The organism is Halorubrum zhoui (genome assembly GCF_051194155.1).
GTDB lineage: Archaea > Halobacteriota > Halobacteria > Halobacteriales > Haloferacaceae > Halorubrum.
Genome location: NZ_JBLZNJ010000002.1, coordinates 168,343 through 224,326 on the forward strand (window position 1 = coordinate 168,343; position 55,984 = coordinate 224,326).

General features: G+C 65.7%; 56 protein-coding genes, 1 tRNA gene and 1 pseudogene (2 of these 58 running past the window's edge). 28 read left to right on the forward strand and 30 right to left on the reverse strand.

The features are described from left to right. Positions 1-1,483, reverse strand: the 5' portion of a protein-coding gene (locus ACNTAO_RS02555; RefSeq protein WP_435160385.1) for a potassium channel family protein. It extends 152 nt beyond the left edge of the window; only the first 1,483 of its 1,635 coding nucleotides appear in the window; the start codon lies at positions 1,481-1,483; its stop codon lies beyond the left edge, outside the window. A 121-nt stretch (positions 1,484-1,604) separates the two neighbouring features. On the opposite strand from ACNTAO_RS02555, the gene ACNTAO_RS02560 reads away from it, so the two are divergent. The 14 genes from ACNTAO_RS02560 to ACNTAO_RS02625 all read left to right on the forward strand — a co-directional run bounded on the left by ACNTAO_RS02560 (position 1,605) and on the right by ACNTAO_RS02625 (position 15,427). Then, the gene (locus ACNTAO_RS02560; RefSeq protein ID WP_435160386.1) at positions 1,605-2,369 is read left to right on the forward strand and encodes a 4-phosphopantoate--beta-alanine ligase; all 765 of its coding nucleotides are present in this window, start codon (positions 1,605-1,607) and stop codon (positions 2,367-2,369) included. Between the two features lie 104 nt (positions 2,370-2,473). Continuing rightward, complete coding sequence (locus tag ACNTAO_RS02565; protein WP_435160387.1) at positions 2,474-2,923, forward strand: Lrp/AsnC family transcriptional regulator; 450 nt, start codon at positions 2,474-2,476, stop codon at positions 2,921-2,923. Positions 2,924-2,981: 58 nt separating this feature from the next. After that, entirely contained in the window at positions 2,982-4,139 is a 1,158-nt protein-coding gene (locus tag ACNTAO_RS02570) for a DUF63 family protein (RefSeq protein ID WP_435160388.1), read from the forward strand. A 76-nt stretch (positions 4,140-4,215) separates the two neighbouring features. Then, positions 4,216-5,379: a bifunctional phosphopantothenoylcysteine decarboxylase/phosphopantothenate--cysteine ligase CoaBC gene (gene coaBC, locus ACNTAO_RS02575; protein ID WP_435160389.1), complete on the forward strand. Its 1,164-nt coding sequence runs from the start codon at positions 4,216-4,218 to the stop codon at positions 5,377-5,379. 190 nt (positions 5,380-5,569) lie between these two features. Next, the gene (locus ACNTAO_RS02580; RefSeq protein WP_435160390.1) at positions 5,570-6,730 is read left to right on the forward strand and encodes a monovalent cation/H+ antiporter subunit E; all 1,161 of its coding nucleotides are present in this window, start codon (positions 5,570-5,572) and stop codon (positions 6,728-6,730) included. Beyond that, on the forward strand, positions 6,727-7,032 hold the full coding sequence (locus tag ACNTAO_RS02585; protein ID WP_435160391.1) for a cation:proton antiporter: 306 nt from the start codon (positions 6,727-6,729) through the stop codon (positions 7,030-7,032). The genes ACNTAO_RS02580 and ACNTAO_RS02585 overlap by 4 nt, the downstream gene beginning before the upstream one ends. Beyond that, positions 7,032-7,358, forward strand: a complete 327-nt coding sequence (gene mnhG, locus ACNTAO_RS02590; RefSeq protein ID WP_435160392.1) for a monovalent cation/H(+) antiporter subunit G — start codon at positions 7,032-7,034, stop codon at positions 7,356-7,358. The genes ACNTAO_RS02585 and mnhG overlap by 1 nt, the downstream gene beginning before the upstream one ends. Further along, complete coding sequence (locus ACNTAO_RS02595; RefSeq protein ID WP_435160674.1) at positions 7,355-7,960, forward strand: DUF4040 domain-containing protein; 606 nt, start codon at positions 7,355-7,357, stop codon at positions 7,958-7,960. The genes mnhG and ACNTAO_RS02595 overlap by 4 nt, the downstream gene beginning before the upstream one ends. Next, positions 7,957-8,613 carry an MnhB domain-containing protein gene (locus tag ACNTAO_RS02600; RefSeq protein ID WP_435160393.1) on the forward strand — a complete coding sequence of 219 codons (657 nt, stop codon included), beginning with the start codon at positions 7,957-7,959 and terminating at the stop codon, positions 8,611-8,613. Before ACNTAO_RS02595 ends, ACNTAO_RS02600 begins: the two co-directional genes overlap by 4 nt. Then, complete coding sequence (locus ACNTAO_RS02605) at positions 8,610-9,095, forward strand: cation:proton antiporter subunit C (protein ID WP_435160394.1); 486 nt, start codon at positions 8,610-8,612, stop codon at positions 9,093-9,095. Before ACNTAO_RS02600 ends, ACNTAO_RS02605 begins: the two co-directional genes overlap by 4 nt. Then, positions 9,088-10,629, forward strand: coding sequence for a proton-conducting transporter transmembrane domain-containing protein (locus ACNTAO_RS02610; protein WP_435160395.1), 1,542 nt, complete (start codon positions 9,088-9,090; stop codon positions 10,627-10,629). The genes ACNTAO_RS02605 and ACNTAO_RS02610 overlap by 8 nt, the downstream gene beginning before the upstream one ends. Continuing rightward, positions 10,626-12,710, forward strand: coding sequence for a cation:proton antiporter (locus ACNTAO_RS02615; RefSeq protein WP_435160396.1), 2,085 nt, complete (start codon positions 10,626-10,628; stop codon positions 12,708-12,710). Before ACNTAO_RS02610 ends, ACNTAO_RS02615 begins: the two co-directional genes overlap by 4 nt. Beyond that, positions 12,710-14,491 carry a Na(+)/H(+) antiporter subunit D gene (locus ACNTAO_RS02620; RefSeq protein WP_435160397.1) on the forward strand — a complete coding sequence of 594 codons (1,782 nt, stop codon included), beginning with the start codon at positions 12,710-12,712 and terminating at the stop codon, positions 14,489-14,491. Before ACNTAO_RS02615 ends, ACNTAO_RS02620 begins: the two co-directional genes overlap by 1 nt. A 99-nt stretch (positions 14,492-14,590) precedes the next feature. Continuing rightward, on the forward strand, positions 14,591-15,427 hold the full coding sequence (locus ACNTAO_RS02625; RefSeq protein ID WP_435160398.1) for a 5'-methylthioadenosine/S-adenosylhomocysteine nucleosidase family protein: 837 nt from the start codon (positions 14,591-14,593) through the stop codon (positions 15,425-15,427). A gap of 30 nt (positions 15,428-15,457) precedes the next feature. Here ACNTAO_RS02625 and ACNTAO_RS02630 read toward each other — a convergent pair whose 3' ends face one another. Both ACNTAO_RS02630 and ACNTAO_RS02635 read right to left on the reverse strand, forming a co-directional pair. Next, complete coding sequence (locus ACNTAO_RS02630; RefSeq protein ID WP_435160399.1) at positions 15,458-15,811, reverse strand: helix-turn-helix transcriptional regulator; 354 nt, start codon at positions 15,809-15,811, stop codon at positions 15,458-15,460. 93 nt (positions 15,812-15,904) lie between these two features. Continuing rightward, the gene (locus ACNTAO_RS02635) at positions 15,905-16,708 is read right to left on the reverse strand and encodes an NRDE family protein (protein ID WP_435160400.1); all 804 of its coding nucleotides are present in this window, start codon (positions 16,706-16,708) and stop codon (positions 15,905-15,907) included. Positions 16,709-16,811: 103 nt separating this feature from the next. Here ACNTAO_RS02635 and ACNTAO_RS02640 point away from each other — a divergent pair, with 103 nt between their 5' ends. The 4 genes from ACNTAO_RS02640 to ACNTAO_RS02655 all read left to right on the forward strand — a co-directional run bounded on the left by ACNTAO_RS02640 (position 16,812) and on the right by ACNTAO_RS02655 (position 19,608). Then, positions 16,812-17,882, forward strand: a complete 1,071-nt coding sequence (locus ACNTAO_RS02640) for a glucose 1-dehydrogenase (protein WP_435160401.1) — start codon at positions 16,812-16,814, stop codon at positions 17,880-17,882. Further along, positions 17,869-18,501, forward strand: a complete 633-nt coding sequence (gfcR, locus tag ACNTAO_RS02645; RefSeq protein ID WP_435160402.1) for a transcriptional regulator GfcR — start codon at positions 17,869-17,871, stop codon at positions 18,499-18,501. Before ACNTAO_RS02640 ends, gfcR begins: the two co-directional genes overlap by 14 nt. Before the next feature lie 42 nt (positions 18,502-18,543). Continuing rightward, a complete protein-coding gene (locus ACNTAO_RS02650) occupies positions 18,544-18,888 on the forward strand; it encodes a glutaredoxin family protein (RefSeq protein ID WP_435160403.1) in 345 nt (114 codons plus the stop codon). Between the two features lie 153 nt (positions 18,889-19,041). Beyond that, positions 19,042-19,608, forward strand: a complete 567-nt coding sequence (locus ACNTAO_RS02655) for a DUF7110 family protein (protein ID WP_435160404.1) — start codon at positions 19,042-19,044, stop codon at positions 19,606-19,608. A gap of 2,545 nt (positions 19,609-22,153) precedes the next feature. Here ACNTAO_RS02655 and ACNTAO_RS02660 read toward each other — a convergent pair. From ACNTAO_RS02660 to ACNTAO_RS02695, 8 genes and pseudogenes are all read right to left on the reverse strand, one after another. Continuing rightward, complete coding sequence (locus ACNTAO_RS02660; protein ID WP_435160405.1) at positions 22,154-24,742, reverse strand: DEAD/DEAH box helicase; 2,589 nt, start codon at positions 24,740-24,742, stop codon at positions 22,154-22,156. A gap of 10 nt (positions 24,743-24,752) precedes the next feature. Beyond that, entirely contained in the window at positions 24,753-25,607 is an 855-nt protein-coding gene (gene cas5b, locus ACNTAO_RS02665; RefSeq protein WP_435160406.1) for a type I-B CRISPR-associated protein Cas5b, read from the reverse strand. Between the two features lie 24 nt (positions 25,608-25,631). Then, entirely contained in the window at positions 25,632-26,666 is a 1,035-nt protein-coding gene (cas7b, locus tag ACNTAO_RS02670) for a type I-B CRISPR-associated protein Cas7/Csh2 (protein ID WP_435160407.1), read from the reverse strand. A gap of 31 nt (positions 26,667-26,697) precedes the next feature. Beyond that, on the reverse strand, positions 26,698-28,992 hold the full coding sequence (locus ACNTAO_RS02675; RefSeq protein ID WP_435160408.1) for a TM1802 family CRISPR-associated protein: 2,295 nt from the start codon (positions 28,990-28,992) through the stop codon (positions 26,698-26,700). Then, positions 28,877-29,638, reverse strand: coding sequence for a CRISPR-associated endoribonuclease Cas6 (cas6, locus tag ACNTAO_RS02680; protein ID WP_435160409.1), 762 nt, complete (start codon positions 29,636-29,638; stop codon positions 28,877-28,879). Before cas6 ends, ACNTAO_RS02675 begins: the two co-directional genes overlap by 116 nt. Positions 29,639-29,673: 35 nt before the next feature. Continuing rightward, a pseudogene (locus ACNTAO_RS02685) lies at positions 29,674-30,024 on the reverse strand (CRISPR-associated endoribonuclease Cas6); the annotation flags it as partial. Between the two features lie 350 nt (positions 30,025-30,374). Then, a complete protein-coding gene (locus ACNTAO_RS02690; protein WP_435160410.1) occupies positions 30,375-32,018 on the reverse strand; it encodes a bifunctional DNA primase/polymerase in 1,644 nt (547 codons plus the stop codon). A gap of 113 nt (positions 32,019-32,131) precedes the next feature. Then, positions 32,132-32,275, reverse strand: a complete 144-nt coding sequence (locus ACNTAO_RS02695; RefSeq protein WP_435160411.1) for a hypothetical protein — start codon at positions 32,273-32,275, stop codon at positions 32,132-32,134. Between the two features lie 385 nt (positions 32,276-32,660). On the opposite strand from ACNTAO_RS02695, the gene ACNTAO_RS02700 reads away from it, so the two are divergent. Continuing rightward, positions 32,661-32,918, forward strand: coding sequence for a hypothetical protein (locus ACNTAO_RS02700; protein ID WP_435160412.1), 258 nt, complete (start codon positions 32,661-32,663; stop codon positions 32,916-32,918). A 305-nt stretch (positions 32,919-33,223) separates the two neighbouring features. Here ACNTAO_RS02700 and ACNTAO_RS02705 read toward each other — a convergent pair whose 3' ends face one another. Beyond that, positions 33,224-34,171, reverse strand: coding sequence for a tyrosine-type recombinase/integrase (locus ACNTAO_RS02705; RefSeq protein ID WP_435160413.1), 948 nt, complete (start codon positions 34,169-34,171; stop codon positions 33,224-33,226). A 5-nt stretch (positions 34,172-34,176) separates the two neighbouring features. After that, on the reverse strand, positions 34,177-34,770 hold the full coding sequence (locus ACNTAO_RS02710; RefSeq protein WP_435160414.1) for a hypothetical protein: 594 nt from the start codon (positions 34,768-34,770) through the stop codon (positions 34,177-34,179). A gap of 148 nt (positions 34,771-34,918) precedes the next feature. Here ACNTAO_RS02710 and ACNTAO_RS02715 point away from each other — a divergent pair, with 148 nt between their 5' ends. Further along, entirely contained in the window at positions 34,919-35,635 is a 717-nt protein-coding gene (locus ACNTAO_RS02715) for a diphthine--ammonia ligase (RefSeq protein ID WP_435160415.1), read from the forward strand. Positions 35,636-35,706: 71 nt separating this feature from the next. Further along, positions 35,707-36,186, forward strand: coding sequence for a hypothetical protein (locus tag ACNTAO_RS02720; RefSeq protein WP_435160416.1), 480 nt, complete (start codon positions 35,707-35,709; stop codon positions 36,184-36,186). Positions 36,187-36,205: 19 nt separating this feature from the next. Here the strand turns inward: ACNTAO_RS02720 and ACNTAO_RS02725 are convergent, their stop codons facing one another. Further along, complete coding sequence (locus tag ACNTAO_RS02725) at positions 36,206-37,459, reverse strand: Glu/Leu/Phe/Val family dehydrogenase (protein WP_435160417.1); 1,254 nt, start codon at positions 37,457-37,459, stop codon at positions 36,206-36,208. Between the two features lie 100 nt (positions 37,460-37,559). On the opposite strand from ACNTAO_RS02725, the gene ACNTAO_RS02730 reads away from it, so the two are divergent. Continuing rightward, positions 37,560-38,042 (forward strand): MaoC family dehydratase, encoded by a 483-nt coding sequence (locus ACNTAO_RS02730; protein ID WP_435160418.1) that lies wholly within the window; start codon positions 37,560-37,562, stop codon positions 38,040-38,042. On the opposite strand, the gene cyaB is transcribed toward ACNTAO_RS02730, so the two are convergent. Then, the gene (gene cyaB, locus ACNTAO_RS02735) at positions 38,039-38,593 is read right to left on the reverse strand and encodes a class IV adenylate cyclase (protein ID WP_435160419.1); all 555 of its coding nucleotides are present in this window, start codon (positions 38,591-38,593) and stop codon (positions 38,039-38,041) included. The two genes, ACNTAO_RS02730 and cyaB, sit on opposite strands and share 4 nt — an antisense overlap. A 92-nt stretch (positions 38,594-38,685) precedes the next feature. On the opposite strand from cyaB, the gene ACNTAO_RS02740 reads away from it, so the two are divergent. Beyond that, entirely contained in the window at positions 38,686-39,624 is a 939-nt protein-coding gene (locus tag ACNTAO_RS02740; RefSeq protein WP_435160420.1) for an FKBP-type peptidyl-prolyl cis-trans isomerase, read from the forward strand. A gap of 75 nt (positions 39,625-39,699) precedes the next feature. Then, complete coding sequence (locus tag ACNTAO_RS02745; RefSeq protein WP_435160421.1) at positions 39,700-39,957, forward strand: DUF8049 family protein; 258 nt, start codon at positions 39,700-39,702, stop codon at positions 39,955-39,957. A gap of 34 nt (positions 39,958-39,991) precedes the next feature. Here ACNTAO_RS02745 and ACNTAO_RS02750 read toward each other — a convergent pair whose 3' ends face one another. From ACNTAO_RS02750 to ACNTAO_RS02770, 5 genes are all read right to left on the reverse strand, one after another. Further along, positions 39,992-40,747: an RAD55 family ATPase gene (locus ACNTAO_RS02750; RefSeq protein WP_435160422.1), complete on the reverse strand. Its 756-nt coding sequence runs from the start codon at positions 40,745-40,747 to the stop codon at positions 39,992-39,994. Beyond that, positions 40,732-41,472: a MinD/ParA family ATP-binding protein gene (locus ACNTAO_RS02755; RefSeq protein ID WP_435160423.1), complete on the reverse strand. Its 741-nt coding sequence runs from the start codon at positions 41,470-41,472 to the stop codon at positions 40,732-40,734. Before ACNTAO_RS02755 ends, ACNTAO_RS02750 begins: the two co-directional genes overlap by 16 nt. Before the next feature lie 59 nt (positions 41,473-41,531). Continuing rightward, positions 41,532-41,906: a YlbF/YmcA family competence regulator gene (locus ACNTAO_RS02760; RefSeq protein WP_435160424.1), complete on the reverse strand. Its 375-nt coding sequence runs from the start codon at positions 41,904-41,906 to the stop codon at positions 41,532-41,534. A 61-nt stretch (positions 41,907-41,967) separates the two neighbouring features. Beyond that, on the reverse strand, positions 41,968-42,420 hold the full coding sequence (locus ACNTAO_RS02765; protein WP_435160425.1) for an RNA-binding domain-containing protein: 453 nt from the start codon (positions 42,418-42,420) through the stop codon (positions 41,968-41,970). Then, complete coding sequence (locus tag ACNTAO_RS02770) at positions 42,417-43,016, reverse strand: AAA family ATPase (RefSeq protein ID WP_435160426.1); 600 nt, start codon at positions 43,014-43,016, stop codon at positions 42,417-42,419. The genes ACNTAO_RS02765 and ACNTAO_RS02770 overlap by 4 nt, the downstream gene beginning before the upstream one ends. Before the next feature lie 101 nt (positions 43,017-43,117). On the opposite strand from ACNTAO_RS02770, the gene ACNTAO_RS02775 reads away from it, so the two are divergent. Both ACNTAO_RS02775 and ACNTAO_RS02780 read left to right on the forward strand, forming a co-directional pair. Further along, positions 43,118-43,192, forward strand: a tRNA-Arg gene (locus tag ACNTAO_RS02775). Positions 43,193-43,609: 417 nt separating this feature from the next. Beyond that, a complete protein-coding gene (locus ACNTAO_RS02780; RefSeq protein ID WP_435160427.1) occupies positions 43,610-44,389 on the forward strand; it encodes a DUF6498-containing protein in 780 nt (259 codons plus the stop codon). A 454-nt stretch (positions 44,390-44,843) separates the two neighbouring features. On the opposite strand, the gene moaA is transcribed toward ACNTAO_RS02780, so the two are convergent. The 7 genes from moaA to crtID all read right to left on the reverse strand — a co-directional run bounded on the left by moaA (position 44,844) and on the right by crtID (position 51,440). Then, complete coding sequence (moaA, locus tag ACNTAO_RS02785) at positions 44,844-45,848, reverse strand: GTP 3',8-cyclase MoaA (RefSeq protein ID WP_435160428.1); 1,005 nt, start codon at positions 45,846-45,848, stop codon at positions 44,844-44,846. A 183-nt stretch (positions 45,849-46,031) separates the two neighbouring features. Further along, positions 46,032-46,835 carry an MBL fold metallo-hydrolase gene (locus ACNTAO_RS02790; RefSeq protein WP_496923237.1) on the reverse strand — a complete coding sequence of 268 codons (804 nt, stop codon included), beginning with the start codon at positions 46,833-46,835 and terminating at the stop codon, positions 46,032-46,034. Beyond that, positions 46,832-47,257 (reverse strand): universal stress protein, encoded by a 426-nt coding sequence (locus ACNTAO_RS02795; protein WP_435160429.1) that lies wholly within the window; start codon positions 47,255-47,257, stop codon positions 46,832-46,834. Before ACNTAO_RS02795 ends, ACNTAO_RS02790 begins: the two co-directional genes overlap by 4 nt. Before the next feature lie 88 nt (positions 47,258-47,345). After that, positions 47,346-47,903: a hypothetical protein gene (locus ACNTAO_RS02800; RefSeq protein ID WP_435160430.1), complete on the reverse strand. Its 558-nt coding sequence runs from the start codon at positions 47,901-47,903 to the stop codon at positions 47,346-47,348. Positions 47,904-48,029: 126 nt separating this feature from the next. After that, a complete protein-coding gene (cruF, locus tag ACNTAO_RS02805) occupies positions 48,030-48,908 on the reverse strand; it encodes a bisanhydrobacterioruberin hydratase (RefSeq protein WP_435160431.1) in 879 nt (292 codons plus the stop codon). Next, positions 48,905-49,936 (reverse strand): prenyltransferase, encoded by a 1,032-nt coding sequence (locus tag ACNTAO_RS02810; protein ID WP_435160432.1) that lies wholly within the window; start codon positions 49,934-49,936, stop codon positions 48,905-48,907. The genes cruF and ACNTAO_RS02810 overlap by 4 nt, the downstream gene beginning before the upstream one ends. A gap of 4 nt (positions 49,937-49,940) precedes the next feature. Then, positions 49,941-51,440 (reverse strand): bifunctional phytoene desaturase/3,4-desaturase, encoded by a 1,500-nt coding sequence (crtID, locus tag ACNTAO_RS02815; protein ID WP_435160433.1) that lies wholly within the window; start codon positions 51,438-51,440, stop codon positions 49,941-49,943. Between the two features lie 126 nt (positions 51,441-51,566). Here crtID and ACNTAO_RS02820 point away from each other — a divergent pair, with 126 nt between their 5' ends. Further along, positions 51,567-52,283 carry an SDR family NAD(P)-dependent oxidoreductase gene (locus ACNTAO_RS02820; RefSeq protein WP_435160434.1) on the forward strand — a complete coding sequence of 239 codons (717 nt, stop codon included), beginning with the start codon at positions 51,567-51,569 and terminating at the stop codon, positions 52,281-52,283. A 244-nt stretch (positions 52,284-52,527) separates the two neighbouring features. Here ACNTAO_RS02820 and thiM read toward each other — a convergent pair whose 3' ends face one another. Both thiM and thiE read right to left on the reverse strand, forming a co-directional pair. Then, positions 52,528-53,388 carry a hydroxyethylthiazole kinase gene (gene thiM, locus ACNTAO_RS02825; RefSeq protein WP_435160435.1) on the reverse strand — a complete coding sequence of 287 codons (861 nt, stop codon included), beginning with the start codon at positions 53,386-53,388 and terminating at the stop codon, positions 52,528-52,530. Next, complete coding sequence (gene thiE, locus ACNTAO_RS02830; RefSeq protein WP_435160436.1) at positions 53,378-54,016, reverse strand: thiamine phosphate synthase; 639 nt, start codon at positions 54,014-54,016, stop codon at positions 53,378-53,380. Before thiE ends, thiM begins: the two co-directional genes overlap by 11 nt. 125 nt (positions 54,017-54,141) lie before the next feature. Between thiE and ACNTAO_RS02835 the strand changes: the two genes are divergently transcribed. Next, positions 54,142-55,593, forward strand: coding sequence for an MATE family efflux transporter (locus ACNTAO_RS02835; protein ID WP_435160437.1), 1,452 nt, complete (start codon positions 54,142-54,144; stop codon positions 55,591-55,593). A 10-nt stretch (positions 55,594-55,603) separates the two neighbouring features. Here the strand turns inward: ACNTAO_RS02835 and ACNTAO_RS02840 are convergent, their stop codons facing one another. Continuing rightward, positions 55,604-55,984 carry the final stretch of a mechanosensitive ion channel family protein gene (locus ACNTAO_RS02840; protein ID WP_435160438.1) on the reverse strand. The gene runs 480 nt beyond the window's last position, so only the last 381 of its 861 coding nucleotides appear in the window; the start codon falls outside the window, past its right edge; the stop codon is at positions 55,604-55,606.

The following is a 55,984-nucleotide window of genomic DNA, read 5'->3' on the forward strand; positions in this document are numbered from 1 at the left end:
GCACGTTCGCGTCAAGGAGCGTTCGGCCGACGAGCCCGGGCGCTTCGAGCCGGACGACCTCGACCTGCTGGTCGACCGAGAGGACGTCTCGTCCCTCGATGAGCCGCCCCGCGGACATTCGACCGGTGACCGTCCCGAGCGAGAGAACGTAGTCAGCGCCGGCTCGGTACGTCTTCGAGACGTTGCCGTCGTCGTCGACGCGGGCGACGATCTCCGTGTCCGGCGCCGCCTCTCGGGCGACGAGCGTAGCGAACTCGGTCGCCGTGTCGTCGGGGAGCGCCAACACGAGCGTCTCGGCGGTCGCGACGTCGGCGGCCGCGAGCGTCTCCGGGTCGGTGGCGTCGCCGACGACGTCGACCGGTGGCACGTCTCGTCTGTCGACGATCGTGTGCGGGATGTCGGCCGCGGCCAACTCCTCGGCGACCGTCTGTCCGACCTGGCCGTAGCCGGCGATCACGGTCTCACCCGCCTCGAACTGTCTGACGGACGACTGGGTGAGCTCGACGAGCGCGGCGAGCTGGTCCGGGTGACCGGAGACGAGGAGCACCGTCCCTCTCGCCAGCTCCCGCTCCGGGGCTGGTGACGCGTCGAACTCGCCGTCGAACCACGCACCGACCACGGTGACGCCCGTCCGTTCGCGGATCTCGCTGTCGGCGAGCGTCGAGCCGGCGAGGTCGCCGCCGTGACGAACGGACACCTCCGCGAGCTGGAGCTGGTTGCCGTACGTCACCGCCTCGTCGAGTCTCGTCCGGAGCGCCGTCGTCACCTTCGCGGCGAGGCCGCGTCCGAGGAGCGTCCGCGGGGAGAGCACGTGGTCGGCGCCGGCGAGCGCGTGGTAGCGCTCGAGGTCGGGATCGTCGACGACGCTCACGACCGGGATCGACTCGGCGATCTCCTTGGCAGCGAGCACGATGCTCGCGTCCACCTGGTCTGAGACGTCCGCGAGCACGGCTCGCGCGTCCGGGACTCCCGCCGCCCGGAGCCCGTCTGTCGACTCCGGATCCGCACGGACCACGCGGTGTCCGTCGGCGTAGAGCTCGTTCGCCCGCTCGCGGTCGGGTTCGACGACGACGTAGCCGACGTCGCGACCGCGGAGTTCGTCGATGAGCGCGGCCGCACGGGTCGTGTACGAGCAGATGACGACGTGGTCTGTCGTCCCGTCGTCGACGCTCGTCGGCGCCGTCGCGGCGAACGCCCGTTCGAGGAGGGGAGTGGCGACGACCGGGAGCGCCCCGACGAGGAGTGCCATCCCGAGCAGGTCGGTGACGACGATGAACGCCTGCATCTCCGGGCTGGTCCACGGCGCGTCGCCCCCGAACCCCGTCGTGGTGAACATCTCGACGGCGAACTGCAGTGAGCTCAGGTACGTCTGTGGCCGCCCCTCGAACGTCCCCATCCCCCACCGGTAGGCGGCTGCAGTGCCGAACAGGGCGAGCAAGAGCAGCGAGAAGTACCCGACGACGCGACGCTGCCAGCCGTTCATGTACGCTTCGAGCGGGAGAGCGAACAAAAACGTGCGTGTCTCGTCGGTGGCCGGGGCCGTCGACGACGGTGCTCGGATCCGAGAACGAGTGACTTTAGCTCGCGAGTCGACAACACGTTCTATGACCGAGACGGAGGTCCCGGAGGATCACCCGCGGTACGCCTCACTCGTCACCCGTCACCGAATCGAGACCGGCGTCGACCGCGGGATCACCTCGCGACAGGGGCTGATAGCGCAGGGGCGCGGCGAGGCGTTCGACTACCTCCTCGGCGAACGGACGCTGCCGAGCGCCGACGCCGCAGAGCGCGCCGCGGCCGCCGCGCTGCTTGATGCGACCGACCCGGTGCTCTCCGTGAACGGGAACGTCGCGGCGTTGGTACCCACGGCGATCGTCGAACTCGCCGACGCGGTCGACGCCGCCCTCGAGGTGAACCTCTTCAACCGAACCGACGAGCGGATGCACGCCATCGCCGACCACCTCCGCGAGCACGGCGCAGCGGAGGTGAAGGGACTGACCGGCGACGACGAGATCCCCGGACTCTCACACGCCCGAGGCACCGTCGACGCCGACGGGATCGGCGCGGCGGACGTGGTCGTGGTCCCGCTCGAGGACGGCGACCGTGCGGAGGCGCTCGCCGCCACGGGGAAGACCGAGATCGTGGTCGACCTCAATCCGGGGAGTCGGTCCGCACGGGCGGCGGCGATCCCGATCGTCGACAACGTGGTTCGGGCCGTCCCGAACGTCACGAACCACGCACGCGAGCTCGCGGGCGCGGAGTCGTCGACGCTCGCGGCTCTCGTCGACGAGTTCGACCCGGACGCGGCACTCGACGCCGCGGAGGCCGCGATCCGCGGCGGCGACTTCGAGCGCGCGACGAGTGAGTGAGCGCGACGAGCGAGTGAGCGCGACGAGCGAACGGCCGGTGGATGCGACGCCGACGGTCAAGAGCGGTCGCGTAGCTTCAAATCCCTCCGGCGAGTAGCGGCGACATGGACCTCGACGAGACGGACAGAGCCATCCTCCGGATCCTGACTCGCGACGCGCGAACCCCGTTCTCGGAGATAGCCAGACGGATCGACATGTCGAGTGCGACGGTCCACGACCGCGTCGGACGGATGGAAGACGCAGGTGTCATCGAGGGGTACCACGCGTCCGTGGACGCGCGCGCCGTGGGCTACGACGTGCGTGCGCTCGTCGGACTTCGCGTCGAGCAGGGCCGCGAAGAAGACGCACTGGCGCGCCTACGAGAGATCGAAGCCGTCCAGGCGATCCACCTGACGACCGGCGAGTGGGACGTGATGCTCCGCGTAATCGCCGAGGACACGGACCACCTCCGCGAGCTGATGTTCGACCGTATCGCCGAGATGGACGGGTTCGCGCGCTCACAGACGATGATCGTGCTCGGAACCGACTACGAGACGGACGGCCCGCCGGTGTGAGCGACGGTCGTCGGGACGGACCGGAACGCTCAACTCGCGAACCCACCGACTCGGAGCCATGAGCGTACGGGCTGTCGACCGAAGCGACCTCTCGCCGGAGCGCGTCTGGGCGGCCGCGGTCGCCGCGGTGACCGGAGTCCTCGTCGTCGGATCGATCGTCTTCCCGCGGGTCGTCTACGACCGGTTCCTCTGGCGGTACTTCTGGGGTCCCGTGGCGGCTGACGGACAGGTTGCACAGTGTGCCGTCCGACCCGCAGGCGGCGGAACCGAGCTTCTCGAGAGCGCGTCGGCGTGTTCGGCGGCGGTGGCCGCCGGGGAGGTCGTCGCGTTCCCGGGATACACGACGGTCTCGACGGTGAGTTACATCGTCGTCTTGCTCGGGATGCTGATCGGGGTGGTGTTCGTACTCCGTCGGCTCGCGATCGCGACCGAGCTCCGCTTTTTTTACGCGTTGTTCCCGTTCATGCTGTTCGGCGGGGCGTTACGGACCGTCGAGGACGCCGGGATCGCGGCGCTCCGCGTCGGCGCCGAGCCGCTCGTCGCGTTTCCGTGGAGCGCGCTCATCATCAGCCCGTTCATTTACGTCACCGTGTTCGCTGTGACGCTCGGCTGTGTGGTCGGCGCGTACGCGCTTGCCGACGGTGGGCTCGTCGACGACTACGCCAGGCCACTGTTTGCGGCCGGCTCGGTCGCGCTCGCGGCCGCGGTCGGGTACCTCGTCGTCCTCGCGGCGACGACCGAGTACGTCGTCTTCTACCCACGAGTCGTCGGGTCGATACTCGTCATCGCGACGGTCTCCGCAATCGCAACGTGGAAGCTCGCCCGAGCGCTCGTCCCCTCGATAGAGCAGGGAACCGGATTCGCTGGGTTCGTGATCATCTGGGGCCACGCCGTCGACGGCGTCGCGAACGTGATCGGGTTAGACTGGATGCCGGCGCTGACCGGTACGGCGAATCTGGTTCCGAAACACGTCGTCAACGAGCTGGTCGTGACGTGGACGGGACGGCTGCTTCCGGAGTCGATCCTCGTGGTCACCGGCGACGCGTGGCCGTTCCTCTTCGTCAAGCTCGCGGCCGCGGCCGGCGTCGTCTGGGTGTTCAACGGCGAGCTCTACGAGGAGTCGCCGCGGTACACGCTGTTGCTTCTCATCACCGTCCTCGCGGTCGGACTCGGCCCCGGTACGCGCGATATGCTTCGGGCGACATTCGGCGTGTGACGATCCGGGCGACATTCGGCGTGTGACGAGTTCGAACGACAGTTTATATCACATCGCGCCGGAAACGATCGCGGTAATGCTCAACGGGGTCAACGTCGCCCTCGGCGTCTCGGGCAGCATCGCGGCGGTGAAAGTCGTCGAGCTCGCCCACGAGCTCCGCCGCCACGGAGCGAGCGTCCGCGCGGTGATGTCGCCGGCTGCGACCGGTATCGTCCACCCGTGGGCGGTCGACTTCGCCACCGACGAGCCGGTGATCACGGAGATCACGGGCGCGGTCGAACACGTCGAACTTTGCGGCCGCGACGGCTGGGCGGACGTGTTGTTGCTCGCACCGGCCACCGCGAACACCGTCGGAAAGATCGCCGCCGCCGTCGACGACACCCCCGTGACGACGTGTGCGACGACCGCGCTCGGGGCGGACGTCCCCGTCGTCGTGGCACCGGCGATGCACGAGCCGATGTACGACCACCCGGGTGTGCTCGACGCGCTCTCTCGGATCGAGTCGTGGGGCGTCTCGCTCGTCGACCCCCGGATAGACGAGGGGAAAGCGAAGATCGCGACGGAGTCGGCCATCGTGACCGACGTGGTCCGCGCGACGACGCCGGACCCGCTCGCGGACGCCCACGTCGTCGTCACCGCGGGCGCGACCAAAGAACGGCTCGACCCGATTCGGGTGCTCACGAACCGCGCGTCGGGAAAGACCGGCCGCGCCGTCGCCAGGGCGTGTTACCACCGCGGTGCCGACGTGACGCTCGTCCACGACGGGCCGGACGTCCCGTACGCCGACGTGGTCGCCGTCGAGACGGCTGACGAGATGATCGACGCCTGTCGGTCGGCGGCGACGAGCGCCGACGCGCTCGTCTCTGCGGCCGCGATAGCCGACTTCGCGACGGACCCGGCCGACGAGAAGATCCGGTCGGGCGAGCCGCTGTCGGTGGAGCTCTGGCCGACCCCGAAGCTGCTCGACGCCGTGCGGGAAGACCATCCCTCGCTGCCGCTCGTCGGGTTCAAAGCGGAGACCGACGGCGACGACGCGGCGATGGTCGCGGAAGCGGAGCGACTCCGCGACCGCGTGGGGCTGGCGTTCGTGGTCGCCAACGACGCGAGCGTGATGGGCGACGACGACACGCGCGTGCTGATCGTCGACGACTCGTCTAACCCGGAGGCCGTCGACGGGAAAAAAGCCGCCGTGGCCGGGCGAATCGCGGACCGACTCGCGGCGACGCTCGAGGACCGATGAGCACGCGACGGCCGGGGCGGAGCCGTGGCTGACCGGTCCGTCGACCCGAACGTGAGACGGCGCTCTCACGAGCGAGACGGGCCAGACCGTCGGGGATACAAACTGTTTTGGGCCGGTAGGGCAAGGGCTCGGATAGAAAGGTCCATGTGTTCAGACACGCCCGCCGGCGGGAGATCGGGAGGTGAGGGGAGTGGCTGACGCCCCCGAGCCGTCGGCCGACGGTGACGCGGTGGTGGTTCCCGTGGAGTCGACCTCGACGCTCCGGGCGACGGTCACACACCTCGTCGAGTCGGCGGCGACCGGCGAGTTCTCGTCGATCCACTTCGTCGTCTTCCCCGCGTGGCGCCGACCCGATCCCGAGACGGCAGCCGATCGAGACGCCGTCGACCAGCTCCTCGAACGGGTCCGGACGTGGGCCGAGGCCGACCTCGCGGACGCCGACGGGGTGCGCGTCGGCGACGTCCCGGTCGTGACGGCCGTCGTCGGCGACGACGAGTACCTCTTTGGTCCGGACGACTACGCCCGACGGCTGGTCGCGTACGCCGACGCACACGGAGCCGGAACCGTCGTACTCGACCCCGAGTACACGCCGGTCGGGAACACGACGCTGCTCCAGCCGCTCGAGTTCGCGCTCGCAGACACCGGACTCGCCGTCCGAGAGGCACCGGTCGCCCGGCCGAGTCGCGGCGAGCGGCTCCGACGAGAGGCGACGGGGCCACGGTTCGCGGCCATCTTCGGGCTGTCGCTCGCGTTCTATCTCACGCTCGGGGACCCGACGTACTGGTTCGACCTCGTGACTGGCGTCGCGAGCGCGACGATCGTAGCCATCACGCTCTCACAGATCAGTCTCGACGCCGACCCGGTCGTGCCCCGGACGCCGATGCGTATCCTCCGCGGGCTCGTCTACGCGCCGGTGCTCCTCTTCGAGATCGTGAAGTCGAACGTCGTCGTCGCGCGCGTGATCCTCGACCCGCGGCTGCCGATCGATCCGACGCTGAACCGGATGCGCGTCGTCGTCGGTCGGGGACTACCGCTGACGACGCTCGCGAACTCGATCACGCTGACTCCGGGCACGCTGACGGTTCGCGCCCGCGACGGTGACCTCTACGTCCACTCGCTCATCCCGTGGGCTCGTGATGGGCTCTTCGACGGCTCGTTGGAGCGGTGGACCCGGTTCGTGTTCTACGGCCGGGAGGCAGCCAGGCTGCCGACGCCCCGCGAACGCGACGACGTCGACGTCTTTCAGGGACCCGAGGCGACGGCTCCGTACCCGACGGCGCGGGGTGACGGCGGGAACGGAGCCGACGGCGCCGTCGACGACGCGCCAGCGGCGGAGGTGACGGCCGAGTGAGTCTCGTCGACGCCACGCTCGTGTCTGGGTACACGCTCGGGGAGTTCCTCCTCGTCGTGGCCGCGGCGTTCGTCGCACTGGCTATCGGGATGCTCTACCGTGCGGTTCGTGGGCCGACGATGCAAGACCGCGTGCTCGCGGTGAACGTCCTCGGGACGAACACCGTCGTGATCCTCGCGCTGCTCGGGGCCGCACTCGCGGAGCCGACGTTCCTCGATATCGCCCTGGTCTACGCGTTGTTGAACTTCCTCGTGGCGATAGCCATCTCGAAGTTCACCGTCGAGCGAGGTGGCGTGCTGTGATGGACGCCGTCGGGCCGATCCGGCTCGCCGCGATCGTCGTCTGCAGCCTGCTCGGGCTGTTTTTCACCTTCGTCTCGATGACCGGCGTGCTCCGGCTGCCGGACGTGTACGCGCGAGCCCACACGGCCTCGCAGGCCGACACCCTCGGCGCTGGGTTCGCGCTCGCGGCGGTCGCGCTCGTGCTCGGGCCGGGTGGAGCCGGATACAAGTCCGTGCTGTTGTTGTTCTTCATCTTCGTGACCAACCCGACGGCGGCACACGCCATCGCACGGGCGGCCTACGAGGAGGGAATCGTGCCGTGGACGAAGGGGGACGAGCGGCGATGATCGCCGCCACCGCAGCCTCGGCCGTCGCCGCCGCGGGCATTTCCATCACGCCGACCATCGCGCAGGTGACACCCATCGAGGCGAGCCTCCTCGTCTTCGTCGTGGTCACGGCGCTCGCGACGGCACTCGCTCGCGACGTGCTCGCCGCGGTCATCGTCTTCGGGGCGTACAGTCTCGGGATGGCGGCGCTGTACGTCTTCTACCGGGCGCCGGACGTCGCGCTGACCGAGGCGGCCATCTCCGCGGGCGTGACGACGGTCCTCCTGTTGCTCACGCTCGCGAAGACGACGCGAATCGAACACGAGGCCGCCTTCGAATCGGTCGACTACCCGGCGGCCGCAGCGGCCGGGCTGCTCTTCGTCGGGCTCGCTCTCACGGTCGCCGACATTCCAGCGGTTGGCTCGCCGGACGCGCCGGTGTGGAGCAACCCAGCCGTCACCCAGTGGTACCTCGCGGAGACGTACGCCGTCACCGGCGTCGAGAACACCGTGATGGCAGTGCTTGCCGCGTTCCGTGGGTTCGATACGTTCGGCGAGGCGGTGGTCGTCTTCGCGGCCGGAATCGCCGCCCTCATCGTCCTCCGCCAGGAGGTGTTCACATGAGCGACGCGTCGGAGCCAGACGGACGCCGCGGGCCCTCCGAGTCGGCCACCTCGGAGGGCGGAGGGGCGTCGCGCGACGTCGACGGGGGCGTGACGACGCCGTCACGAACCGATCGACTCGGGACGACCCCGCAACAGGGGACTCCGTACACGGAGAGTCAGGTCATCATGTCGACTGTCAAGTTCGTGTCGCCGTTCGCGCTCACCTACGGGCTGTTCGTCACCTTCCACGGGGGCGGGTCGCCCGGTGGTGGGTTCCAGGGAGGGGCAATCGCGGCCGCAGTCGTCTTCATGATCGCGTTCGCGTTCGGGATCGACGCGACGCGACGGTGGCTGGCGAACGCGGTCGTCGTCGGCCTCGCCGTCGGCGGCGCGCTCGTCTTCGCCGCCATCGGACTGGTTCCGGTCGCACTCGGCGGCGCGTTCTTACAGTACGACCTGCTGCCCGTGCCGGTGCTCGACCCGGTGAAGTACGGGATGGAGGCCGTCGAGATTCTCGGTATCGCGACTATCGTGAGCGGGGTGCTCACCGGGCTCTTCTTCGTGCTCGCGAGGGGGTTCAACGACGACGGGCTCGACGCGTCGGCCGCCAGCCGACGAGCAGACGGCGGGACAGACGCCGACCAGGGCGCCACGGAGCGGGGTAAGCCATGACGCAGTGCTCTGCCGTCGGCGTCGCCGCCACGCTCGGCTCGACGACCGCTCTCGACGTCGTCACCACGCGACACGCGTACGTCGCGTTCGCGCTGCTCTTGTGTACCGGCCTCTACGTGCTCATCGCGAGTCCGAACCTGGTGAAGAAGATCATCGGGCTCAACCTGTTTCAGACGGCTATCTTCCTGTTGTTCGTCACCTCGGGGTACGTCGAGGGCGGGTCGATCCCGATCGTCTCTCCCGACGCTGCGGGTGGCCCGTACGTCAGTCCGCTCCCGCACGTGATCGTGCTCACGGCCATCGTGGTCGGCGTGAGCCTCACGGCCGTCGGGCTCGCGCTCTGTCTTCGGATCTACGACGAGTACGGAACGCTCCGCGTCGACACGCTCCGCGAGCTGCTCCGTGAGGAGGGGACGCTCCCGGCCGGCTCGGAGGCGGGTAGGCGGACCTCGGACGCGAACGGGGGTGAGCCCCGTGAGTGAGATCCTGTTGCCGTTGGCGATCGCCGTGCCGATCGTGGCGGCGACGCTGCCGATCGCCTGTGGACGCCGCTTCGACACCGTCGGCTGGCCGGTCGCCGCCCTGACGACGACGACGGTCGTCGCGATGGCCGGAACGGTCGCACGCGAGGTGTACCTGACCGGTCCGTTCGACCACGAACTCGGCGGGTACGCGCCGCCGATCGGGATCGAACTCGTCGCGGACGAGTTCTCGGCGGCGGTGTTCGTGCTCGTCGCGCTCGTCTCGGCGGCGACGCTGGTGTTCGCCCGCGTCGTCGGCCCCCGGCGAAACACGTTCTACAGCGCGTACCTCCTCTTGACCGGCGGGCTCGTCGGGGTCTCGCTCACCGGAGACCTGTTCAACTTATTCGTCTTCTTGGAGATCGTCGGGCTGACCACGTACGCGCTCATCGCGGCCGATCGGTCGGGGGCGAGTGCGTACGCGTCGTTGAAGTATCTCGTCGTGGGAACCGTTGGCGCGTCGCTGTACCTCACCGGTGTCGGGTACGTCTTTTTAGCCACGGGGACGCTGAACATGGCCGACGTGAGCACACAGCTCTCAGCGGTGGGGTACACCGACCCGCTCGTGCAGACGGGGTACGCCCTGATCGCCGTCGGCTTCGCGTTGAAGATGGCGCTGTTTCCGGTCCACACCTGGCAGCCGGACGCCTATCAGCGGGCACCGGACGCCGTCACGACGGTCGTCGCGGCACTCGTCTCTACGGTCAGCGCGTACGCACTCCTCCGGGTGAGCTACTCGGTGTTCACCGTCGACTTCCTCGCCGCGAACGACGCGATCACGACGGGGATCCTCGTCGTCTCTGGTGTCTCGATCCTCGCCGGGTCCGCGCTCGCGGCGATGCAGTCCGACCTGAAGCGGATGTTCGCGTACTCCTCGGTTGCGCAGTTCGGGCTGATCGCCGCGACCGTCGGGCTCGCCACCGAGACGGCGCTGCTCGGTGGGATCGTCCACCTGCTCGGCCACGGACTGTTGAAGTTCGGGCTGTTTTTGGGTATCGGACTACTCGCCGCCGGCTACGGCGTGCGGCACGTGGCCGACCTCGCGAGCCTGGCCAGGGACGCGCCGCTGGCGTCCGGGTCGCTCGCGGTACTCGCGCTCGCTCTCGTCGGGATTCCGCCGTCGATCGGCTTCCTCGGGAAGTGGTACGTAGCCCTTGGCGCGGTCGAAGCAGGCGGAACGACCGGTGGTATCGGTGGGATCGCGATCGCGGCGGTCGTGTTCGTGAGCACGCTGTTCACGCTCGCGTACGTCGCCCGCGTCCTCGAACGACTCTACTTCGCTGGCGTGGACCGATCGATCCCCGTCGTCCACGAAATCGGGGCCGTCCCTGACGGCGGTGCGGGACCGCCTCCCGTCACGGAAAGTCGCTCGCGGGTTCCCGTGGCCCCGCTGGTCGTGCTCGTCGTCACGGCGATCGCGGCAGTCGGACTCGGCTTCGCGGGGGCCGGGTTCGAAGCGCTTCTCGACCCGTTCCTCACGGAGGTGTTCGCATGACCGACGCACTCGTCCAGGACCCACGTCCGCTGCTCGCCGTGCTCGTCTCGCTCGTCGCGAGCGGCTTCATCGTCGCGTCGTATCGATCCCCGAACGTCCGCGAGGCGTGGACGCTTCTCGCGGCGGTCGTGAAGTTCGCCGTCGTCGCCTCGATGCTCCCGCGGGTGCTCGAGGGGACCGTCTTCGAGTGGACGGTGCTCGAACTGGTGTCGGGGGTACCGTTCGTGCTCAGAGCAGATGCACTCGGGATGCTCTTTGCGGTGCTCGCGTCGGGGCTGTGGATCATCACCTCCCTGTACAGCATCGGCTACATGCGCGGGAACGACGAGACGAACCAGACGCGGTACTTCGCGGCGTTTGCCGTCTCGCTGTCGGCGACTATGGGGATCGCGTTCGCGGGCAACCTCGTGACGATCTTCGTCTTCTACGAGCTGTTGTCGATCGCGACGTATCCGCTCGTCGCTCACGACGAGACCGACGAGGCGCGGTCGGCCGGACGAAAGTACCTCGCGTACACGTTGTTCGGCGGCGGCGTTCTCGTGCTCGCCGGTACCGTGCTCGTGTACTGGCTCACCGGTACGGTGTCGTTCACCGCCGGCGGGATCGACGAGCTGGCCGCTGCAGACCCCGGGCTCGCGATGCTCGCGTTCTTCCTGTTGGCCGTCGGGTTCGGCGTCAAAGCGGGAATCATGCCGTTACACCAGTGGCTACCCGAGGCGATGGTCGCACCGACGCCCGTCTCTGGGTTGTTGCACGCGGTCGCGGTCGTGAAGTCGGGCGCGTTCGGGGTCTCGCGGGTCGTCCTCGACGTGTTCGGGCCCGAGCTCGTCTTCGACCTCTCGTTGCCGTTCGGCTTCTCTGCGGGGCTCGTGCTCTCGACGGTCGGCGCGATCACGCTCACGGCTGCGTCGCTGATCGCGTTGCGGAAGGATCACCTGAAACAGCGGCTCGCGTACTCGACGGTGAGCCAGTTGAGCTACATCGTCTTGGGGCTCGGGCTCTTCGGCTGGTACGGACTCGTCGGAGCGCTGTTACACATTCCGGCACACGCGTTCATGAAGCTCACCCTGTTCTTTTGTGCGGGCAACCTCCACGTCTCGACGCACACGGACTACATCTCCGAGATGGCGGGGATCGGAAAGCGGATGCCGCTGACGATGGGCGCGTTCACCGTCGCCTCGCTCGGCATGGCGGGGATTCCGCTCGTCGCCGGGTTCGTGAGCAAGTACTACATGTTGCTCGGCGGGATCCGCATGGGTGCGGCGTTGACGCCGGTCGCGTACTACCTCGTCGGCGCGCTGTTGCTCTCCGGGGTGTTGAACATCGCGTACTTCTGGCCGGTGATCTACACCGCGTTCTTCGAGGCCGAGGACGACCACGACGCTAAGCCGCTCGTCGACTTCCGGATGGGCGGTGCGTCGCGCTCGACGGTGTTAGCCGACACGAGCCACGCAGGTGACGACGTGGCGCTCGCCGGGCGCCACGCAGGTGACGACGTGGCGCTCGCCGGGCGCCACGCAGGTGACGACGTGGCGCTCGCCGGGCGCCACGCAGATGGCGACGTGGCGCCCGATGGCGGCCGTGACGCCGACGAATCAGACGAGGAATCCGTGGACGCGCCCACCGACGAGACGGGGGTCGTTCGCCCGGACTTCACGCCAGCCGACCGGGACTTCTCGGAGCCCGCACCGCGCGTGGATACCGGCGAGTACGCCGTCGACCGATCGCCGTCGGACGCGGACGTTCCATTCGGTGTGGGACGCGGTGAGGCCGTCGAAGACACGACCCGTGACGAGCGCTCGAGCGACCACGACGGCGACGACGCTGGTGGCGAGTCTCACGGGACCGACGAGGGGCACGGCAGTGACCATCACGGTGGACCGCCGGCGGGGGGTTGGCGGCACATCCATGGGCTCGACGTCTTCCGAGGGCGCGAGTCGTCCTGGTTCACCCTCGGTCCGATCCTCACGGCGATGAGCCTCGCGGTCCTGCTCGGCGTGATCCCGTACGAGCTCGGCTTCTTACAGCTGATCGAGCTCGTCGTCGACACGCGGCTCCCCGCGGAGGTGTTCCGACCGTGATGGGGCTGCTCACCGCGGTTCCCCCCTACCTCGTGGTCGCGGCCGCGGCGCTGTTGGTGCTCGCACTTCCACGACGCGCGGGTCACGCGGTCGCCGCACTCTCGACTGCGTTCGTCTTCGCGCAGGCCGTCCTCCTCGGTGACGGCGGACACGGCACACACCTCGCGACCGGGTTCCTCGGCTTCGACGTGGTGTTGTTCAACGTCGACGCGTTCTCGCTGCTGATGGGGGTCGTCGTCGGGTTCTTGGCGACCGCCGCGGTGGTGTACGCGTACGGCGCTGAAGCACCCACGTGGGTGACCGCGTTCGCGCTGGTGTACGTCTCCTCGACGCTCGGAACGATATACGCCGGCGACTGGCTCACCCTCGTGTTCTTCTGGGAGCTGATGGCCGTCACCAGCACGCTCCTCGTGTGGCAACACGGCGGTGCCGCCGTACGAGCAGGCTACCGGTACGCCCTGTTCCACGGGATCGGCGGCACGTTCCTGCTCGCCGCCGTCGTCGTCCACGGCGCGTCGATGCTCGGCAGCGTGCCGGCCGACGCGGTGTTCCGCTTCTCAGCTACGACGGGCGTCCACGCGAGTGCGACGGTGCTCGCCGCCATTGGGATCGGCGTCAACTGTGGGTTCCCGTTCCTCCACACGTGGCTGCCGGACACCTATCCGCGGCCACACGTCGCCGCGTCGGTGTTTCTCTCCGTGTTCACGACGAAGACGGCCGCGTACGTCATGTACCGCGCGTTTCCCGAGGGCGGGATGTGGCTCGCGTACCTCGGCGGGATCATGGCCGTCTACGGCGCGTTCTTCGCGTTGTTGCAGTACGACCCACGCCGGTTGCTCTCGTATCACATCCAGGCACAGCTCGGGTACATGTTGGCCGGGTTCGGGCTGGCGACGGCCGTCGGCGAGTTCGCCGTCACCGGCGGGTTCGCACACCTGTTCAACAACGTGTTGTACAAGAGTCTGCTGTTCATGGCCGTCGGCGTCGTCGTCTATCGGACCGGGGTCGAAGACATCAGAGACCTCGGCGGGCTCTGGCGGGTGATGCCGGTCACGTTCCTCGTCTATCTCGTCGGTGCGGCCTCCATTACCGCCGTGCCGGGGTTCAACGGCTTCATTTCGAAGGGGATGGTCCTCGACTCCGCGCACGAGATACATCTCATCGAGCTTCCCGGGGGTGGCCTGCTCTGGTGGCTGTTGATACTCGGCGGCGTCGGCACGTTCATGTCGTTCATCAAGCTCGGCTACTACATGTTCTTCCACGGCTCGGCATCGCTCTCACCGGATGACGCCACACCGTTCCAGGCGATCGGAATGACGTTGGCCGCCGGGGCGTGCGTTTTCTTCGGGGTCTTCTACGGACAGCTGATCGAGGTGATGCCGTTCACCGATATCATCCGTAGCGAGGCGGTGTACTTCAAGCCGTACAGCGCGAGTCACCTGACCGAGAGCGGGGCGCTGCTCGTCGCCGGCTTCGTCGGATTCTTCGCGCTGAAGCGCCCGCTCGGCTGGCTCGCACACCGGATGCGCGACGTGGACGCCCTGACGTATCCGGGGGCGTTCGTGCTCGGACGGGCGACGGTACGGGGCGTCACGGAGCTGTGGGCCGCCGTCGACCGTGTCGTGATGTGGCTGGCCGGAGCGACGATGCGCACCGCGATGGATCCTCGAGGGGCTCTCGCGGCCGTCGGCGTAGACGTCGAGATTCGCGCCGGCATCGGTCGAAGCGTCCTGTTGTTGACGCTGGCTGCGGCACTCGCGCTGCTCGCTGCGCTCGTGTGACCGTGAGCGGCCGTGGTGGTCGACGACGGTCGTGTGTCGTCGGTGACGACCGCAGACGAGCCGACACGGTCATGTCGTCGCCGGGCACTTGATGATTCGATGGTCGTCGACGTTCAGGCGCTCGTACTTCCGGCGTTCGATGGACTGGACGCCGCGCCGATCGACGGAGAGCTCGGACCGTGGCGAGCGGCGTACGACCTCGACCACCGCGTCGACGTGCCGGGCGTCGAGGCGTCGCTCCGGCACGACGGGGCGGGGCTCGCCGTCGCTCCGACCGGCGTCGGAAAGGTCGCCGCCGCGTCGACGACGGCCGCCCTGTGTGCCGACGAGACCGTCTCACTGGGGGATGCGCTCGTGTTGTCCGTCGGCATCGCCGGCGCGCCGCCGGACCTCCCGATCGGATCGGTCGTGCTCGCCGACAGTATCGTCGACTGGGACGACAAGGTCCGGTTCGACGACGACGGACCCGGGCCGTCGGTCGAACCCGATCCGTACACCGGCACGGCCGGGATCATCGACCTCGATTCGACGCTCGTCGCGCGCGCCAAATCGGTCGGTGAGACGGTATCGCTCGTCGGCGACGGGTCGACAGCGAAGCCGAGGCTGACGGTGGGAACGAACGTGTGTGCGGACGAGCTGTGGCACGGTCGTCAGATCGCCGCGCGGGTGACGCGGTTCGTAGCGGAGCGAGACCGCGGGCCGTATCGGGCGACCGAGATGGAAGATGCCGGGACCGCGAGGGCGCTTCGGCGGTTCGGTCTTGCGGACCGCTATCTCAGCGTGCGTGGCGTGTCGAACCACGACCGACCGGAGCCGGGGACGGCCGCCCGCGACTCGTTTTTCGGCGCGGAGGCGGCCGATTCGGCGTCAGCATTCCGTGCCGGACTCGAGAGTGCGGTACGGGTGGCTCGGGCTATCGTCGACGATGCGCGGTGAACGCCAGGGGGTGTGTGGGCGTCGGCTGCCTCAGTACTCCTCGTACGCGAGGTTCATGAGCCACTGCGAGAAGGCGTCTGACTGTGGATCGACCTCTTCTTCGCCGATGAACGGCGACAGCATGTCACCGGCCATGAGCAGCGCGAAGTCGAGGTCGCGCGGGGCGGGCTCCAAGTAGTACGTGTTGTGCCCGTCGTACACCGCGCTCTCGCGCCGTATCAGCCCGGACTCCTGTAACGCCTCGGCGATGCGGCTCCCCTTCCGCGAGGAGACGTCCAGTTCCTTCCAGAAGTCACTCTGGTGGATACCGCCCGTCTCGCGGATGAGGTCGAGTCCCTCTCGCTCGTCAGCGGAGAGATCTGACTCCAGTTCGGACGCGCTCATGTCCGGACAGCCGCCTGCGAGTCGCTTAAACCTGGCTTTCCACCCCGTGATGCCGGTCGGTTCCAGAGAGCGCTCGGTGTCGGCGGCGGTGACTCACGACGACTCTGCAGACGCGTCGTCTACGCCGCCTGGGGCGCTCTCGGCGAACGCGTCCGGGACCTTGACGGGCTCGACTGGCGTCGAACACGGTGGACCGTCCGCGAACCCCATCGTCGGATCGGGTCCTGTGCGGAGGCGCGTGAGCGACCGCGTGCCGAATCGGTCGCCGTGGAGACACGCGTCGAACTCGTGGTCGGCGAGGACGGCGGTGGCGCGGTCGAGCCAGTCGGCGCTCGATTCACCAGGGCTCGGGACGACCGTCGCCGCGATACGGCGGACGCTGTCCGCTCGCCGAGTGCCGGCCTCGGCGCGCGTCTCGGGGATTGAAAACGCCGCCCGTCCGTTACACACCGACCCGACGTTTCCGACGACGTGCACGCCGGGAGCGAGCGGCGTGACGGCGAGCGAGCCGTCGTACGCCACCCGAAAGGCGGCGACGTCGTCGGCGACGAGCAGGGTGAACCCGTCGTACGTTCGCTCGGTGACGTCGTCCTCGACGAAGCGCACGGCCGCTTCAGCGGTCGGCCGTCGGAGGCAGTCGACGACGAGGTGACCCCGGGATCGATCGCCATCTCGGTCCGCGTCGAGCCACCGGTTGGCGATCGCGGCGACCGTCCCCGAGCCACCGAGACCGATCCAGGTTCCGCCCGCCGTTCGATCGCACGGTGCGAGGTACCGGTCGTCGTCACCACGGACCGCGGGCGGATCCGAAGGGCGGTCGTACGCCTCATCACGGGTGGCCGCGAGCGCTACCGGCGCGTCTTCGAACGGCTGCCAGGCGAGCGTGAGGGTACACACGACACGGTGTCGGGTCGGGAGGCAAAAAAGCCAGTCGACCGGCAGCGCGGGGTTAACTCGAAGCAGAAGAAATCTTTTAGCCGCGTGGAGCTTCGAACGCGTCATGAAAGCGATCGCGGTCTACGAGGGCGGAGACGAGCCGGTGGTCGTCGAGAAGCCGCGACCGGAACCCGCGGCCGGCGAGGCGCTCGTCCGCACGCTTCGCGTCGGCGTCGACGGCACCGACCACGAGGTGATAGCCGGGACACACGGCGAGCCGCCGGCAGGTGAGGACCACCTCGTGCTCGGCCACGAGGCGGTCGGCGTCGTCGTCGACCCGAACGGGACGCGATTCGCCGCCGGCGACCTCGTCGCGCCGACGGTGCGTCGGCCACCGGACGGCGGGAACGCGTACTTCGCGCGGGGAGAGCCGGACATGGCACCGAGTGGCGCGTACCACGAGCGAGGCATCGTGGGCGCACACGGGTTCATGGCCGAGTACTTCACCAGTCCGGAGGCATACCTCGTCGACGTGCCGTCGACGCTCGCCGAGTGGGGGTTCCTCGTCGAACCGGCGTCGATAACCGAGAAGGCGGTCGAACAGGCGTTCGCGAGTCGGAGCGCGTTCGAGTGGACCCCGGAGTCCGTGCTCGTTCTGGGGAACGGCTCACTCGGTCTGCTCACGGCGGCGATACTCGAGAAGACGTTCGACCGGGTCTACTGTTTGGGTCGACGCGAGCGGCCGGACCCGACGATCGACGTGATCGAGTCGATCGGTGCGACGTACGTGAACTCGACGGAGACGCCCGTGCCGACGGTTCCAGCAGCGCACGAGGCGGTCGACCTCGTCTTCGAGGCGACCGGGTACGCCCCACACGCCCTCGAGAGCGTCGACGCGCTCGCGCCGAACGGGGTGGCCGCGTTGTTGGGCGTCCCCGGCGACATGTCCCTCGAGGTCGACGTGGGCCGTCTCCACCGCGAACTCGTGCTCCACAACAAGGCGCTCGTCGGGAGCGTCAACTCCGGCTACGGACACTTCGAGGCCGCCGTCGACGCGCTCGGCTCGCTCCCTACGTCGTTCCTCTCGGATCTCGTCACGGGAGTGTACCCGCTCGAGTCGTTCGAGGCGGCCTTCGTGGATGACGACACGACTATTAAAACGGCGGTCGAATTCGCCGCGTATGAAGAACGTTGACGACCTCATCGACAGCGCAGCGGAGCTCGCCGACCACGGCCTCTCGAAGGGTGAGATCGCCGACGAGCTGAACGTCTCGCGCGAGACCGCGAGCTGGCTCGTTGAGCGGGGTGGTGGCGGAGAGAGCCGCGCCAGCGCCGTCGACACCACCTCCTCGGCCGACATTCACGTGGACTGGTCCGCGATCGGGCGCGACTCGACGCGGCTCACCTTCGCCGCGCGCGCGATGGCCGACCTCCTCGCGAAGCAAGGTGAAGCCGTCGATTTGACCGTCGGCATCGAGAAGGCCGGCGCGCCGCTCGCGACCGCCGTGGCCCGCGAGCTAGACACCGACCTCGGAACGTACGCGCCCGCGAAACACCAGTGGGAGGAGGGCGACATCCCCGAACACGGCGGCGGGTTCTCTCGGAACTTCGCGGCGATCCGCGATCGCGACTGTTACGTCGTCGACGACATCGTCACCTCGGGGACGACGATGCGCGAGACGATCGAAGCGATCCGTGAGCACGGCGGAGAGCCCGTCGCCTGCGTCGTACTCGTCGACAAGTTCGGCTACGACGCGATCGAGGGCGTCCCGCTCTACTCGCTCGTCGACGTGGTCAGCGTCGACCGGGAGTGACCGGCCGGAATTCATTTGAGCCGGCGTCGCGTACCCGGCCGCATGACGTTTCAACCCGATGCCGACGTGGACCCCGAGACGATTCGCACGGACGTCGACGAGACGATAGCCGAGAACGACGTCGTCCTCTTCATGAAGGGGAACCGGCTGATGCCACAGTGTGGCTACTCACAGCGCGCCGTCGAGCTGATCGGCCAACACGTCGAGGAGTTCGAGACCGTAGACGTCCTCCCCGCACTGGGCGCGTACCGCGAGGCGCTCGAGGCACACAGCGGGTGGGAGACGATCCCACAGACGTTCGTCGACGGCTCGTTCGTCGGGGGGAGCGACGTCCTCGCAGAGCTCGACGAACGCGGCGAGTTGGCCGCCGAACTCGGCGCCGAGTGAGTCGACACGACACCGGTGTGACGTTCCGCACGGGACCGGGCGACGAGATCTGTCGAAGAGTAGGTCCTATAAACCTACGGCGCGTACGTACGCCTAGAACGGTCGATTCCACGCCGCGCCGCGACGGCCGGTTCGATCCCCACACAGCACATCATGACAGGCCGCGTGTTCCGACTTCACTCGACGCTCGAACTGCCACTCGAAGACGTAGAGGCGTACTTCGACGAAGCCCCCGACCTTCCGGCCGCCATCGACGGTATCGACATCACGCGCAGGAACAACACGCTGATCATCAAGGCACTCTCCGACGACGAGAGCATCAGTAAGTACACCCCGACCGCCCAGCTGAAGGCGTCGGTCACCGAGACGCGGGTGTACGAGGAGGAACCGCCGCGGGCCGGCGGCCCACAGTGGATGGACGACGAAGAAGAGGAGATCCCATCGGAGCTCGTCGAGTTCGCCTGCTTCAAAGGTGACAGAGAAACCGTCCTCCAGAACACGGCGCTGCAGTATCCGATGTTCGTCGTCCTCGAAGAGCTCGCCACGCGTGCAGAGAAGGGCACGCTCACCGCCATCACCGAGGTCGACGGCGACCTCGAGGCGACCCGTATCGTCGAGGGAGAGTCTCGCCCGGCGAGCATCGAGGTCGTCGAGAGCCCGCAGGGCGCAGGCGACAGCGACAACGGCGTGAACTGGCGCGACAACGAGTTCATTAGTTAGACAAAGTACATAATCTCAATATAATATTTCACCAGTCTGTGGACTAAACGATTAGTCCCTCCTGAACCTCAAGATCATTCCGACTGGGTGCATTCCTTCGTGGTCTCGCGGAACACACCGCTACCCGTCTCATTGTAGCCACACAGTCGCTTAATCCGCGAAACATTGATGCCACGGTATGCCGGCTTGATACCGCCAACATTCGCCTGTCAGGGACGGCAGAGACACGCGCGTCTCTCGCATTCGAGCGGGAAGTGATTGAACGCCCAGACAAAAGCTTGACGCGCCGAGAGCAGCCGAGCACGCCGGCGAGAAGGAAGGCAACTGCGCCAGCGTTGCCCAGGCTATGATTCGCCTCGTCAGCTTAGCCACAGGGCTACATCTGAGACGGTGGCAGCCGCCAGTACAGGGACACTCGCGACACTTCAACCTCACCAGGGTTCGTCTGAAACCGGGTCCAAAGAAGCTGCCGGGAGTTTCGTAGTCGCTTCAACCCCACAAGGGTTCGTCTGAAACTCGACGCGGTAGTCGCCGGTCGGCGTGACGACGCGGCTTCAACCCCACAAGGGTTCGTCTGAAACGGTGGTGGTTTTAGTGACCAAGAAATGGATCGGCAAGCTTCAACCCCACAAGGGTTCGTCTGAAACTGTCGCCGTCGTCGGTCGGGCCGACGTTCACGGCGCTTCAACCCCACAAGGGTTCGTCTGAAACGAGAGAGCCTTTCACGAAGCTGTGGCCTTTAGGATTGCTTCAACCCCACAAGGGTTCGTCTGAAACCAGAGCCAGTTTAGCAACGCGCTAGACGATACTCGCTTCAACCCCACAAGGGTTCGTCTGAAACTCTAGCAACGTTAACGCTGTTGCGACAGACGGCACGCTTCAACCCCACGAGGGTTCGTCTGAAACTCGATTTCACCGTGGTGATGTTTGGGCGGTACGCCGCTTCAACCCCACAAGGGTTCGTCTGAAACCCAGAGACACGATTCGTCTCGACGCGGTTCATGTCGCTTCAACCCCACAAGGGTTCGTCTGAAACGCGTCACTGTCACGTCACCCGTCGAGTGAGCCATGCTTCAACCCCACAAGGGTTCGCCTGAAACTTGAGGAGCAACTCCGCGAGCGGTCCCGCGTTGAGGAGCTTCGACCCCACAAGGGTTCATCTGAAACCTGTCAAAAGAGAGTTTTGAGTTAGCGCCCGGCCAACCGCTTTGACCCCACAAGGGTTCACCTGAAACCGCCGACGAAGCGGTGCGATGGGCGATCCTGCTAACGCTTCGACCCCACAAGGGTTCGCCTGAAACTCCTCGGTGTTACCGTCGCGGGTGATCGGCTTCTCGACGCTTCGACCCCACAAGGGTTCACCTGAAACTGCTATCAAACGCCTTGGGGCTCCCGATTGAAATGCTGCTTCGACCCCACAAGGGTTCACCTGAGATAAAAACATCGTGGGGATGGGGAGCCGCGTGTGTCTAGCTTCGACCCCACAAGGGTTCGCCTGAAACCCCGAACCGAACACGTCGTCGTCGGCCTCCAGCCCGCTTCGACCCCACAAGGTTCACCTGAAACGCACGCCCCCGAGCAAGAGTGTCGCAACGACTGCCAGCTTCGACCCCACAAGGGTTCACCTGAAACATGCGGAGACACGAGTTACAGACGTCCCCGCTTTGCAGCTTCGACCCCACAAGGGTTCGCCTGAAACACCGCGCGTTCGTTGTGTGCTACGGGCCCGGTGGGTTTCAACCTCACCAAGGTTCGTCTGAAACCGTGATCGTCATATCCACTCAGTCCCTCGGACGCTTCAACCCCACGAGGGTTCGTCTGAAACCGACGCGATCGCCTTCGACGGCGACTATGTCCGCCCGCTTCAACCCCACGAGGGTTCGTCTGAAACAGCTTTGAGACTGACCCAGCCGTTCTCTCTGAACCGCTTCAACCCCACGAGGGTTCGTCTGAAACCTGCAGCGTTCTGGCTCGGCGACGGATAGGCGCCGCTTCAATCCCACAAGGGTTCGCCTGAAACCTTGCCGGTACCCTCCCGCCCGACGATCGCCGCCATGCTTCGACCCCACAAGGGTTCACCTGAAACCACGCCGGTCACCTGCCGCACCACGTGGACGACGCTGCTTCGACCCCACAAGGGTTCACCTGAAACTGCGCCGACGTCCGCATCCAGGTCGGCCGGCTCGATGCTTCGACCCCACAAGGGTTCGCCTGAAACCGCGATGATCTGCACGACGCCGCCAACGGGGACGGCGCTTCGACCCCACAAGGGTTCACCTGAAACGCACGTGCGCACTGTGTGGAGAAGTCCTATACTGGCTTCGACCCCACAAGGGTTCACCTGAAACCATCCCTAAAATGCCGATTACCGGGTTTATACTTGTGGATTTGACTCCTACGATTTGGTCGACCCGCAATACCCCCTCATACCCGGGGGGGTCGACAGAATCCACAGTATCTCAAGAGATACTAGCCTACCATTATGGGTGACGTGAGAGGCAAAATCGTGTTCAGACGTTATTGATGCCGGTGTTAAACAGTCTGCTCATCGAACGCCGAACACGGGGTGGTAGGACGTATCGAGGGCATCAACCAACAGGTACCGTGAATTTCCGACCGTGGCCTCTTTAGCCCACTCGGCTGGGTCGGTATTGACCTGTGCCCCCGGATGCCTCCCGATACCCTCTGCTTCCAGTTCTTCTCCGAGCAAGTCGACCCGTTCCTCGTCGGTGAGGCAGGCGACCACGTCCTCGTAGTCCTCGATCTCTTCGATCATGTGTTCACCCTCCAACTCGGACATTGACGCCGAGGAGACGGCATCTGCAAGTCGCTCGTCGCCGGGCTGCAAAACCCCGACGAACAGCGATTCGTAGAACTCGCCGACGGTGTCGGAGACCATCGTCGACTCATCGATACAACCGTCCTCTGCGTGTCGTCGCAAGACTCGCCCCGTCTCTCGGAGGAGCGGGAGTGCGTTGCCGGCGTCGCCGCCGTGAATCACCAGTGAGGGAACGGCGTTTCCATCCTCGGGTTCGGCGAGCCGCCAGACGACCACGTCACCAGTCTCCCCGCCGAACGAGCGGTTACACCGTCCACCGGACTGGACGATGTTCGGGATGGGCGCGTAGTCGCGGAACACGGTGTCGAAGCTCAAGTCGACGCCAGCCTCAACGACACTCGTGGAGACGAGTACGACCGAATCATCGCCATCGAGAAGGGGCGCGGGGTCGTCTCCGTCACCCGCATCATCGTCGTAGAGGGCGTCAATGAGCAGCTGGCGGTCGTCGGGGCGCACATCGCCCGAGAGGAACGCGTAGACGGTGTCGGCGTCCTGATTTGCCACCGTGTCAAGTGCGAGTCGGCGGAGTTCAACGGGACTCGGCAACTCGCCGGACTCATCCACGTAGTTGTGGAGGAGGCGACCAAGTTCGACCGGTTCGTTCTCACCCGTATCCTCCAACGGGGTGACGTATTGGTATAGTTCTTCAGCACTCGCCCGCGTGTTACAGACGGCGAGGACATCCCGCCCGTCACCTGCCTCTTCGGACATTCGACCGCCAGCAGTGGCATAATCAAGCGTCATGTACTCGTCGTCCCGACTCGTTCGGATGGTGTCGTGTAACCGATAGGTGACTCTGGGGTGGTCAGCGAGGAAGTCCGTGTACTGGTCAGTGTCGTTGGTAAGTTCTCGCGTGGTGAGTACGTCTGACCCGTACTTGATGAGGCCCGGTTGTGTTGCTGTCATCAGGATCACGGTGGCGTCGTAGGTGTCCACGAGCAACTCGACGAGCGCGGGGACGATCTGCCACCAATTCTCGGGGATGGCCTGCGGCTCGTCGATCACGACGACGGACTCGCGGAGGGACGGGACCCGGGTTGCCTGTCGTGCGGTCGGGGCGGCGAGCGACTCGAAGAGCTGGACGGTGGTAGTGAGAGTGAGGCCGCTGAGCCACGACTCCGCGTGTAGGGCCCCCGGCGAACGGCCAATATCAGCGTCTGTGTAGTTTTCGCCCAGTCCGGTGTATGTGTTCGAGAGGTGGTGATGGAGGGTGAACTCCTTACTATACGGACTGACGCGGAAGATTGACTGGATCTCGCTCGCGGTTTGGTCGAGGATGCTGGTGTACGGGAGGACGTACACCAACCGACTGTCGCTGAGGTCGGCCGCATGGAGGCCTGCAGAGAGTCCAGCGTACGTTTTACCGAATCCAGTTGGAAGTGTGATCAGGCCCACGTCGTCGGACTCAACGAGGGCCTCGACATTCTCTGTCGCGTCTTTTCGGGCCCGGTCACGGAGACCATTGAGATCTGCCAGTAGGCCCTCTCCTTGGTCAAGGCCGTCGACGTGCTGGTCGAGGGCTTTTCGTTCAGGGAGTGTCCCACCGATGTCGTCGTCCTTGAGCCCGCTCGCCGCGGTTTGGTCGGCTAGTTTGAGTGCCGTCCAGAGTCGAACTACGTCCCCGTAGTAGCCAACTCTGGCGGCTCTCTTTCCCATTCGGGCGAAGTACATCAGATGGTCGTGGGCACCATCGATTGGCTCCGCGCGGTTGTCGTGCCACTCGCGAAAGTCGTTCCACGACCCCGCAGCATCGGTCGCCGCTCGGATAATGCGGTCTGCCCGCTCTGGCACCTCGTCGCCGATGTCCCCGAACTGGTCGTCAACGCGCTCGTACGTCTCTCGGACTTCGACGGTAGTACGCCCATAGTTTTTAGCCAGGTTGGATGGGTCTGGTGGCGACTGCGTGTCATGGTGGCCCGCGACGACGAGGGTTGCGACCTCGGCCGCGTGATCGCCGACATCGTCGCGGCATTCTAACAGGCAGTAGAGTGTGACGAGGGCGCCCGGAAAGGCGTGATACCGGTACTCGTCCGAGTGCTGGAAGGGTTCACCGCGGAGGTGCTTCTGCGCCCAGCGAGTCAGCTTGGCGATGTCGTGAGTGAGACCGACCACTTCCGCGACCAGCTCCGCCGGCGTCCCGTCAGCCAGCGTCTGTCCAAGACAGGCCTCCATCATTCGGTTTGCCACCATCCGGAGGTGACCATTATCATCGAACTGGCCTCCTTCGCCGATGAGGAGCGTCGGCTCGCCGTCGTCGGTTTTGGCCGGGTGCGAGATGTACTGTTCGAAGGTCATGGTTCGCGTTTTAGCAGAGGATAACTTCGTGGTCGCCGATCGCGTGCGCTCGCGAAGCGTCCACAGGGAGCCGATCATCGCCGGTCGCGTACGTGATGTTGCCGAAAGCAGTCGTCCGGCGGCCCCCGTCGGTCGCCTCCATGCAAAGCGGTGCCCGCTCGCGCTTGACCGTGACGCCGGGTCTGGGAATGACCGTGGAGTCGTCGTATGTGGCGGAGTCGACGGCGTCCGTGGTGGCGGGTTTGACCGTGTGGGTGTCCACGTTTCGGATGTCCGCGATACACTCTGAGAGTCCGAGTGCCGGCGAGTAGTGGTACCGTGAGTCTTCGAGGCGTTCCCGTAGTTCGTCGTGGACACCCTCGTTGGCGAGTGAGATATAGACGCGGTACACCGGGTCGACCAGCATCTCGTAGGTGTCGCGTTGCCGAGGAGTTTCCATCAAATCCTGTCTCCCCGGTTTGTCCCAGCGTTCAAGATACGACTCCGGGGTCAGCATTTCTGCGCCATCCCGCCAGTCCCTTTCGAGCGGGAGATACTGGATGGCAGCTTCGTTCGTGTTGACCGTCGTGATTCCCATCGTGTACGTGTGGGGCAACTTTTTCGGGACGACGGCGACCGCGGACGACGACGGTGAGAACAGGTCGTAGTAGCTGTCTCGCGGCATTCCCATAATTCCCGCGAGGAGGCCGGTGATAGTCGTCCGCGGCGGGACGCGGTAGCTGGGCTTGGCGCTGTTGTTTCCCACCTTTCGGAAGTGGGCAAAGTCGGCGGTCACGTCAAATCCGATGCAGGTGTCGGGGACGTACTGGGCGGTCGACGAGTCACCGTCATCGGGCGTGTAGTCGGTAAGGTCTTGTTGCGTCATATGTGCAGAGGTGAGGCGGCAGTGTCAGTTCGCGTACCGCTCGTACACGTCGTATGCGTCGACCGCATCAGCACCAAGGGCGTCCTTGAGTGCGGCATAGAAGGCCTCGCGATCACCCGTCTCACCGCCGGGGAGTGAAAATTCTATGGCACTGTCAGCGGTGACGTGGACAGTGTCGATCCGAGCCTCGTTGTCGGCAAGTGCGGTCAGGAGTTCCGAGACATCAAGATGGAAGTCGTCCGTGCCCCGGATCTCGTCTTCAGGCAGGTCGCTAGCCACGTTGATGCGATCGTTGAGTCGTCCGATCTCGAAGCCGTCTCGCTCGTACTCGACGCGAACGTAGAGGCGAGGCTGCTGACCGGCCTTCGAGCGGGTGACGGTCTGGTTCTTCAGCGCCCGCCAGCAGAGCGTGTCGAGTCGCTCTACGTCAGTTTCGGTGAGGCGGGTGTCTGCGGCGGCGTTGTCATTGATACGACCGCCGAACCCGATGACGCCGTAGCTGATTCGATTGTCCGTGGCAAACGTGCCCTGATCCTTCTTTCCGTCCTCCTCATTGTCGTCCTCATTAGCGATGACGGTGGCGAGTTGCTTGGACTCGGTGTTACGGGCGACCTCGTGGTAGCTACGGCCGTGATTGAACTGTACCGGCCCCTCGAACTGGTCGGGGAGGTCGTTGGCCAGCTCCGTGTCGAGCGAGATGGTGGCCCCAAAGTAGCGTACGTCGGCAGCGGTCTTAACGAAGGCCTTGAGGAGTTCCTCGGGTTCCGCATCTTCGGTGCTGACGCCCATTTCCTGTTCGACGGCGTCGTACATCTCTTTGCGGGTCAGCACGTCGTCATTGGGGTTGGCGATTAGCACGACGTGGCCGTCCTCCACGAGCTGGTCGCGGAGGTACCGCTTGAGCCGGACATCGGTGACGACGCACTGTCCAGTGACAGGGTCGATACGGGGCTCGTTGTCGGCAGTGAGCGGGTCACCGTTGGGGTTGGTATCCTTGGCGTCGATGACGAAGGCGATTTCGGACCGGTTCCGGATCGTATCGTCAGTGTTCTCTGTCATTGTTGATAATGTGTCTGGTTGATCGGAGGGGTCAGTCGTCAGTCTGTGCCTCGACTGTTGCCGCCTCGTCCTCGTCCTCCTCGTCGTCGAGTGTAGTGTCGTTCTTCCCGTAAGTGAGGCCGAGGCCGTAGTGCATCCGGAGGTCGTCGGTCGAGATTGACCACTCGCCCGGGGTCCGTTGGTTCAGAATGTCGTTTAGCCGCGTGGTGTAGCGGTCGTTCATCAGCATCCCCGCATTCTCGTTGTCGTCGGAGTAGTGCGCGTTCTTTTCCAGCACCTTCGCGAGAGTGGTGGAGATCCTGCGCCGCGTCATCGCGTCGATGGGGTGCTGACGGATGACGGTTCGGGAGATGCCGTTACGACTTTGATACGCGGCCACGCGACCGACAAGTGCACCGAGGAGGAACGCTGCACGACGTTCTTCGTCTTCGGCGAGAGCGGAGTGGCTATCGATGAACTGTTCGAGTCGGTCGTCTCTGTCGCTGAAGTCGGTCGTATCGCTCATGGTTTCAGTGCTTGCTGGGATGGTTCGTGGGTCGTCTGACGACGCATCGCCGAGGATGCCCGCGCGGGCGAGCGCCTGCATCTGGACGTACTGACGAGTGAGCAGCGACTCCGGCAGTTCGTTGCCGTCTTTGAACGCGCTGCGCTGTTTGGTGATCAGGCGGGGGACGTACTGTGCGAGGAGCCAGTCCGTATCCATCTGACCGTCGGACGCGAGGGCGGTACTCGTCGCCTCGGCGCGGAGGTCGGTCGTGCCGTGGTCGTCCCTGTCCTCGTCTGTACTCTGGTGGCGGAAGGTGCTCTGAAAGTACCCGCCAGTAAGGACGCCGGTGACGACCGGTGCGTTCGTCCGCAGGTACTTGCTGCCCTGTTCGTCGTCTCCGTCGTCAGTCAGCCGGCCGTACGGTGGTGAGGGGAAAAGAGGCGAACTGTCACCGTCCGGTGCGATGAGGCCGTCTCTTAGCACGTTGGTGTGTGCTCGCTGAATGGCGCGAATCCGATCTGCGTCGACAGACTGTTCTTCCTCAATGAACTTCCGCTTGTTCCCCGGCGTGTAGGCCGCCGCGTAGTGGATCTGGAGATCGTCGTGCAGCGGATTGACTGGATCGGTGGTAGCGTCTTCGATGACCCTGACGGCCGCCCCACTATTGTCGGCCGCCTCCATCGCCAGTTCGTACAACGCCACCGCCTGTTCGACCGTCGGCTTCGAGACGTACGGGACGTAGTACGCCGCCGTGTTCTCGCCGAGAATCTGGATGAAATTCTCCAGCAACGGTGCGCCCGACGTCACGGCGAACGCCGCCTCGGCGGTGAGTGGGCGCTGCCGCCAGCTCTCGTCCACCACGAGATTGGGGAACTTCTCGGCCATCTTCCCCTTGTACCGCTGTAGCGGGGAGTCACTCAACCCGAACACCTCATCGGTGTTCCCGGTGATGAGGCCCCGACCGTCGCCGGACGCGTCGTCGGCGGCCGAGTACGAGCGCATCCGCTTTTCCACCCACCTGTAGAGCATCGCCTCGTTTAGGACCTCCACCTCGCCCGGGTAGACGTAGCCGTCCCTGCCGGGAAGCTTCAGGCGCACGGAGAGGACACCGTTGAACTCGTCTCCAAATGTCTCGCGGATGGCGTCCACGACATCGTCTTCAATAATGTCCATTAGGTCATCGTCCTCTCCGACTTCTCTGAGGGCATTAAGAATCCATCCGTCGTCGTGGTCCTCGGATACATCGGCGACAGAGTCGGACGCCGCCCAGCGGTCGAACAGTTGTCTGACGTACTTCACACAGTCCTCGGACGACTTCGACACATCGTGTGCCAAGGACATATTGTGACCGGCCGCTCGACTACCCTGACGGCTGAACCCGACTCGGAGCATCTTCTCGCGGTCAAGCGGTTCGGTGACAAATGGGGACACATCATCGTCCGGCCGCCCATCCAGCTCGCCGGCCTTGCCGAAGATCGGACTGTCACCAGTAAGATCGACGAGGACGCTGAACAGGCCGACCTCCTGCTCGTAGTACCCGGTACGAGACTCGTGGGTCATTCGCTCAACATACTGGTCGTCGATAGGCACGTCGTACTGCTTCACCGTGTTCAGCGCGTGGAGCTTCCCATATAGGTACGCGACATCGTATAGCGAGGCCATGGGACGGTCGAGGAGTACCTCTTCGATATCGTCTCCATCTTCGTCGGCGTTGAGTGTGATTTCACTCATTGTTCTCCTGTTGCCTATTGAGGAAGCCGAAGCCGAGCGGCGTCCGTCGACCGATGCCGACGTCCAAGGCGAGATTAAGATGCCGGCGGTGGTGGTCGTCGCGCACACGATACGGGAACCGCCACTTTGACACCAGCACCGTCCACTCCGTACCCCCCGAAAGCTGGACGTCGAGCCAGAACTTCTTGATCATCTCGTATGACTCGAAGAGCGGTGCGTCAACCTCTGCTGGCCCCGGGTCATTATCGGGCATAAACCGGTCGTGGTTCCGCTGGAGCTGCGTCTCCACATGGTCGAAGAACGGCTCCATTCCGTGTTCCGGTCGCCAGAACGTCTCGTCGTCGTGTTCGTTGGGGTCGTCGAGGTACTGCGGCGGCGTGACGGCGTACACGCCGGTCGCAGTTTCGAGAACGCCCTCGGTGCCGGGTGGACCGACATCGGGATCGAGTGGTCGCGTGTCTGTAACTTGGAACGGCATTGATCCTGCGTGTACCTCAGGGTTCTCGAGGAGATCGGCAACGATGTGTGCTAACTGGTCTTCGCGGGGGGCGGCGACGAGCAAGTGACGCTCGTCACCCTCCTCCAGATCGCCCCACGGGAACGGGTTCGAGAATGAAAACCCCGGCGTCTCAGCGCCATGTTCGTCGTACGGCGTGTCACGGAGGGCGTCCCAGATCCGTGCCCGGAGCCGGCCGTGGTACTCCGAGTCGTAGGACGCGTCCATCTCTGCCTCTAAGTCAATTAGCACCCTCATCACATCACTCCCGCTACGACAGCGCCGCTGGGATGGTCGATGCCGTACTCCTCCGCTCGCCACGGCGGGATCCGTATCAGAAACCCGGTTCCAGTTTCGATTGTTCCTGTTGTCCCCAGCTCTCCGACATCGGGGGCAAGACTGGTGAGTTTGTCAACGTGGAACGGCATCTCGCCGATGTTGAGCTCTCGATCAGCCATCAGATCTTCAGCAACCTCCAGGAGAAAGGCTTCCTGAGGTGCGGCAACGAGTAGCGTCTTCTCGTCGTGGTATTGTTCGTATTCTGCATGTTTGAGGGCTCTCCATATTCCGCCTCGGAGTTTATGATGATACGTATGATCGTATGCAGTGTCTGCCTTGGCTCTGAGCCTGGCTAACAACCGCATGTAGGTTTCTCACCCATCATGACAATCACACTAACCTCTCGTCCCGGCTGCATAATAAATGTTCAGCGCGATTTTCTTGTAGGCGGATTCACGGCTGACTGTAACGGCAAGTCGACTTCAGCGGTTCATCTCGTCGCGAGACGCCAGTGTGAGCGGGCCCTGCCGGACGGTCCCTTGGAATGACCGTCGACGCGCGAAATCGATAGACGGGGCAGAGACGCGTTGCTCTCGGTGTCGGATCACACGCGCGATGAGCGGGTCCGAAAACTCGGGTCCAATCGCCGCGACCGACGGCATCAGACTGCCGGTGGGCACCGCGCGATTATGTCAATGGTGTGGTTAAGCGACCGTCAGGCTGTATCTGTTGATACCCATGAGCCGTATTCGCCAGTATTGTCCTCATTGTTGTTGTCGCCTCGATCAAGTGGCTCTCTCGTTTCCGGTTCGAGTTTGTTTCCGTCGAGTTTCACGTAATCCGCGTCTTCGGGATCTGATAAAGACTCCCAGTAGTACACGTGTCGATGTCCGTTCGGTCGAGACGGACACTCCGCGTGTGCTACCTGCTTTGTCTTTCGGCCCTCTCCTCGAGTCAGCTTACGAACGACCTCGCCGAAATACTCCTCCGAACGGTCTGGATTCAGTTCGGCGGCGAGTCCCGCTACTTCGCGTGCCGTCGGATATCGTCGTTCGCGGTATGTCCCCGACGCGGCGTCGCCAGATTCGCTGTCGCTCCGCCGCCGAGGGGGGACATACTTCTTCACAGTTGGTGGTGGTGTACGGAGATCGAGATTGAACATCGATTCGGCATCCTCAATCGGAAGCTCGTCGAAAGGCGTCGAAAGGAGCCATACCGCCGCCAAGACTGTATCCTCGGTGACCTCACTTTGCTCCTTACGGTCTTCCCACGGCCGATGCTCCCTAGGATCAAACCCGTCTTCGTATTCACGGCGCGCCCGTCGACGCCATTTGCCCATATCAAAATTTTTCTGAACCTCATTCATGGTGTTCTGTAAGTACCGCTCACTACGTGTGAGCCATTTCCGACGGTTACCGGTCTTGTCCCACTCGTGTTCTAAGCAGAAGTGCTTGAATACGGCGAGGGCGTTGCGCCGAGCTTCGTCTTCGTCGTCACCACGATTGAGGAATGCCCCGTATAGCATACCCAGCGCGTCAAGCTCGTATTTACTGCGGTCAAGACTGTTCCTGTCGTTAGAGCGTCGCCGGTCGAAATGGCCGGATCCCCCCTTGAGGATATCCAGCAGAGATTCGTTCATCGCCTTTCCAGCATACTTCGGGAGGAACTCATCACACAGCCACTCGGTTTCCCGCTCAGCCCGCACTTCGTCGGGGTTCTCGATAGCGTCCGTCGGCGCGTTCGATTTCGTCCCTGAGGTGGCACTTGACTCCTCGCACAGTTCGCAGATGCCGGTGAGAGTCGTATCCTCAAGCAGGTGTATCGGTCGGTCCTCAAGTTCATATCTGTCGACGCCGTCGCCTGGACAGTTGTCCTTGCTTCCGTCGCAGGCGACGGAGTGATTTAATGTCGAACCGGGACCGAGCGCGGGAACACCGCCGTATTTGACCTCCCCCCAAGGTCCGGTTGTATCACAGATTCCCTCGTCATCCTCAATGGAGTAGTACAGGTGGACCCCGCCATGCGGGGTGTTCGTCGTAAACGTCTCCGGCAGGTTCTGGAGTTGCTTCGGTAGCTTTTCCCAGTCATCGATATCGATGATGAGGAGATTCCGTCCCGCATGAACGGCGTAGTTCCCCTCATATGCCTGAGGAATATCGTGCGTCTCGGGATCGGTGTGGTTCGTGAATCCGCGCGGTGTCGTCTTTCGCCCGTCGACAAAAGGGATACACCGTTCATCCGTCAGACCGGCTTCCCGTAGCCGTTTCCCGAGTATAGACCGGGCTGAGGCTGGCGATGTGTTCTCCTTCGATGCGTGCCTGTCGGTGGAGTTAGTATCCTGTAGCTCGTAGTTTGTCATGTTGGGTCACCCCTTCTGGTGTCCTACGATGACCTTTCGCTGGCTGTGCATCCACGCCCAACCGGGGACTGTTTCCCACTCCACTCCCCGCAATCCTGTTCCGAGTCCTATGTTCAGTCAGCGCCGTCGCTGAGTTGCTTTGCCGCCGTCTCGAGGAACTGATTCCACGTTACGCCGAGCGACTGCTTCGTCTCGCGAGCCTGCTGAATCGCGTCTTCATGCGCGGGGATTTCCGCGTAACCTTTCGGGCGCGGCATCACCGATCACTATGTCCCGATAAGGTTTCAATTATATGCTAAACGTAAGGGGCTGTTCGTAGCACGCGCCCAATCACCGCCAGCCTGAGACGGCGTCTCTCAAGTCCCAGCCGCCCCCGGTCCTGACTTCCGAGAGACGGCGCGTGCTTGGCCGCGGCGCGAAGTCGATGGGTGTCCGCCTGTGTTCGATCAGCCCGGTTATGAATCCGAGAGATGCCCGCGTCTCTGCCGTCTGGAGGATGCGTCGTCTGGCAGTGGGCAACTGTCTCGTCGGGGTGGATTCGGCGGCAAGGAGCCGTATGAGGCTTACCGATGTCGACCTGTTTCCGGGGTTAATCATTTGTTACTCCGTACCAATGAATAGTCACGCTCTGAGGTGGTCAATATGAACCAGCGGAAAACGTTCGACGGCGAAAACGCGATACGACGATTGCTGAGGCACGCGTACAAACTCGAGATCGAGACGATTGACGATGAGGAGATAGCGACGCGGTATCACAAGCAGGCGGTTGCCGACCTCGACACGCTGGCCGAGGAGATCGACGTCATCGCCAAGCGGTTCGGCGAGACGTACGACGCGGACATCGAGTTTACCGTTGACATCGACGTCGGCGAGTTCGTGAAGGTCGACAATGGGTCGTGAGTCGCTTCAGGCATTGCTCGAACAGTACGAGGAGGATTTTCGGTACATAGCGAACGCCGATGACATCCCAGCCTGGGCGCGGGAAAAGTTCGGCCGTCGACCGCTCAATAAACTGGAGGAACTGCGCATGGAAGCCGGAGGATCGGCATCCTCAACAGACGGAGCATAGGGGTTGCTCGTATCTCACCACATCAATCCAGTGGGCGACCACGAATCAAGCTCGTTGAAACGCAGAGCCTCGTCTTGGTCGAATTTACTCAATAGTTGATTCAAACAGCACGGTGGAAACGGCAGAAGCAGATTCGTTAGTCATCGGCGGAAGTCCCGAACCGGCGATATCCCTCCCTGACGTCGCTGTCAACTAGTTGCAGATACTTCATCGTCATTTCGAGCTTTGCGTGTCCGAGGTGTTTCTGAACCGTGCGAACGTCAATTCCTGATTTGAGTGCTTGAACTCCATGACCGTGTCTCAAGGTGTGAGCAGTGATGCGGTATCGCTTTTGACCTGCATTGTCTGTGTACATTACCTCCTGAATGTCGGCGTTCTCGGCCGCCTGCCGGACGATTTTCCGATTGACCGTCTTCGGGGACATCTGGTCGGAGCGCTCGGTAACAAAAAGATACGGCGAGTCTTCAGCCGGCATGTACGAGGACCGGTATCCGCCGTCGATCCATTGTTCCATGAGAAGATCGAGCGACGGCTGATAATAGACGGTCCGCCATTCTTTGGTCTTGTTCGACCAGACGTCGATTGACCGAGCCTCACGGTCAATGTCTTCGATTTCGATTTCAACCAGCTCGCTTTTACGAACTCCCGTTTGCCAAAGTAACCGAATAATTAGTTCATTCCGAAGCGTAGGCGTAGGGACGTTCTCGCACATCAGTTCTTTCTCTTCTGGAGTGATGTAGACCAACTCTGCGTGGTCGTGCTTTTTTGTTCCTTTCTGAACGTAATCACTCCGTTTCAGGTCCTCCACGGGGCTTTGTTCAATGGCTCCGAGCTTATCGCTCAGAAACTGATAGAATCCACGAACGGATTCAAACCGGTTAGCAACCGTATTCGGCGCGTAGCCCTCGTTATTCATCTGGATAAAGTATTGTTCGAGTTCGAGGGGTTCGATGTTGCATATGTCGTAGTCATTCTCATTGAGCCACTGCTCGAACTGGCGCATATTACTCGTGAACGTCTTATGCGTCTCGTCAGATTTCAGTCCGGCAATACGGTCAAGGTATGTTTCAATGAGGTCGTGCATCATTTTCACCCCTGCTTGTAGTAACGGTCTGTCTCTCCACCGTCGTATGCCTCAGCCCAACCCGGAACCTCGTCGGCTAATTCGATTGTGTGGACCTGATGGGTGTCATTTTGGAGTTGTTCGAGTGCCTGTTCGATACGGAATTTCTCTTCGTTGAGCGTATTAGCCAGACTCTCGGCGGTACCATCGTGTGTAACTGGTTGTCCAGGCGGCTTTGACCCGGATTTCTGAGTTAGCTTTTCGTATTCGATGATGTCGTCTTTGGCTGGAAGAAGCTCGAAGACCTCACTCGCGAGCTGCTTGATACCTGGGTCGTTGCGAACTTCTCGTTCGACCATCGATAGGCGACCGTCGAAGTCGTCCATCCGACTCTCGATCCGGTTCAGGCCTTCAGTGATTTGTGACAGTTGCCGAGTGAGGTCTTCTGGCATTCCACCGTCGCCGACGGTCGGCTGGTCGGTAATTTCCTTTTCGACTGAGCGACGGATCAGTTGCGAGAGGCTACGGAATTCGTCGGATTCATCATTCAGATACGTCTCCCATCGAGCTTTCTGTTCCTCGGTGACGACGAGGTTGATCTGTGGCTTTCGCTCGCTCATTGGAAACCACGCTGGAATGATCACGTGTCTAACTACATAATAGTTATTGACTTTGCAGTCCACAACGAGTTCATCTCGGATTGAACTCGCCACGCGCACCCGCGGCCCATTTCCTCGAGGATTTAAGCGGTGACGCGGTACCGAGTCCATGAGCGACGATTGGGTGAGCCTCTTTTCGGGCGGCAAAGACTCGTCGTGGGCGCTGTATCGGGCCCTCGAGCGCGGGCTCGACGTCTCGCGGCTGGTGACGGTCCATCCGGCGGGCGACTCGTACATGTACCACACGCCGGCGACGGAACTGGCACCACTGGCGGCCGAGAGCATCGGGATAGACCTCGTCGAGGTCGAGCCGGGCGACTTCGGCGCGGACGACGTCGACGACGCCGGCGCACAGGGTGATGCCGAGCTAGAGCCGCTCGAACGAGCCGTCGAGGCGATCGCGTCCACCGCGGACGTGTCGCTGGCGGGCGTCACCGCAGGTGCCGTCGAAAGCGAGTTCCAGACGAGCCGCATTCGCACGATGTGTGACCGTCTCGGCGTCGACCTGTTCGCGCCGCTGTGGGGCGAAGACCCGGTCGAACTCGCCGAGTCCATGCTCGCCGCCGGCTTCGAGATCCGGATCGTACAGGTCGCCGCCCACGGCCTCGACGAGTCGTGGCTCGGCCGCCGATACGACGAGGACGCACTCGACGCGCTGATCGAACGTCGTGACGCGTACGGCGTCCACCCGCTGGGCGAGGGCGGCGAGTTCGAGACCTACGTGGTCGACGGCCCGCACATGGATCGGCGCATCGAGCTCACCACGGAGCCCGTGTGGGAAGGCGACCGCGGCCACCTCGTGGTGAACGACGCGACGCTCGTGTGAGGCGGGTGTCGGCTGCGTCGCCCGACGCCGCGTATGTCATCTTTTATCAGGTCTCGACCGAATCGACGTGTATGGAGTTCGACCGATACTGTGAGGCGGTCGCCGAACGCGGGGAATCTGCCGGGTTCGAAGCGCTCGAACGCGCCGACCCGTTCGAACGGGCGTGGCACACGAGCGACGACGACCCGACCGTCGGTGAGGTGTCGCTCTTCACCGCCGTGGTCGACGCCCGGGAGCACGGCCCGGACGACGTCGTGGAGACGGCCGACGAGTTTCGTCGCGTCGTCACGACCAACACACACCCCGACGACGGTGCGACGCCGATCGGGTACGTGGTGTTCGTCGTCCCAGACCCGTCGTCGGACGTCGTCGACGCGGCCACGTCGTACACGGTCGCGGAGCGTCGGACGAGCGTCTTTCCGCTGGTGTACGACGCGGCGAGCGAGACGCTACACACGCACCCGGTACCACGGCTGAAGGGGCGCGGGATCTATCGCCGGCAGATCGACGACGCGGCGCGACTCCTCGAGCCGTCGAGCGACGAGGAGTGATCTCCGTGCACGCGACCGCTCAGGGCCAGTTTCCGCCCGCCTCGTAGGCCTCGACGACGCGCGTGAGTCCGACGATGTACGCGGCCGTTCGGAGGTTGGGCAGCGACGCCGAGTCGTACGTCTCGACGAGCGTGTCGAACGCCTCGGTGACGATCCGTTCGAGGGTCTCGACCACGCGGTCTTCGGTCCACGCGAAACGCTGCCGGTTCTGGACCCACTCGAAGTACGAGACGGTCACGCCACCGGCGTTGGCGAGGATGTCGGGGACGACAACGACGTCTCGCTCGGTGAGCACGTCGTCGGCACCCGGAGTGAGGGGACCGTTCGCGGCCTCGACGATCACGTCGGCGTCGACCTCGGGGGCGAGGTCCGCGTCGATGGCGTTCTCGAGCGCCGCCGGCACGAGCAGGTCGACGTCCGCGGTCAACAACGTCTCGTTCGTGATCGTGTCCGTGTCGGGATAGCCGACGACGCTCCCCGTTTCGGCTTTGTGGTCCGTGACGGCGCTCGTGTCGAGGCCGTCTGGGTCGTAGATACCGCCGCTCGAGTCAGAGACGGCGACGACCGTCATGCCGAGGTCGTCGACGAGTCGCGCCGCGGTAGCGCCCGCGTTGCCGTACCCCTGAACCGCGACCGTCGCCCCGTCGACGTCGCGGTCGAGCCACTCGAACGCCTCGCGCGCCGCGAGCATCGTTGACCGGCCGGTCGCCTCGACGCGGCCCGCACTCCCGCCCGAGCCGGGAGCCTTCCCCGTGATCACGCCCGGGGCGGTCGTGTTCTCGAGCGTCTCGTAGGTGTCTTTGATCCAGTTCATCTCGCGCTGGCCGGTGTTCACGTCCGGTGCCGGTACGTCCCGGTCGGGGCCGATGAGCGGACGGAGTTCGGTCGCGAACGCCCGCGTCACGCGCTCGATTTCGGCGGCCGAGTAGTCGGCGGGGTCGATCGCGATGCCGCCTTTTCCGCCGCCGTACGGAACGTCGACGACCGCACACTTGTACACCATCCACCCGGAGAGCGCCTTCACCTCGTCGCGGGTGACGTTCGGGTGATACCGAATCCCGCCTTTGTACGGGCCGCGGTCACCGTTGAACTGCGCCCGGTACGCGCGGACGGTCTCGAGCGTGCCGTCGTCGCGTTCGAACGTCAGGTTCGTCTCGAGCATCCGTTCCGGGGACTTCAGTCGCTCGAGCACCCCGTCGTCGACGTCGAGGTGCGTGGCCGCGTCGTCGATCTGTTCTCTGAGGCTCTCGTACGGATTCGTCTCCCCACTCATACCGAACGGTCTTTGTCCCCTGAGTTAATGCTGGCGCATCCGGAGCGGCAGACGCGAACGGGCCGACACGCCTATGTGGTCGCCGGGAGTGAGCCGTCGTGTGACGGGACGTTACTACGAGGAGTTCACCGTCGGTGAGACGATCGAACACGCGCGTCGTCGGACGGTGAGCGAGGCCGACAATCAGCGCTTCTGTGACGCGACGATGAACCAGCAGCCGCTCCACCTCGACGCGGCGTTCGCCGCCGAGACACAGTTCGGCGAGCGGCTCGTCAACGGGCTCTACACGCTGTCTCTCGCGGTCGGACTCTCGATCCCGGAGACGACCGACGGGACTATCGTCGCGAACCTGGGATACGACGAGGTAGAACACCCCGCCCCCGTCTACCACGGGGACACGATCCGCGCGGAGTCGACCGTGGTAGACAAACGCGAGACGAGCGACGGAGAGCGCGGCGTGGTCACGATGCGCGTCGAGGCGTTCACACTCGTCGACGACGGCGACGACGAGCTCGTCTGTTCGTTCACGCGAACGGCGCTCTCGATGAAGCGGCCCGACGACGCGACGGACCGATCCGACTAGTCGCCGTCCACCAACAGCTCGAGGTACGACGTGGTGACCTGGTCGTCGACGTCGAGGTCGAGTCGTGCGAGCGTCTGGACGGCAGCCGCCCGCGTCTCGTCGATCGCGTCTGCGTCTTCGACGGCGCGTTCGATCTCGACGAACTCCCCCACGTCGGAGACGACGTCGAGGGTGAGGGTGAAACCGTCGAGCGTCCAGTACTCGCGCTGCTTCTCGACGGTGGCGGCTGGCTCGAACCCCAAGCGGTCGAGGACGTCGGCGAGCTCGTCGGCGTCGGCAACCGCGGTCTCGTGTTCCACGCGGGTTTTCGACGCGGTGTCGAGACGTGGTCCCTTGTACGTGAGCCGCGTCGACGCGTCGGCCGACTCCGCCGGGGACGCCGTCTCGTGTCGGATCCGAAGCGCTTCGTCCGTCTCGGCGAACGCTCGATGCGGCGCGTCGTAGTACACGTCGCGCTGTCGCCGACGACCTCGTCGGTCGGCACCGGCGTCTACCAGTCGCTCGCGGGTACGGTCGACAGACGCCGGGACTTTGATCTCGACCTCGTACACGTTTGATCACACGCCGGGACCCGGCAAAAGCCCACCGGCGCGGCTTCGAACCGAACCGTGCGCCTTAAGAGTACAACGAGTGATGTTCGGCTATGAGCGACCAGGAGCAGGCCGAGACGGCCGCAGATGCCGAAGATGCCGACGTCGAGGCGACCGACGAAGAGCCGGAGACGGCGGGGCTCGGCGACGGCGACTTCGTGCGGCTCGCGTACACGATCCGGACGGCCGACGACGGCGAGGTCATCGACACCACGGACGAAGAGACCGCCGAGGAGGCCGCGATCGACACCGACGAGTACGAGTTCGAGCCGCGGATCGTCACGCTCGGCGCCGGGCACGTCTTCCCCTCCGTCGAATCCGCACTCGAGGGCGAGGAGCCGGGCGACGCCGGCACCGTCGACGTGCCAGCGACCGACGCCTTCGGTGAGTACGACCCGGAGGAGGTCGAGACGGTCACGGCCGACAAGATCGACGACGACGACAAGTATCCCGGTGCACAGGTGCAGATCGACGGCCGACAGGGCCGTCTCGAGACGATCATCGGCGGGCGCGCACGGGTCGACTTCAACCATCCCCTGGCGGGCGAAGACCTCGAGTACGAGTACGAGGTGCTCGACGTCATCGACGACCGCGAAGAGCAGGCGGCCGGCATGCTCAGCGTCTACTTACAGGAGACGCCAGACGTCCGCATCGAGAGCGTCACCGAGACCGAAGAGACGGTCACCGAAGACGACGACGGCGAAGAGACGACCGAGACCGAGGCGGTCGAAAAGGACGTGCTCTACGTCACCGCGACCCAGGCGATGCAGATGAACCAGCAGTGGATGTTCCAAAAACAGCAGATCGCACAGGACCTCATGGGTCGTCTCGACCTCGACCGCGTCGTCGTCGAGGAGGTCATCGAAGGCGGTGGCATGGGTGGTCTCGGCGGCATGATGGGCGGGATGGGCGGTGCCGGCGACATCGAGGACGCACTCGAAGACATCGACGTCGACGCCGACGAGATCGCCGCAGAACTCGACGAAGAGTAGCCGCCCCGTCCGGCGGGACGACCGGCCGAGTCGGTGTCCCCCGACGCACCTTCGGTCATCACCTCACCGCAACCGATGGAGTTCGAACGCGCTCACGAAGACCTCCTCGTCGCTACGATCGGTGCCGCAGCGACCGTCCTCCTCGCGCTCGTCTCGCGCGGCGTGGCGGCGGTGACGGTCGGAACTATCGGATCGCTCGCGCCACTCGGCGTGTACGCCGCGTATCGCTTCTCGCGCAAGGGTGGCCCGTACGGCAGCCTCGACACCGCGCGGAACTGGGCCATCCTCACGGGGGCCGTGGGTGGGATCGTACTGCTCCTCGGAGCGGCGTGACCACGACAGTCGCACGGGACCGTCAGCACCCGACTCAGGCGATGTCGCGGCTGGTGTCGACGACGACAGCGTCGGTGAGTGCGAGTTTGATCGGCGCATCCAGCGCGCCGATCCCCCGTGCTTTCGGCACGACGAGTCGGTTCTCGACGGCTACGTCCGTGACCGTCGTCTCGAGTCGAACGACGACGTCGGCGACCTGCTCGGTGAGCAGTCGACACCGCGACCGCGCCCCACCGGCCGTGAGCGCGTGGATCAGCCCGACGCCGTCGGCTTCGACGACTGCGTCGGAGAGGCTGGCGAGCAGCGACCGGTACCGCGAGGGCGTCACCGCCTCCAACGGACCGGCGGAGTCGATCACCACCGCCCCACCGCGTGGGATCGACTGAATCCCCCGCCGAGTGCTCGCGATCACGTCGTCCCGCTCGGTCGTCTCGAGGATCTGCGTCGGCGTCGCCTCATCTGTCGTCGGTTCCTCGAGCCATCGAGCGACCGAGTCGGCGGTCCGGACCGTCGTCAGGTACTGCGTCTCGTGAACGGCGGCGAACGCGTGGACGAACAGCTCCGACTGGCTCGCTGGGTCGGCCGTCAGCGCCACCACACATCCGGTCGGAACGCCACCGTCGAGTTCACGATCGAGCGCCGGAACCCCCGTCGACCGTCGGTCCGCCGGGACCGACCCCGCTCGGGTTTCACGACTCGGTGGTCGCGTCGAGCGAGCGGCACCGGCTCCGGCTCGTCGGTGTCGCCGAACGGGGCGCTCACGGCCACCGCCGCTCACGCGACGCGCCATCGATCACCTCCGTACGCTGCACACAGTCGGCGAGCGACGACGTCGTACGCCGACTGGACGGACCGAGTCGACAACGGCGTCGGCGGCCTCGAGGGGACGGCTCCGAGCACGGGGCAGCCGAAGAGCGACCCGACCGCGTCGGGCACAGCGTCGGCTCGAGCGACGATAGTCCCGACGGGCGGACAGTCCAGCCGGCGGGCGAACGCCGCCGTCTTCGCCGTGTCGTACAGCGCGGCCCTCCGGAGCGGTGTCACGAGCACGCAGCCGTCTGCCACCCGAAGCGGAGCCGCGGCGTCCGGAGAGACGCCGGCTGGACAGTCGACGAGCAGCGGTGACGACGGCGCGACCAACGTCTCGAGGGTCTCGAACGTGTGAGTCAGATCGACGTCGGTCCCCGGGTCGGGGGCGTCGAGAATCGTCGGCGACGGGTGTTCAGCGGGAGCGAACTCACCGGCTGTGAGAACGTCAAGCACGCTCGGCGCGTTCTGTGCGGGAGCCGACGGCGAGTGCGTCCGTTCGTCGACGGCCGCTCGCGTGCCGGTCGTCTGCCGCGTTGACGTCGCGACCCGGCCTGCGGTCTCGCTCGCCGCTGTCGTCAGGTTTGGCAGGTCCCAGTCGGCGTCGGCGGCGACGACCGACGCACCGCGCCTCGCGAGTGCACGAGCGAGCCCGACCGTGGTGGTCGTCTTCCCGCTTCCTCCCTTGCCTCCGGCGACGGCTAGCACGGGGCATCTGCGGCGTCTCCGTACATAAGGCGTCGGTGACGCGAGACGGTGAGAACGACTCAGTCCTGACAGCAGCCGCCTGCCTCCCCGCCGAAGTCGACGGCGAGCGGTACGGAGATGGCCTCGTTGACGGCCTCGAGCGTCTCTGAGAGCGCGTCCTGTGCGTCGAGGAACTCGCGCATGACGGGCATCGAGTGGAGCGCTTCTTGTGCGTTCTGGACGCGGTGTAGGTCCGACTGGGTGGCGTCTCCAGTCTGGCGGGCCTGCATGAACTCGGCACGGAGCTGTTCGAACTCGTCGATCTTCGCCTGGACGGCCGTGTCGCGCTGGACCGCCTCTCGCGCCTCCTCAAATCGCTCGTACTCGGCCGTCTGAGCGATCTGTTCGCCGAGCTCTCGTCCGCACTCCTCTAACGGGGCAACTTCGACGCTCATAAACATAGTTACGAGCCGAAGCGTTTCAACCTGCCGGAGAGGACCGATCCAGCGCGGACGGTCAGCGCCCGCCCGCGGCGGAGTCGAGTCGCTCTCCGTACGTGCGAGCGGGATCGACCGGCTGGCCCTCGTCGGTCGCGGGCGCGACGTAGTCGATGAACGCCTCCACGTCGGGTTCGCGGACCCGCACATCGACGTGAATGTCGCCGAGCGCGTCCGGCTCACCCACGGCGAAGTTGACGACCCCCTCGAACGCCGCCTGCTTTTTGAGATCGAAGTCGAACCCCGGTTCTGTCGCGTTCTGTGTGAACACGCGACGAGCGGTGTCCAGGATCTCCTGGTCGTAGAGCACGTCGGAGAAGGCGTCGAGCGTGTGCGTCGTCGCCACCAGCCGGCCGTCCTCGTGGACGGGCTCGGCGTCGGGGAAGACGTTTCGAACCGCATCGACGACGCGGTCGGTCACCTCCGTGTCGTTCACCGGCGTCTCGATCCGGACGTCGACGCTGTATATCACGGGGAACCACCGTCGGTTGACTCCGTGCGGTCGGCCTCGGCTGCCGGTGTGTCGGCGTTGAGGACCGCACGAACGCGGTCGCGGAACGACGCGAGCGACCCCGTATTGTCGACCGTGACGTCGGCGCGTGCCATCGTCTCGTCGAGCCCGAGGTCGATCTCGCGGGCGTCGCGCTCGCGGAGCGCCGCGAGGTCGGCGTCGGAGTCGTCGCGACCGCGGTCGCCGAGACGCTCGGCCCGTACCTCGAAGGGGGCACGGACGGCGAGCAGGGTGAACGACTCACCGAACGCCTCGCGGAACGTCTCGAGTTCGACCGTCGACCGGAGGCCGTCGACCACGACGACGTCTTGGTCGCTTTCGCGGACCGCCTCGCGGACCCGCGGCAACGTCCGAGCCGCGATCGCGTCTGCACCCTCCTCCTCGCGGAGCGCGCCCGCGATTCGGCCGTGGTGTTCGGCCGGGTCAAGGCCGCGCTCCCGGCACGCCTCGCGGATCACGTCGCCCATCACGACGACTGGCACGCCGGCTGCCTCGGCGACGGCGGCCGCCTCGCCTTTCCCGCTTCCTGGCAGTCCCACGGTGCCGATGACTCTCATCGCCGAGTGATACTGGCGTCGGAGCCTTAGACCTGCTGTTGTGTGGCCGCCTCGGCGTGAACCACGAGCGTTTTTATCGGTCCACCCGGAACTAATCGTGAGGGCACGTAGCTCAGCCAGGATAGAGCGTCGGACTTCTAATCCGATGGTCGTGGGTTCGAATCCCATCGTGCTCGTTCCTCACTGCGTTCGTCACTCGCACGATGTACCCTCGCTCGCGTCGCTCGCGAGGATCCCATCGTGCTCGTCCACCGTTCGTTCGTCACGCGCACGACGTACTCTCGCTCGCGTCGCTCGCGAGGATCCCATCGTGCTCGTCCACCGTTCGTTCGTCACGCGCACGACGTACCCCCGATCGCGAAGCCCCCCGCTGTGGCGACCGACGGCACAGCCGCACGACCGAAGCTTTCAACGGCACTTGGCGCGGTGTGTATCACACGGTCGATTGATGATCAGTACACCCCACGCCCGCGGAGGGCGGCTACAGTAGCGTTCACGCCGGTGTCCACGAATCGATCTCACAGCGTGAGCGGGAGGCAGCCGGGATGGCGTCGTAGAAAACCGGCTGCACGCGTTTTCACAACCGCCACGCGATGACACGGGTGACGGACACGCGGTGGTCGGGTACAGACCCGAAGCTGCTCTCGGTCCTCGTCGCCAACGGTGTACCGGTCGCCGGATTGCTCGCCTTCGACGTGTCTGCGGCCGCCCTGTTGGCGTTCTACTGGCTCGAACTCGGTGTGGTGTCGGTGTGGGCGACGGTTCGCGCGACGTTCGCCGGGAAGCGCCCGGACGCCGAGCGCGACCGGTCGGCGTTCAGTAGCCGCCGGTGGGCGACGCTGCGGGTCGTCTACGGGTGGCTCTCGCGCGGGGACGAACGCGACGAGACGTCCGCCTCGGGGCGTTCGTGGCGGGCGCGGCGGATCCGAATTCCGCGGACCGACGTCGGGGTCTACCTCGGGACGATTCCCGCGCTCGTGGTGATCGTCCCGATGCTCGCGGTGGTGTGGCTCGGCTACGGTGCGGTCGTCGCCGGTCCGGTCGTCGCGGCGACGAACGCGACCGACACCCCGACGTGGGTCATCACCGGCACCGGGGTGGTGTTCGTGAGCGAGGGCGGTCAGACGCTTGTCACGTACTTCCTGCGTGGTGGCTACCGCGACACCTCGACGTGGGGTGCGGTCACGGGCATCTTCTGGCAGGGGTTTCTGCTCGCGGGCGTCGGCGTGTTCGTGTTGCTGTTCGCGTACGAGTTCGCGGACGGGAGAGCAGTCAGCATCGAGGGTGCTGCACGCGGCCCGCTCATCGTCCTCGCCGTCACCTGTAAGCTCCTGATCGACCTCGGGCGGTACTACCGCGGCCGGTCGGCGTAAGACCGACCGCACCCGCCACGAACCCGCACACACACCACCACCGAGAGCACTCCGGCATCCCACTCCGGCGCGCGCCTCGTGAGCGCGCCGGAGGCGGGCTCGCGAGCGCGCGCGAGGGATGAGTGAGGGAGCGAAGCGACCGAGCGAATCGGCTGGGGAGGACGTGGCCCAAGTGGTGCCCGAGTGTCGCGCGGTCGTCTCAGTCATACGCCCATCACCAACGTATAGAATTGGTTGGAGAGGACGTGGCCCAAGTGGTGCCCGGGTGTCGCGCGGTCGTCTCAGTCATACGCCCACCACCAGCGCATAGAATCGGCCCGGGAGGGTGTGGCCCAAGTGGTGCCCGGAGGTCTCGTGGTCGTCTCGGTCAGCCCGCTCACACACCGTCACGGCGCGATCGAATCCCATCGACTCCACGCTTGTGCCGTGCGGTGCTCACCACGACCGCCGCGGCTCAGTCGGCGATCGTCGGCGTTCCGAGGTACTTCTCGTTGAGTTCGTACGCGCCCTCCTCGGTTTGCACCAGGTACTCGCCGTAGTACGGCACCCGGTTGGCCACGACCGCCTCGAACGCCTCGGCGATCTCAGCGCGCGTCATCTCGCCCATCGACCGGAGGTCGTCGTTGCGGTTGAGACACCCCTTCAGGTACCCCTCGTGTGTCACCCGAACGCGACCACAGTTCGCACAGAACGACTCGTTCTCGACGGGGTCGACGATCTCGACCATGCCGCCGCCCTCGCCGGGCGCCTCCTCGCCGACGTAGTACCGCCGCCGGTCGTGCATCTCCCGGTGTTCGACCCGGTCGGCGATCTCCGTGAGCCAGTCGTGGACCCGCTCGATGTCGATGTTCCACTCCGGCTTCCCGGTGAGCTCCGGCATGTACTCGATGAGCTGGAGCTGCAGCCCCTCGTTTTCGGCGACGTGGTCGACCATCTCCTCGACGTATCCCGCCGTGTGGGTGAACACCACCATGTTGAGCTTCACCGGATCGAGCCCGGCGTCGACGGCGGCTCTGACCCCCTCGAGCACCGTCTCGTACGCGCCGGATTTCGTCACCGCCGCGAAGTCGTCCGGGTCGAGCGCGTCCTGTGAGACGTTGACTCGGTCGAGCCCGGCCGCCCGCAGGTCCGCCGCGCGCCCGGGTAAGAAGGTGCCGTTCGTCGTCATCGACACCTCCATCGACTCCGGCGTGCGCTCGAGTATCTCCTCGAGGTCCCGCCGCAACATCGGCTCGCCGCCGGTGAACTTCACCTTCTCGACGCCGTACCCCTCGACGACCTCGAGGAATCGGACGACGTCGTCTGCGTCCATCTCGTCGTCGCTCGGGTCCATCGGACCGCGCGTGTCGCCGAGACCCTCGTTGTGACAGTAGACGCAGTCGAAGTTACACCGGTCGGTGAGTGACACCCGCACACCCGTCACCTCCCGCCCGAAGTCGTCAGAGAGCGGCTCGGTCATACCCCGAACTCCGCCTGTGATCTATTAAACATCCGGTTCGATACCGGGAAGACGAAACCACTCAAAGTTACGTTTCGCCTGCAAGGTACGGCTCGCCTGCGAGTGACCGGCCGCGCTCGCGACGGGTGGGCCAACTGCATCGCACGGCACACGAGACGCACCACCCCGCCACACACGCGCTGGTCACACCGACACGGTGAGGCCGTCGGTAGCGAACCGGACGGTCCCGTCGAAGCCGGCAGCACGCACGCTCGCGGACATCTCGTCTTCACGGCCAGTCGTGTGCGGATACAGGTGCGAGCACACGAGCGTGTCGACGTCGACGCCCGCGAGCGACTCGCCGAGGGTGGTCGGCGTCGGATGATTCGAGACGTCGACGTCGTCGGGGAACGAACAGTCGTGGACGAGCAGGTCGCTGCCGTCGGCGAATCGAGCGAGCCCGGCAAACGCCTCGGTATCGCCCGAGAGCGTCACCGGTCCCGTCGCAGGCTCGGCCGAATAGGCCGGCGGTGAGACGCGATACGCGAGACACGGCATCGAGTGGCGCGTCTCGTGGCCGACGACGCCGAACCCGCCGGCAGTGAACGGACGCCCGGCGGGCACCTCCCGGATCGCGAGGTCGATCCGGCCGTCGAGGTAGTCGTGGACGTCGAGCAGTCCGTCGACGAGCGCTTTCGTCCCCGTCGGCCCGATCACCTCGAGGTGCGTTTCGCCGGCGAGCCACCGCGCTTTCACGAGCGGGAGCAGCGACGCGACGTGGTCGAGGTGGTGGTGAGTCACGAGCACGGTCGAGACGCCCTCGTAGCCGACGCTCGTCTCGGCGAGGCGGCCGAGCACGCCGCTTCCGCAGTCGACGAGCAGCGCCCGGTCGGTCTCGGCGTCCGAGTCGTACGCCTCGAGCAGGTAGCCGGACTGTGCCCGTCCCGGTGTGGGCATCGCGCTTCCGCTGCCGAGAACGGTGAGCCGCGTCGACTCGCCGCGGGTCACTTGACGAGGAGCACCGGAACGGTCGCGTCGTCTGCGACCCGGTCGGAGACGCTCCCGAGCGACTGGATCCGTTCACGCGGTGACTTGCCCGTCGGACTCAACACGACGAGGTCGACGTCGTTCGACGCGGCATACGCGACGATCTCGGTGTCGGGTGTGCCTCGTGTGACGGTCGTCTCGACGTCGAGGCCGGCCGCCTCGGCGCGGTCGGCGACCGCCTGGACGGCCGTCTCACCCTGTGACTCCAGGTCCGCGGCCACCGCCTCGCGCAGGTCCCCGGAGTTCGCTGCGAGCACGCGGCCGTCCACGACGTAGAGGGCGTGGACCGTCGCGTCGTGGTCGCCGGCGAGCGGTATCGCGTGGTCGAGCGCCCGGTCGACGGCCTCGCTCCCGTCGGTCGGGATCAACACGTCGTCGTACATACGTCGCCATTACCCCGGGGACAGTATAACTGTACCCGATGTACCGAGCACGCATCCGACGCGCTGAGTGACCCGGTGTGCCGCGTACTCACTCGGCACGCCAGGTGCCACCGATCGATTCACGGGTGACGGAGTCGGCTTCGCCGTCGCGAAAGACGCTCACGCGGCCGGTCTCTTCGCTCAGCGTCACCGTCGCGACCACCTCCGGACGCACCGAGGTCTCGATCGCGCTCATGTGACGCGATCCCATCCACGGCTCGTACCCCACGTCGTCGACGAGGTCGGCCTCCTCGCGCCGCGTCCCGAGGTCGCGAAAGCGGACCATCTGTGCTTCGACCTCGCCGTCGACGGCGACGACGACCCCCCCATCCTGGCTGACGCTCACCGACTGGGTCGCCGCGACGAACTCGTCTTCGTCGAACACCGACGCACATCGGTCTTTGGGCCACCGATTGTCGCCCATCGCGTCGGCGTACGCACCGAACTCCCTGTCGGCGACGACCGCGAAGTACAGTCCTGGGCCCTTGACGTGGGGTTCGTCCCACTCGCCGAAGTCCACGCTGACGTGCTCCGCACAGAAGCGGAGGCGGTCAATCACCTCCCTGACGCGGTCGTGTTCCCCGTACTCGATCGCGAGACTATCCATCGACACCCCGTTCACCGCCACCGGCTCGCAGTCGACTCGTCGCCATAGCGTCAGAAACGACTGGCTGACATATAAGTGGTTCCGAGTCGGTCCGCGCCGTCCTCGAAAGCGACGCCGCGACGCCGACTAGGCGTCTCGGAGCCGTAACAGCCCGCTGTCGAATCGGTCCGCCCTGAGGAGACCGAGTCCGAAGGTGCCCGCGACGAGCGCCGGCAGGAGGTTTCCGAACCAGACGTTGATCCCCCCCCAGAGGATGACGAAGCTCACCATGTCGTCGAGCATGAACGGACACCGTCTGAGCCTGGCCAGCACCGCACCGAGGTCGAAGGCGCGGTCGAGGGCGACGACCGCGACCACGGCCGACAACACCCAGCCGGCGTAGTTCGAGAGCGGCACGCCGTAGAAGGCCCCGCCGTCGAACGTCCAGAAACCGAGCGAGACGGCACCTGGGTCCAACACCACGTCCATCGCGACGACGGTCGCGCTCACGGTGAGGAGCCGAAGCCAGGTGTTTTGTGCCCGCTCGCCCAGCAAGAGCACACAGAGCAGGTACGCGTTCACCACGAGCGGGATGAAAAACACCGGCAGCGCGATCGGCACCCCGCCGAGCATCGGTCCGAGGTCGATCGTGTACGCGAAGCTCCCGTACGGCCACCCCGTCTGGATGCCGATCGTCTCGATCGCGTAGGTGTACGCGATCAGCGCGCCGATCCAGCCGACGGCCCGCCGACTGAACAGCGGCAGCACGCCGACGACGAGCGGCGACCGCATCACGAGCACGCCGAACAACACGAACCAGGGGTGAAACGCGAACGGCTCTGGGATCCACCCCTCAGCGCTGCCGACGAGCGACACCGCCCCGACGGCCGGGAACACGACGGCGATAGTGAAGCGGTTCTCGTCGACGAGCCGGTCGAGTTCGCGCTCGAACCCGGCCCGCGTGCGAGGGACTCGGTCGCGGAGCGCCTCGGCGTGAGACGGAGTCGAGGGCGCGTCGTCGCTCATCCGACCACCGCCCAGACGGGGTACACCCGCCAGAGGCCACCCATCGCGAGGAGCGTTCCGACCGCGGTGTTGAGCGCCGGGAACCACCAGTAGGCCCGGTCGACGCTGACCGCCGAGCGGGCCACCCACGTCACGAAGACCGGATACACGCCGAGCAACAGCCCGAGGCGGACGTCGACGACCGCGAACGCGACTGCCGCGGCCGCCCAACACGCCAGACAGTACAGGTAGGTTCGAGGAGCCCCGAGCACTGTGGCCGTCGTGCGGATTCCGGCCGCCCGGTCGGGCTCGATGTCCGGGATGGCCGAGAACGTGTGCATTCCCATCGTCCACAGCCAGGCACCGGCGAGAGCCGCGAGCGGTGGCTGTGTCCCGGCGACCGTCGCGTACGCGGCTGCGCCCGGAAGCACGTAGAGCCCGTTCGAGACCGAGTCCACGAGCGGCGTCGTCTTGAACCGCAGCGGCGGCGCGCTGTAGCCGGCCGAAAGCACGAGGAATCCAGCGAGGTACGGCCACGCGATACGCGGGGTGATCGCAAACGTCGCGACGCCCAGTCCCGCAGCGAGTCCGACCGCCGTCACGGTGAGCCGGTCGCCCTGCCAGCGCGTCTCTCGGTCGTCTTTTTTCGGGTTCAACTCGTCGACGTCGGCGTCGAAGAGGTCATTGATGCCGTACAAGAAGACGTTCGCCGGGACCAGAAAGTAGCCCGCGAGCGAGATCGTGACCGGTGTGAACAGCTCGCTCACGTCGCCGATCCCGTAGGTCACGCCGACGGCGACCGGTCCGGCCAGGTAGAGCCAGAATCGCGGCCGTGAGAGCACGAGGAGGTATCGCAGCCGACCGACGAGTCCAGACCGATCTGGACCACCGGTCGCGTCCGACTCGGCCGCCTGGGCCGTCGCGTCCGGCTCGACCGCCTGGGCTGTCGCGTCCGGCTCGACCGCCTGGGCTGTCGCGTCCGGCTCGACCGCCTGGGCTGTCGCGTCCGGCTCGGCTGCGCCACGGCGAGCGTCGTCGCGGTCGTTCACGGCGTCAGATCGCATCCGCGATGCGCTCTGCGGTCAGCCCGCCGCTTATCAGACACATCGGAACACCGATACCGGGAGTCGTGGTGCCGCCGGTGAAGTACAGCCCGTCGACCGCATCAGAGCGGTTCGGTGGTCGAAACAACGACGTCTGTCGGAGCGTGTGCGCGAGTCCCAGCGCGCTTCCGTCGTAGCTGTTGTACCGGTCGGCGAAGTCGTCGACACAGAACGTCTCTTCGAACACGATCCGGTCGTGAAGCGCCGTCCCCGTGTTCGCTTCGATGTCGTCGAGCACGAGGTCGCGGTACTGCTCGCGGCGTTCGGGCGTGTCGGTCAAGCCGGGGGCGATCGGCACGAGCGCGAAGAGGTTGCTGTGGCCGTCCGGTGCGACCGTGTCGTCGGTCTTCGACGGTACACACAGGTAGTACGCCGGATCGTCGGGCCAGGCCGGGTCGTCGAAGATCTGCGCGAAGTGCTCGTCCCACTCCGTCGGCAACACGAGCGTGTGGTGTGCGAGCTCGTCGACGTCGCCTTCGACGCCCAAGTAGAGGAGAAACGCCGAGGGAGCGAACGTCCGCGACTCCCAGTACTCCTCGGTGTACTGTCGCTTCTGCTCGGGGAGAAGCGACTGTTCGGTGTGTGCGTAGTCGGCGTTCGAGACGACGAGATCGGCGAGGTGACGGTCACCGTCGACGGTGTCGACCGCGAACGCGCCGTACCGCCCCTCGATCCCGGTGACCTCGGCGCCGGTGACGAACTCGACGCCGAGCTCGCCCGCGAGCTCCACGATCCCGTCGACGACCGCACCGACGCCGCCGTCGGGGTAGTAGACGCCCATGTTGAAGTCGACGTGACTCATCAGGTTGTACAGCGCTGGCGTGTTCGTTGGCGAGCCGCCGAGGAACACCAGGGTGTACTGCATCAGCTGCTGGAGCTTCGGATGATCGAAGTACCCCTCGACGTGCCCCTGCATCTTCCCGAGCAGCGAGAGGCCCCACGAGTACCGGAGCACGTCGGTGTCGACGTAGTCGCGCAGGCGCGGTCGGTCCTCGTAGACGAAGTGCTCCATGCCGATCTCGTAGGTCCGTTTCGACTCCTCGAGGTACGCGTCGAGCGCGTCGGCCGCCCCCGGCTCGTACGACTCGAAGAGCTCGCGGTTGTGTTCCATGTCAGGGAGGACGTCGACGCGGTCGCCGTCCTTCCAGAACACGCGGTAGTGTGGGTCGAGCCGCGAGAGCGTGTAGTACTCCTCGGGTGAGCGGTCGAAGTGGCCGAAGAAGCGCTCGAAGACGTCCGGCATCAGGTACCACGATGGGCCCATGTCGAACTGGAACCCATCGGCTTCGAGACGACTCGCGCGTCCGCCGAGCTGGTCGTTCTTCTCGAGCACGGTGACGTCCGCGCCGGCGTCGGCGAGGTAACAGGCGGTCGAGAGGCCGCCGAATCCGCCGCCGATCACGACGACAGACTCACCAGCCACGGCGTCGATGTCGGGGGCCGCGTCCATGCTCGATCGGTAGGGCGGCACCCGTATAAATACCAGCCACCCCGGCCCGCGTGCCGACCGCCACGCGTGAGCCGGCGGCGGTCGGTGAACACCACTAAGTCCTCCTCGGGCGTATCGAGAGTCAGTATGGACGTGACGGTCGCGGTCACCGGCGCAACGAGCGGAATCGGACGGGCGGTCGCGACGGCCTTCGTCGACGAGGGAGCGACCGTCGCCGTCTCTGGGCGCGACGGAGCCGCCGTCGAAGAGACGGTCGACACGCTCACCGACCGGGAGGAGACGACGGAGGCGGACGCAGCGGGGACCGTCTGGGGGACGCGCGCCGACGTTCGCGACGAGTTCGACCTCGAACGGTTCTTCGAGCGCGCGACCGCAGCGCTCGGTCCGATTGACGTCGTCGTCGCCAACGCCGCGGTGTTCGCGGGCGCTCCCGGCGAGTCACCGATAGGCGAGGTGAGCTACGAGACGTTCGACGACACGATGCGGACGAACGCCCGCGGCGTCTTCGCGACGATCACCGAGGCGGTACCTCACCTCGCCGACGACGCGCGGGTCCTCGTCCCGTCGGGATCGGTCGCACACGAGGTCAAATCGGGCATGGGCGCCTACGGGGTCTCGAAGGCCGCCGCCGAAGGCGTCGCCCGGAGCTTCGCGGCCGACCTCAAGGCGACCGTCGGCGTCGTCGACCCCGGCCTCGTCGCCACCGACCTCACCGGGATGGAACGCGCCCGCGACCCCGAGAGCGTCGCCCCGCTCTTCGTGTGGGCAGCCACCGAAGCGCCCGAAGACGACCTCGATGGCGACCGCATCGGACTCCGCGAGTGGAAGCGCGCGACCCGGTGAGCCGGGCGATGCCGACGACCGCAGCTTAAGTACGATACCGCCACAGTCACTCCGTGCGACACACCAGTGCCCGGGGGTCGCGGACGCGGTGGCGGTGTGGTCCCCCGCGGGCCACAGAGCGTGGCGGCGGTGAGGCTACCGCCGACGTATCGCCGCGTGAACACCACACCGTCCGTTCGCCACACTACTCGCCTCGGACACGCGTACGAGCCGCGCGCACGGCCGCCCGATACCGACCGGTCGCTCACCGCATGGAGACGCGTGCGTCGACGGCCACGGTCGGCGGTCGGGACGCGATCCGAGCCACGGCGTCCATGAACGCGGTCCGGTAACTCGCCGGCCCGCCTGACGTCTCGTCGGCTGCACGCTCACCGGCGAGTCCGTACGCGAGGACGGCGACGAGCGACGCCTCGACGGTCGATGCCGGCGCCTCCGTAGCCGTGCCGACGGTCGACGCGACCGTCGCGAGCGTGCTCCCCAGCATACAGCCCGACCCGACGAACGAGCCCATCTGCTCGTGACCGGCATCGACGGTGTACACGCCGTCCGGGCCGGCGACGACGTCCGTCGCGCCCGACGCGACCGCGACGGCACCCGACGACGCCGCCAGTGCACTCGCCGCGTCGGCGACCCCCGAAGCCGGTCCGACCGATTCGACGCCCTTGACGGCCGCTTCCTCGCCGGCCAGTCCACGGATCTCACCGGCGTTTCCCTTGATGACGTCCACGGAGACCGCCTCGAGAAGTCGCCCGACCGACTCGACGCGGTGCGGCGTCGACCCGTATCCGACTGGATCGAGGACGACCGGAACGTCGGCCTCGTTCGCGCGGCGACCGGCCTCGACCATCGTGTCGACGTCTGTGGTGGTCGCCGTCCCCGTGTTGAGCACGAGCGCGTCCGCGGTGGCGGCCATGTCGCCCGCCTCCGCCGGTGCGTCCGCCATCACCGGGAGCCCGCCCCAGTGGAGCGTGACGTTCGCCGTCTCGCTCGTCGTCACGTCGTTGGTGAGGTGGTGGACGAGCGGCGAGGAGGCCGCGACTGCGCTCAGCGCACCGCCGACGGCGTCGTCGTCGAGCGGCGGCGCGGTGGCTCGCTCATCGGGCACGCTCGACCACCTCTCTGAGCGCCGCTGTGGCCGCCTCGGGGTCGTCTGCGGCCGTGATAGCCGAGATGACCGCGACGCCGTTTGCGCCTGCCTCGACGACTGGTGCGGCGTTTTCGGCGGTGATCCCGCCGATGCCGACGACCGGGATGTCGACCGCCTCGGTGATCGACCGGATTCGCTCGGGACCGACGCCGTCGCGATCGTCGGCGACGTCTTTCGAGTTGGTTCCGTAGACGGCACCCACGCCGAGGTAGTCGGCTCCCGCGTCGGCGGCCGCGCGCGCTTCCGCGACGGTGGCCGCGGACACACCGACGATCGCGTCCGAACCGAGCTGATCACGAGCGACCTCGACCGGGAGGTCCGTCTGACCGAGGTGCACGCCGTCGGCGTCGATGGCCGCTGCGAGGTCGACGCGGTCGTTCACCACGAGCGGGACGCCCGCCTCGGCGGTGAGCGAACGAACCGTGCGGCCGACACGGTACCGGGTGCGAGCGTCCATCGGCTTCTCGCGGAGTTGGACGACGTCGACGCCGCCCTCGAGCGCCGCCTCGACGACGGCCGGCGTCTCCCGGCCGGCCGAGCGGGCGTCGTCCGTCACGAGGTACGTCCGCCACGCACGTGTATTCATGAGTGATACCTAGCTGTGGTCGCAACAAAACGGTTGTGTTCTGCTGCCACCGACGTATGCGTGGGCCCTCCAGGCGATCGAAGTCGACAGACAGACCCAAGCCGGTGACGCCACAAGAGAACGATATGGGCTCCCGGCTTCGAAGCGCGGCCGTACTCGTCGCGACGACCGTCGCGAGCGCGCTCGATCGTGCTGGTATCATCGAGCGGGACCGGCTCACCGAGACCCTCGACCTCGCCTGGCCGCGGATCGTCACGGGCTTCGCCATCATGTCGAAGAACACGGTCGACCTCGCCGTCATCGGCGTGGTGCTCGGTGCGCCTGCGGTCGCTGGGATCGCCTTTGCGTTCGCCTACTGGCAGCTGGCCAAGTTCGTCTCTATCGGCCTCGCAGGCGGCACCGTCTCGCTCGTCTCACAGAATTACGGCGGTGACGAGCGCGACCGGGCGGCGCTGGTGGTCAAACAGTCGCTCGTCGTCGCCGCAGCGCTCGCGCTGCCGATAGTCGTCGGCTTCGTGGCGTTCGCGGAGCCACTGATCGCGCTCGTCGGCGGAGAGGGAGACGCGCTCGGCTACGGCGTCACGTACCTCGTCGTCACCGCGCCGGCGCTCGCGTTCGAGTTCTTCAACATGATCGCCAGTCGGACGTACGCCGGCGTGGGCGACACGTTCACGCCGATGGTGTTTCGTGCCGGCGGTGCCCTCCTCAACGTCGGACTCACGGTCGGACTCGTACTCGGTATGGGCCTCGGCGTGACGGGTGCCGCACTCGGGACGGCCGTCTCGATCGCGGCGGTCGCGGTCGGGCTCTCGTGGGGGCTCAGTGGTCGGTCGTACTTCGGTCACGGCGCCTCACCGGTCCCCGTCGGTCGCGACGGCACCTGGATCGACGCGGAGCTGATCGGACAGCTCGTCCGGGTGTCTGCCCCTCTCGTCGCGCGCCGCGTCGCGGAGGGGATCGCCGTCTTTCCGCTGCTCTGGGTGGCGTCGTCGTTCGGTCAGGCGACCGTCGCCGCACTGGAGGTCGGTCGACGGGTTCGGGCCCTGCTCGGCAGCTTTAGTTGGGGATTTTCTATCGCCGCGAGTACCCTCGTTGGGCAGCGTTTGGGTGCCGGCGACGAGGACGGGGCGACGGCGTACGGACGAGACATCATCCGTCTCTCGGCGTTGGTCTACGTCCTCGCGTCCACGGCCGTCGTGGCTGCGGCGACGCCCATAGCGCAGGTGTTCGTTGACGCCCCGGCGGCGACCGCTGCAACCGCGGCGTTCGTGGTGGTCGCCGCCGTCTCGGCGGTGCCGCTCGGGGTGAACGGCTCTATCACCGGATCACTGCGGGGTGCCGGAGACACCCGGTGGCCGTTCGTCGCGGCGATGCTCGGCCTCTACGTCTTCGCGCTCCCGGCTGCCCTCCTCGGAACGGTGACGGCGCTCGGCGTCGGTGGGCTCTACGTCGCCGTGCTCGTCGAGAAGCTCGTCCCGATGGGAGTGAACGTGGTGCGGTTCCGATCCGACCGTTGGCAGGCGGTCAGTCGACAGTACCGCCCCGGCGGGACGGAATCCGAAGGCGCCGGCGGGTGAGCCCGACCGACTACGGTTCCTCGGCGACGACGTCGACGACTTCGACGCTTCCGGTGAGCTGTCGGTGGACGTACGGGATGTCGATGCCGGCCTCGTCGAACGCCTCTTTCACCGCCGTGACGTACTCAGAGCGGACGCGGACGAAGTCGCCGCGATCGGGGTCGTCGATCCACCAGCGCGACTGAAGTCCGACGTCGGATCCACCGAGTTCGACGAGCCGAACCGACGGTTCTGGTTCCTCGAGAACGTCTGGATGTGCCTCGGCCTCCTCGAGGATGATGTCGGTCGCCGCTGCGATGTCGTCGTCGTAGCCGATCCCGAAGACGAACTTCTGTCGGAGGGTCTCGTAGGCGACTGGATTGGTGACCGCGCTGTTGGCGAGGTCGCCGTT

Bases quoted from the DNA above. Each gene is read 5' to 3' on its own strand.
- thiE (WP_435160436.1), bottom strand. From the start codon at position 54,016: ATGAATACACGTGCGTGGCGGACGTACCTCGTGACGGACGACGCCCGC.
- ACNTAO_RS02715 (WP_435160415.1), top strand. From the start codon at position 34,919: ATGAGCGACGATTGGGTGAGCCTCTTTTCGGGCGGCAAAGACTCGTCG.
- ACNTAO_RS02770 (WP_435160426.1), bottom strand. From the start codon at position 43,016: ATGAGAGTCATCGGCACCGTGGGACTGCCAGGAAGCGGGAAAGGCGAG.
- ACNTAO_RS02705 (WP_435160413.1), bottom strand. From the start codon at position 34,171: ATGCACGACCTCATTGAAACATACCTTGACCGTATTGCCGGACTGAAA.
- ACNTAO_RS02750 (WP_435160422.1), bottom strand. From the start codon at position 40,747: ATGGCGCGTCGCGTGAGCGGCGGTGGCCGTGAGCGCCCCGTTCGGCGA.
- cas6 (WP_435160409.1), bottom strand. From the start codon at position 29,638: ATGAGGGTGCTAATTGACTTAGAGGCAGAGATGGACGCGTCCTACGAC.
- ACNTAO_RS02740 (WP_435160420.1), top strand. From the start codon at position 38,686: ATGAGCGACCAGGAGCAGGCCGAGACGGCCGCAGATGCCGAAGATGCC.
- ACNTAO_RS02600 (WP_435160393.1), top strand. From the start codon at position 7,957: ATGAGCGACGCGTCGGAGCCAGACGGACGCCGCGGGCCCTCCGAGTCG.
- ACNTAO_RS02700 (WP_435160412.1), top strand. From the start codon at position 32,661: ATGAACCAGCGGAAAACGTTCGACGGCGAAAACGCGATACGACGATTG.
- ACNTAO_RS02605 (WP_435160394.1), top strand. From the start codon at position 8,610: ATGACGCAGTGCTCTGCCGTCGGCGTCGCCGCCACGCTCGGCTCGACG.
- ACNTAO_RS02620 (WP_435160397.1), top strand. From the start codon at position 12,710: ATGGGGCTGCTCACCGCGGTTCCCCCCTACCTCGTGGTCGCGGCCGCG.
- ACNTAO_RS02710 (WP_435160414.1), bottom strand. From the start codon at position 34,770: ATGAGCGAGCGAAAGCCACAGATCAACCTCGTCGTCACCGAGGAACAG.
- ACNTAO_RS02625 (WP_435160398.1), top strand. From the start codon at position 14,591: ATGGTCGTCGACGTTCAGGCGCTCGTACTTCCGGCGTTCGATGGACTG.
- ACNTAO_RS02820 (WP_435160434.1), top strand. From the start codon at position 51,567: ATGGACGTGACGGTCGCGGTCACCGGCGCAACGAGCGGAATCGGACGG.
- gfcR (WP_435160402.1), top strand. From the start codon at position 17,869: ATGAAGAACGTTGACGACCTCATCGACAGCGCAGCGGAGCTCGCCGAC.
- ACNTAO_RS02725 (WP_435160417.1), bottom strand. From the start codon at position 37,459: ATGAGTGGGGAGACGAATCCGTACGAGAGCCTCAGAGAACAGATCGAC.
- ACNTAO_RS02835 (WP_435160437.1), top strand. From the start codon at position 54,142: ATGGGCTCCCGGCTTCGAAGCGCGGCCGTACTCGTCGCGACGACCGTC.
- ACNTAO_RS02615 (WP_435160396.1), top strand. From the start codon at position 10,626: ATGACCGACGCACTCGTCCAGGACCCACGTCCGCTGCTCGCCGTGCTC.
- ACNTAO_RS02690 (WP_435160410.1), bottom strand. From the start codon at position 32,018: ATGACAAACTACGAGCTACAGGATACTAACTCCACCGACAGGCACGCA.
- ACNTAO_RS02745 (WP_435160421.1), top strand. From the start codon at position 39,700: ATGGAGTTCGAACGCGCTCACGAAGACCTCCTCGTCGCTACGATCGGT.
- ACNTAO_RS02660 (WP_435160405.1), bottom strand. From the start codon at position 24,742: ATGACCTTCGAACAGTACATCTCGCACCCGGCCAAAACCGACGACGGC.
- cas7b (WP_435160407.1), bottom strand. From the start codon at position 26,666: ATGACAGAGAACACTGACGATACGATCCGGAACCGGTCCGAAATCGCC.
- cas5b (WP_435160406.1), bottom strand. From the start codon at position 25,607: ATGACGCAACAAGACCTTACCGACTACACGCCCGATGACGGTGACTCG.
- ACNTAO_RS02760 (WP_435160424.1), bottom strand. From the start codon at position 41,906: ATGAGCGTCGAAGTTGCCCCGTTAGAGGAGTGCGGACGAGAGCTCGGC.
- ACNTAO_RS02800 (WP_435160430.1), bottom strand. From the start codon at position 47,903: ATGGATAGTCTCGCGATCGAGTACGGGGAACACGACCGCGTCAGGGAG.
- coaBC (WP_435160389.1), top strand. From the start codon at position 4,216: ATGCTCAACGGGGTCAACGTCGCCCTCGGCGTCTCGGGCAGCATCGCG.
- ACNTAO_RS02570 (WP_435160388.1), top strand. From the start codon at position 2,982: ATGAGCGTACGGGCTGTCGACCGAAGCGACCTCTCGCCGGAGCGCGTC.
- mnhG (WP_435160392.1), top strand. From the start codon at position 7,032: ATGGACGCCGTCGGGCCGATCCGGCTCGCCGCGATCGTCGTCTGCAGC.
- ACNTAO_RS02655 (WP_435160404.1), top strand. From the start codon at position 19,042: ATGACAGGCCGCGTGTTCCGACTTCACTCGACGCTCGAACTGCCACTC.
- crtID (WP_435160433.1), bottom strand. From the start codon at position 51,440: ATGGACGCGGCCCCCGACATCGACGCCGTGGCTGGTGAGTCTGTCGTC.
- ACNTAO_RS02795 (WP_435160429.1), bottom strand. From the start codon at position 47,257: ATGTACGACGACGTGTTGATCCCGACCGACGGGAGCGAGGCCGTCGAC.
- ACNTAO_RS02780 (WP_435160427.1), top strand. From the start codon at position 43,610: ATGACACGGGTGACGGACACGCGGTGGTCGGGTACAGACCCGAAGCTG.
- cruF (WP_435160431.1), bottom strand. From the start codon at position 48,908: ATGAGCGACGACGCGCCCTCGACTCCGTCTCACGCCGAGGCGCTCCGC.
- ACNTAO_RS02560 (WP_435160386.1), top strand. From the start codon at position 1,605: ATGACCGAGACGGAGGTCCCGGAGGATCACCCGCGGTACGCCTCACTC.
- ACNTAO_RS02640 (WP_435160401.1), top strand. From the start codon at position 16,812: ATGAAAGCGATCGCGGTCTACGAGGGCGGAGACGAGCCGGTGGTCGTC.
- moaA (WP_435160428.1), bottom strand. From the start codon at position 45,848: ATGACCGAGCCGCTCTCTGACGACTTCGGGCGGGAGGTGACGGGTGTG.
- ACNTAO_RS02630 (WP_435160399.1), bottom strand. From the start codon at position 15,811: ATGAGCGCGTCCGAACTGGAGTCAGATCTCTCCGCTGACGAGCGAGAG.
- ACNTAO_RS02595 (WP_435160674.1), top strand. From the start codon at position 7,355: ATGATCGCCGCCACCGCAGCCTCGGCCGTCGCCGCCGCGGGCATTTCC.
- ACNTAO_RS02695 (WP_435160411.1), bottom strand. From the start codon at position 32,275: ATGCCGCGCCCGAAAGGTTACGCGGAAATCCCCGCGCATGAAGACGCG.
- ACNTAO_RS02565 (WP_435160387.1), top strand. From the start codon at position 2,474: ATGGACCTCGACGAGACGGACAGAGCCATCCTCCGGATCCTGACTCGC.
- ACNTAO_RS02720 (WP_435160416.1), top strand. From the start codon at position 35,707: ATGGAGTTCGACCGATACTGTGAGGCGGTCGCCGAACGCGGGGAATCT.
- ACNTAO_RS02650 (WP_435160403.1), top strand. From the start codon at position 18,544: ATGACGTTTCAACCCGATGCCGACGTGGACCCCGAGACGATTCGCACG.